General features: G+C 47.3%; 50 protein-coding genes and 1 tRNA gene (1 of these 51 running past the window's edge). 38 read left to right on the top strand and 13 right to left on the bottom strand.

Features of this window, described 5'->3' with window-relative positions; translation table 11 throughout:
* The 4 genes in view from EST55_RS04035 to EST55_RS04020 are tightly spaced (at most 59 nt apart) and all read right to left on the bottom strand, a layout consistent with a single transcriptional unit that may run on beyond the window.
* Nucleotides 1–868, bottom strand: the 5' portion of a protein-coding gene (locus tag EST55_RS04035; protein WP_092857844.1) for a cation diffusion facilitator family transporter. The gene continues 20 nt to the left of window position 1, outside the view; only the first 868 of its 888 coding nucleotides appear in the window; its start codon is at nt 866–868; the stop codon falls past the left edge of the window.
* A 59-nt stretch (nt 869–927) separates the two neighbouring features.
* Nucleotides 928–4125, bottom strand: a complete 3198-nt coding sequence (locus EST55_RS04030) for a CusA/CzcA family heavy metal efflux RND transporter (RefSeq protein WP_129496590.1) — start codon at nt 4123–4125, stop codon at nt 928–930.
* An 11-nt stretch (nt 4126–4136) separates the two neighbouring features.
* On the bottom strand, nt 4137–5282 hold the full coding sequence (locus EST55_RS04025; RefSeq protein ID WP_129496589.1) for an efflux RND transporter periplasmic adaptor subunit: 1146 nt from the start codon (nt 5280–5282) through the stop codon (nt 4137–4139).
* 3 nt (nt 5283–5285) lie between these two features.
* Nucleotides 5286–6536 (bottom strand): TolC family protein, encoded by a 1251-nt coding sequence (locus EST55_RS04020; protein ID WP_006956205.1) that lies wholly within the window; start codon nt 6534–6536, stop codon nt 5286–5288.
* 211 nt (nt 6537–6747) lie between these two features.
* On the opposite strand from EST55_RS04020, the gene EST55_RS04015 reads away from it, so the two are divergent.
* Nucleotides 6748–6933, top strand: coding sequence for a hypothetical protein (locus tag EST55_RS04015; RefSeq protein ID WP_006956204.1), 186 nt, complete (start codon nt 6748–6750; stop codon nt 6931–6933).
* Nucleotides 6934–7119: 186 nt separating this feature from the next.
* On the opposite strand, the gene cadR is transcribed toward EST55_RS04015, so the two are convergent.
* Complete coding sequence (cadR, locus tag EST55_RS04010) at nt 7120–7539, bottom strand: Cd(II)/Pb(II)-responsive transcriptional regulator (RefSeq protein ID WP_074668950.1); 420 nt, start codon at nt 7537–7539, stop codon at nt 7120–7122.
* A 94-nt stretch (nt 7540–7633) separates the two neighbouring features.
* Between cadR and EST55_RS04005 the strand changes: the two genes are divergently transcribed.
* The 10 genes from EST55_RS04005 (at nt 7634) to EST55_RS03960 (ending at nt 20464) form a co-directional block, all read left to right on the top strand.
* A complete protein-coding gene (locus EST55_RS04005; RefSeq protein WP_034818152.1) occupies nt 7634–8512 on the top strand; it encodes a cation transporter in 879 nt (292 codons plus the stop codon).
* A complete protein-coding gene (gene lspA, locus EST55_RS04000) occupies nt 8513–9016 on the top strand; it encodes a signal peptidase II (protein WP_034818150.1) in 504 nt (167 codons plus the stop codon).
* A gap of 75 nt (nt 9017–9091) precedes the next feature.
* Nucleotides 9092–9415, top strand: coding sequence for a hypothetical protein (locus tag EST55_RS03995; RefSeq protein ID WP_034818148.1), 324 nt, complete (start codon nt 9092–9094; stop codon nt 9413–9415).
* A gap of 47 nt (nt 9416–9462) precedes the next feature.
* The gene (locus tag EST55_RS03990) at nt 9463–10710 is read left to right on the top strand and encodes a TolC family protein (RefSeq protein WP_011234871.1); all 1248 of its coding nucleotides are present in this window, start codon (nt 9463–9465) and stop codon (nt 10708–10710) included.
* Complete coding sequence (locus EST55_RS03985; protein ID WP_100690626.1) at nt 10707–11609, top strand: efflux RND transporter periplasmic adaptor subunit; 903 nt, start codon at nt 10707–10709, stop codon at nt 11607–11609. The genes EST55_RS03990 and EST55_RS03985 overlap by 4 nt, the downstream gene beginning before the upstream one ends.
* 12 nt (nt 11610–11621) lie before the next feature.
* Nucleotides 11622–14741 carry a CusA/CzcA family heavy metal efflux RND transporter gene (locus tag EST55_RS03980; protein ID WP_129496588.1) on the top strand — a complete coding sequence of 1040 codons (3120 nt, stop codon included), beginning with the start codon at nt 11622–11624 and terminating at the stop codon, nt 14739–14741.
* A 470-nt stretch (nt 14742–15211) separates the two neighbouring features.
* The gene (locus EST55_RS03975) at nt 15212–17347 is read left to right on the top strand and encodes a hypothetical protein (RefSeq protein ID WP_129496587.1); all 2136 of its coding nucleotides are present in this window, start codon (nt 15212–15214) and stop codon (nt 17345–17347) included.
* Nucleotides 17337–18224: a RelA/SpoT family protein gene (locus EST55_RS03970; protein ID WP_129496586.1), complete on the top strand. Its 888-nt coding sequence runs from the start codon at nt 17337–17339 to the stop codon at nt 18222–18224. The genes EST55_RS03975 and EST55_RS03970 overlap by 11 nt, the downstream gene beginning before the upstream one ends.
* Nucleotides 18225–18338: 114 nt before the next feature.
* Nucleotides 18339–19115 (top strand): hypothetical protein, encoded by a 777-nt coding sequence (locus EST55_RS03965; RefSeq protein WP_129496585.1) that lies wholly within the window; start codon nt 18339–18341, stop codon nt 19113–19115.
* A 74-nt stretch (nt 19116–19189) separates the two neighbouring features.
* Entirely contained in the window at nt 19190–20464 is a 1275-nt protein-coding gene (locus EST55_RS03960) for a hypothetical protein (protein ID WP_129496584.1), read from the top strand.
* 1259 nt (nt 20465–21723) lie between these two features.
* Here the strand turns inward: EST55_RS03960 and EST55_RS03945 are convergent.
* From EST55_RS03945 to EST55_RS03930, 4 genes are all read right to left on the bottom strand, one after another.
* A tRNA-Phe gene (locus tag EST55_RS03945) sits at nt 21724–21799 on the bottom strand.
* A gap of 103 nt (nt 21800–21902) precedes the next feature.
* Nucleotides 21903–23813 carry a biosynthetic arginine decarboxylase gene (gene speA, locus EST55_RS03940; RefSeq protein WP_129496582.1) on the bottom strand — a complete coding sequence of 637 codons (1911 nt, stop codon included), beginning with the start codon at nt 23811–23813 and terminating at the stop codon, nt 21903–21905.
* A gap of 3 nt (nt 23814–23816) precedes the next feature.
* Nucleotides 23817–24722 (bottom strand): agmatinase, encoded by a 906-nt coding sequence (speB, locus tag EST55_RS03935; protein WP_240665242.1) that lies wholly within the window; start codon nt 24720–24722, stop codon nt 23817–23819.
* A gap of 30 nt (nt 24723–24752) precedes the next feature.
* The gene (locus tag EST55_RS03930; RefSeq protein WP_100690622.1) at nt 24753–25796 is read right to left on the bottom strand and encodes an ATP-dependent 6-phosphofructokinase; all 1044 of its coding nucleotides are present in this window, start codon (nt 25794–25796) and stop codon (nt 24753–24755) included.
* A gap of 71 nt (nt 25797–25867) precedes the next feature.
* Between EST55_RS03930 and EST55_RS03925 the strand changes: the two genes are divergently transcribed.
* Complete coding sequence (locus EST55_RS03925) at nt 25868–26938, top strand: Ldh family oxidoreductase (RefSeq protein WP_129496580.1); 1071 nt, start codon at nt 25868–25870, stop codon at nt 26936–26938.
* Here the strand turns inward: EST55_RS03925 and pdxH are convergent.
* Genes pdxH through EST55_RS03910 form a run of 3 tightly spaced genes read right to left on the bottom strand, consistent with a single transcriptional unit; the run spans nt 26919 to nt 30833 of the window.
* The gene (gene pdxH / locus EST55_RS03920; protein ID WP_129496579.1) at nt 26919–27557 is read right to left on the bottom strand and encodes a pyridoxamine 5'-phosphate oxidase; all 639 of its coding nucleotides are present in this window, start codon (nt 27555–27557) and stop codon (nt 26919–26921) included. The two genes, EST55_RS03925 and pdxH, sit on opposite strands and share 20 nt — an antisense overlap.
* Nucleotides 27558–27588: 31 nt before the next feature.
* On the bottom strand, nt 27589–29136 hold the full coding sequence (locus EST55_RS03915) for a response regulator (RefSeq protein ID WP_100690620.1): 1548 nt from the start codon (nt 29134–29136) through the stop codon (nt 27589–27591).
* Nucleotides 29133–30833 carry an amidohydrolase gene (locus EST55_RS03910; RefSeq protein WP_129496578.1) on the bottom strand — a complete coding sequence of 567 codons (1701 nt, stop codon included), beginning with the start codon at nt 30831–30833 and terminating at the stop codon, nt 29133–29135. Before EST55_RS03910 ends, EST55_RS03915 begins: the two co-directional genes overlap by 4 nt.
* Before the next feature lie 204 nt (nt 30834–31037).
* On the opposite strand from EST55_RS03910, the gene EST55_RS03905 reads away from it, so the two are divergent.
* From EST55_RS03905 to glnB, 22 genes are all read left to right on the top strand, one after another.
* A complete protein-coding gene (locus EST55_RS03905; RefSeq protein WP_088768726.1) occupies nt 31038–31661 on the top strand; it encodes a response regulator transcription factor in 624 nt (207 codons plus the stop codon).
* Between the two features lie 9 nt (nt 31662–31670).
* A complete protein-coding gene (locus EST55_RS03900; protein WP_129496577.1) occupies nt 31671–32198 on the top strand; it encodes a DUF1285 domain-containing protein in 528 nt (175 codons plus the stop codon).
* Nucleotides 32199–32218: 20 nt separating this feature from the next.
* Nucleotides 32219–33664 carry a sigma-54 dependent transcriptional regulator gene (locus tag EST55_RS03895; RefSeq protein WP_129496576.1) on the top strand — a complete coding sequence of 482 codons (1446 nt, stop codon included), beginning with the start codon at nt 32219–32221 and terminating at the stop codon, nt 33662–33664.
* Nucleotides 33665–33780: 116 nt separating this feature from the next.
* Nucleotides 33781–34788 (top strand): PAS domain-containing sensor histidine kinase, encoded by a 1008-nt coding sequence (locus tag EST55_RS03890; RefSeq protein WP_129496575.1) that lies wholly within the window; start codon nt 33781–33783, stop codon nt 34786–34788.
* Complete coding sequence (locus EST55_RS03885; protein ID WP_240665241.1) at nt 34781–36199, top strand: sigma-54 dependent transcriptional regulator; 1419 nt, start codon at nt 34781–34783, stop codon at nt 36197–36199. Before EST55_RS03890 ends, EST55_RS03885 begins: the two co-directional genes overlap by 8 nt.
* 67 nt (nt 36200–36266) lie before the next feature.
* Entirely contained in the window at nt 36267–36599 is a 333-nt protein-coding gene (gene fliE / locus EST55_RS03880) for a flagellar hook-basal body complex protein FliE (RefSeq protein ID WP_053954033.1), read from the top strand.
* A gap of 27 nt (nt 36600–36626) precedes the next feature.
* Nucleotides 36627–38345 (top strand): flagellar basal-body MS-ring/collar protein FliF, encoded by a 1719-nt coding sequence (gene fliF, locus EST55_RS03875; protein WP_129496574.1) that lies wholly within the window; start codon nt 36627–36629, stop codon nt 38343–38345.
* A complete protein-coding gene (fliG, locus tag EST55_RS03870) occupies nt 38338–39384 on the top strand; it encodes a flagellar motor switch protein FliG (protein WP_088768721.1) in 1047 nt (348 codons plus the stop codon). The genes fliF and fliG overlap by 8 nt, the downstream gene beginning before the upstream one ends.
* A 13-nt stretch (nt 39385–39397) precedes the next feature.
* Complete coding sequence (fliH, locus tag EST55_RS03865; RefSeq protein WP_088768720.1) at nt 39398–40156, top strand: flagellar assembly protein FliH; 759 nt, start codon at nt 39398–39400, stop codon at nt 40154–40156.
* A 3-nt stretch (nt 40157–40159) separates the two neighbouring features.
* Nucleotides 40160–41509, top strand: coding sequence for a flagellar protein export ATPase FliI (gene fliI / locus EST55_RS03860; protein ID WP_129496573.1), 1350 nt, complete (start codon nt 40160–40162; stop codon nt 41507–41509).
* Nucleotides 41510–41513: 4 nt separating this feature from the next.
* Nucleotides 41514–41960 (top strand): flagellar export protein FliJ, encoded by a 447-nt coding sequence (gene fliJ / locus EST55_RS03855; RefSeq protein WP_088768718.1) that lies wholly within the window; start codon nt 41514–41516, stop codon nt 41958–41960.
* A 63-nt stretch (nt 41961–42023) separates the two neighbouring features.
* Nucleotides 42024–43820: a flagellar hook-length control protein FliK gene (locus EST55_RS03850; RefSeq protein WP_129496572.1), complete on the top strand. Its 1797-nt coding sequence runs from the start codon at nt 42024–42026 to the stop codon at nt 43818–43820.
* 75 nt (nt 43821–43895) lie between these two features.
* Nucleotides 43896–44447, top strand: a complete 552-nt coding sequence (fliL, locus tag EST55_RS03845; protein WP_088768716.1) for a flagellar basal body-associated protein FliL — start codon at nt 43896–43898, stop codon at nt 44445–44447.
* Nucleotides 44448–44463: 16 nt separating this feature from the next.
* Nucleotides 44464–45528, top strand: coding sequence for a flagellar motor switch protein FliM (gene fliM, locus EST55_RS03840; protein WP_088769398.1), 1065 nt, complete (start codon nt 44464–44466; stop codon nt 45526–45528).
* A 30-nt stretch (nt 45529–45558) separates the two neighbouring features.
* Nucleotides 45559–46017 (top strand): flagellar motor switch protein FliN, encoded by a 459-nt coding sequence (gene fliN, locus EST55_RS03835; RefSeq protein WP_129496571.1) that lies wholly within the window; start codon nt 45559–45561, stop codon nt 46015–46017.
* The gene (gene fliO, locus EST55_RS03830) at nt 45977–46345 is read left to right on the top strand and encodes a flagellar biosynthetic protein FliO (RefSeq protein WP_240665240.1); all 369 of its coding nucleotides are present in this window, start codon (nt 45977–45979) and stop codon (nt 46343–46345) included. Before fliN ends, fliO begins: the two co-directional genes overlap by 41 nt.
* Nucleotides 46342–47088 (top strand): flagellar type III secretion system pore protein FliP, encoded by a 747-nt coding sequence (gene fliP, locus EST55_RS03825; RefSeq protein ID WP_088768713.1) that lies wholly within the window; start codon nt 46342–46344, stop codon nt 47086–47088. The genes fliO and fliP overlap by 4 nt, the downstream gene beginning before the upstream one ends.
* A gap of 8 nt (nt 47089–47096) precedes the next feature.
* A complete protein-coding gene (fliQ, locus tag EST55_RS03820) occupies nt 47097–47366 on the top strand; it encodes a flagellar biosynthesis protein FliQ (protein ID WP_053954022.1) in 270 nt (89 codons plus the stop codon).
* Nucleotides 47366–48151 (top strand): flagellar biosynthetic protein FliR, encoded by a 786-nt coding sequence (gene fliR, locus EST55_RS03815; protein ID WP_100690611.1) that lies wholly within the window; start codon nt 47366–47368, stop codon nt 48149–48151. Before fliQ ends, fliR begins: the two co-directional genes overlap by 1 nt.
* A gap of 24 nt (nt 48152–48175) precedes the next feature.
* On the top strand, nt 48176–49303 hold the full coding sequence (gene flhB, locus EST55_RS03810) for a flagellar biosynthesis protein FlhB (protein ID WP_129496570.1): 1128 nt from the start codon (nt 48176–48178) through the stop codon (nt 49301–49303).
* A gap of 65 nt (nt 49304–49368) precedes the next feature.
* A complete protein-coding gene (locus tag EST55_RS03805) occupies nt 49369–51000 on the top strand; it encodes an NAD+ synthase (protein ID WP_129496569.1) in 1632 nt (543 codons plus the stop codon).
* A gap of 9 nt (nt 51001–51009) precedes the next feature.
* The gene (gene glnB / locus EST55_RS03800; protein ID WP_053954019.1) at nt 51010–51348 is read left to right on the top strand and encodes a nitrogen regulatory protein P-II; all 339 of its coding nucleotides are present in this window, start codon (nt 51010–51012) and stop codon (nt 51346–51348) included.
* 19 nt (nt 51349–51367) lie between these two features.
* Here glnB and EST55_RS03795 read toward each other — a convergent pair whose 3' ends face one another.
* On the bottom strand, nt 51368–52138 hold the full coding sequence (locus EST55_RS03795) for an outer membrane protein assembly factor BamD (protein WP_088768709.1): 771 nt from the start codon (nt 52136–52138) through the stop codon (nt 51368–51370).
* Between the two features lie 111 nt (nt 52139–52249).
* On the opposite strand from EST55_RS03795, the gene rluD reads away from it, so the two are divergent.
* The 4 genes from rluD to pssA all read left to right on the top strand — a co-directional run bounded on the left by rluD (nt 52250) and on the right by pssA (nt 57453).
* A complete protein-coding gene (gene rluD, locus EST55_RS03790) occupies nt 52250–53215 on the top strand; it encodes a 23S rRNA pseudouridine(1911/1915/1917) synthase RluD (RefSeq protein ID WP_129496568.1) in 966 nt (321 codons plus the stop codon).
* Complete coding sequence (gene pgeF, locus EST55_RS03785) at nt 53190–53888, top strand: peptidoglycan editing factor PgeF (protein WP_240665239.1); 699 nt, start codon at nt 53190–53192, stop codon at nt 53886–53888. The genes rluD and pgeF overlap by 26 nt, the downstream gene beginning before the upstream one ends.
* Before the next feature lie 72 nt (nt 53889–53960).
* Complete coding sequence (clpB, locus tag EST55_RS03780) at nt 53961–56534, top strand: ATP-dependent chaperone ClpB (protein ID WP_088768707.1); 2574 nt, start codon at nt 53961–53963, stop codon at nt 56532–56534.
* Nucleotides 56535–56622: 88 nt separating this feature from the next.
* Complete coding sequence (gene pssA / locus EST55_RS03775) at nt 56623–57453, top strand: CDP-diacylglycerol--serine O-phosphatidyltransferase (protein WP_088768706.1); 831 nt, start codon at nt 56623–56625, stop codon at nt 57451–57453.
* Nucleotides 57454–57671 lie beyond the last annotated feature (218 nt).

Below are 57671 nucleotides of genomic sequence, written 5' to 3'. Positions count from 1 at the left end.
CATCAGGATCTTCGAGTTCTACCGTTGTATGGCTTAGAGCATAGGGCGCAAGGACGTTATCGATGTGCTGTTTTAAGTCGCTACGGGCCTCGATATCAAGATTTTCAGTTAACACCAAATGAACGGTTAATACATGCTCCTCGCCGTCTAGTGACCAAAAATGCAAATGGTGTAGGTCAGCAACATGAGGTAGCTCCAGTAAAGCGTCAGCGACTTGTCTGTAGGTTTTTTTGTCCGGAGTTGCTTGTATGAAGAGTTTCAGCGTTGCCCACAGGTTGCGCAGCACATTCACTAAAATAAATAGAGTAAAGCCAATCGACAATATAGGGTCGAGAATTGGCCAGTCTACGAACAACAAAACAATACCAACGATAAGTACAGCAACCCAGCCGAGAACATCCTCCAGCAAGTGCCAGTTAATAACGCGTTCGTTTAACGTTTTGCCCTCTGACAATTTGTAAGCGGCAAATCCATTAACTGTAATGCCAACGACGGCTAAAGCGATCATGCCATCAGCGATGGGCATTTGAGGGTTCCAGAGTCTGGGAATCGCTTCCACAAGTACCCAGGCAGAGCCTGCGATTAAAACAACGGCATTAATAAATGCACCGGCAAGATTGAGTCGCTTATAACCGTAGGTAAAGTGTTGGTTAGCCTGTTTTTTGCCCAGCTTATTAAGTACCCACGCCAGGCCAAGCGACAAGCTATCGCCAAGATCATGAACGGCATCAGCTAAAATGGCGGTACTGTTGGTAAGAAAGCCACCAATAAACTCGATAATGGTGAAAACAAAGTTAAGAACAAATGCCCACCCTAATCGGTTGGACGGCATGTCCTTTGAGTGATCATGGTTATGGTGATGCCCCATAATACGTTCCTCTTTGTAGTAGAAGGGGCGGCAATAACCGCCCCCTTAAGTGCTGAACCCTAACGGCTCAGATCCTTAATTTTTTGTTTCGAAAACCAAGGATAGAGCACGGGTAAGATAACCAGTGTTAGCAATGTCGCAGACACCAAACCGCCAACAATGACGGTGGCCAATGGACGCTGAATTTCAGCGCCTGCGCCGGTTGCAAACAGCATGGGAATGAGTCCTAACGCTGAGGTTATTGCCGTCATTAATACCGGGCGTAGTCGCGACCATGCGCCATCAAACACGGCATCATTAACTGCATGCCCATCGGTTATTCTCTGGTTTATACTTTCGACCAGAACCACACCGTTTAGTACCGCCACACCAAACAGTGTGATGAAACCCACGGCGCTGGGCACCGATAAGTACTGTCCTGACACATAGAGTGCCACAATACCACCGATGACTGCCAACGGTACATTCACCAAAATCAACATGGCTTGACCCATGGTGCCGAAAGCAAAATAAAGCAGCAGGGCGATGAGTGCCAGCGATATGGGAACGACAATGGACAAGCGCTCCTGTGCTCGTTGTTGACTTTCGAACTGGCCACCAATGTCGACTGAGTAACCGGTTGGTAAATCCACCTTCTCGTCAATCGCCTTCCTAATATCGGCAACCACGCTGCCCATGTCACGACCCTGAACGTTCGATTGAATTACAACGCGACGCTGTACATCATCACGACGGATTTGCGGTGGTCCTGATTCAATTGCAACGTTGGCGACTTCGCCTAAGGTTACCCAGGCCCCCGAGGGAGTTAACAAGCGTAACGAGCGAATAGACTCCGGCGTATCGCGGAATTGCTTGGCCAACCGCACGTAAATATCATAGCGCTCATTACCGCGAATGATCTGGCCTGCCGAAGCGCCACCCAAGCCATTGTCGACAACGCTAAGTACATCGGAGACATTTAAGCCGTAGCGTGAGAGTTGTTGGCGTTTCGGCGAAACCACCAGTTGTGCTTCACCTTTTATTTGCTCCATCGCTACTGCAACGGCCCCGTCAACCTGCTTGACGGCACTTTCTATTTCCTGGCCTTTACGGGCCAACACGTCAAGCTCGGGTCCAAATAGTTTGATGGCTAGCTGCGATTTTACACCTGAGAGCAGTTCATCAACCCGTGTTGCAATAGGTTGTGAAAAATTAAACAACAAGCCTGGGTGATCATCTAGTTTTGCCTCCATTTTTTCTTGTAAGGCGTAGCGATCCGATGCTGTTGTCCATTCAGACTGCGGCTTAAGACCCACATATATCTCGATGTTGCTGATAGGCTCTGGATCGCCGCCCACTTCGGCTCGTCCAATGCGGCTGAGTGCGTAGGTGGTTTCCGGGAACGACATCAGGATTTTTTCAAGCTTCGGAGCCACCTCTAAGGCCGTTTCAAGGTTAGAGGAGGGGGCTAATGTCACGCGAATATTAATCGTGCCTTCTTCTAGCTCAGGCGCAAACTCGGTGCCGAGACGAGGCACTAACACCAAAGCGCCGACAAACAGCACACCGGCCAGGGTAATAACAGCCTTTTTACTGCGTAACGCCACCGATAATAGTCTTTTATAACCATTATCTAGTGGTTTAAGCAGTTTATTTTCACGAGGCTTAATACCCCGACTGAAAAAGTAACTGGCTAATGCCGGTACAACCATGATGGCCACAAAAACCGCGGAGATAATGGCCAACATAATACTGATAGCCATGGGCTCAAATAATTTAGCTTCAACACCCTGAAAACTAAACAGTGGCATAAAGACCACCAAGATAATCATGGCGGCAAAGAATACCGGTCGTGCCACTTCGTTAGCCGCTTCCTTAACTCGCAGCTTGATACCATGACTATCGAGTTTGGCTGCCTGAGGATCCGGGTCGCGGTGCTCTGTGCGTTGCTCGGCGTCGTCTTGGTGTTCACTATCCGGACGACTTAAGTGCTTAAAGATATTTTCAACCATCACCACGGAGCCGTCGACCAGCATACCAATGGCAACAGCAATCCCGCCCAGCGACATCAGGTTAGCCGACATGCCCATCGCGGACATTACCATCAGGGCAATGGCGATAGAAACGGGAATGGACAGTAACACTAAAAAAGTAGCGCGTATGTTGAGCAAAAACAGTGCTAATACTGCGATAATAAACACAAAGGCAATGAGCAGTGAATACGCGACCGTAGATACGGCTTTTTGTATTAAATCGGCCTGATCATAATACGGCTCAAAGGTGACACCCTCGGGTAATGCTTGCTGAATAAGCGGAATGCGCTTTTTAATACCGTCGATGGTGGCTTTGGTATTCGAGCCCATGCGTTTGAGCACAATACCCGACACCACTTCGCCCAACTGGTTGACCTCGCCGTCGACTTTACGCGACATTGAGACCGCCCCCTGGCGAATTTCACTGCCGATTTCGACGTCGGCAACCTGTCCCAGTGTTACGGAAACGCCGTCAACGGTTTTGAGCGGTATTTGTCGTATTTGTTGCAGGCCTTTTTTACCGCTTTCCAGCCAGCCGGTGCCGCGAATAACCAACTGCTCCTGACCGCGGGGCATATACCAACCACCAACGTTACCGTTATTCTTGTTGACCGCGCTCATCACATCTTGCTGGGTAAGGTCGTAAGACAGCAGCTTGGCGGGATTGAGGTTAACCTGATATTGCTTAACTTCACCGCCAAAGGACAAGACTTCGGTAATTCCCTCAACGGGCATCAGTAGCAGTTTAACCACATAGTCGTTAAGACTGCGTAGCTCCATGCTACTGACACCAGAGCCCGGCTCGGCAAGTAGCAGATACTGATAAACCTGGCCGAGACCGGAAGAGTTAGGGCCCATTTCGGGCGTGCCGACTCCCTCTGGAATCAACTCCTTTGCCGCTTGCAGCCGCTCGAATACCAGTTGCCGGGCAAAGTAGATATCGACACTCTCGTCAAATACCACGGTAATGCCCGATAAACCTGTTTTTGAGATTGACCGAACTTCTTTGACGTCGGGCAGGGCATACATCACCGACTCTATCGGATAGGTAATAAGCTGCTCGACTTCGGTCGCTGCTAATCCTGGTGCTTCCGTATTTACCGTTACCTGAACGTTGGTAACATCGGGAAAGGCATCCAGATTAAGTTTGGGAATAATAAAAAATGACGCAATGCTGATGCTGAATAAAGCCAATACCAATAACAGGCGATTGGCGACAGCAAACTGAATAATGCGCTGAAACATACAACCTCCTGTTAGTGGTTATGTGGGTCAAAACCGCCTTTAGCGATTTGTGAGCGAACGAAAAACGCGCCGTTGTCTACGTATTTTGTGCCTTCCTTAACGCCTCGAATAACTTTCCACGGACCCTTTTCATCAACCAATTCGACTTTCTTCGGTTCAAACTTTCCGGGTTCGTGCTCAATGAATATCTGCCAGTCACCATCAGGGGCCCGCATTAAGGCTGAGTCCTTAACTGCAAGCACCGGTCCATCCGACTTGACTGAGAAATAAACATCCGCAAATAAACCAGGGTGTAATTGGTCCTTTTCGTTATTTACCGCAAGTCGTACCGTTCGGGTGCGGGTTTTATGGTCTATTGTGTGGCCTTCCTGAATGACTTTTGCCGCAAAGCGCTGATTGTCGACACTCACTGTAACAGGATCACCAAACTGCACACTAAGGTCAGCTGAGCCTGGTAGACGAGCATTAACCCACAAGGTTTCTTCTTGCAGCAGTTCAACCAAGTGATTACCGGCATTAACTTGCTGGCCTTGCTTGAAGTTATCGCTAACCACAATCCCGCCAATTTCTGAGGTCAGTTGGTATTCGCCGATAGGGTAGTTAGCTTTACTTAAACGCTTAATGTCGCTGGCTGACATACCAAATGCTTTGAGTTGCGCTTGCGCTGAGGTAAAGGCGTTTTTCGCTTCGACAAAGCGTTTTTCACCCACCGTTGACTCACCGAGTGACTGCACGCGTTGCCATTCGTTAAGTGTGACCAAATACTGACTTTGCGCCTCCGCCATGGTGGCGCTGAAGAGGGTTGCCAGTGGCTCACCTTTTTCGACGTGATCGCCAATACTGACAAAACGTTTGAGAACGGTCGAATCGATGCGCGGACTCACGATATAGCTATTAAAGTCGTTAGCAACCACCTCGCCCGGGGCATAAACCGGATATTCAATGACTTGAGTTTGCAAGGTTCGCGTGGTGATATCTGCCATGGATAGCTGCTTGCTGGATAGCTCCACGCCTGAGCTTTCCTTATGTTCACCTTGCTCGTGTTTGCCTTCTTCCTTGTGGGTATCTTCTTTTTCGTCGTGTCCGTGTTCATCCTGCGCCATAACCGAAAAGCTCAGCGCAAGTGCTATTGCTGCGTATAAAGGTTTTACTGACATCGTTTACTCTCCAATCTCTGCGTTTGTTGGCTGGCTTAACGGCGATAACGTCAGTGCTTTACTGAGTTCGCCCGAACGGTACAACCATTCAATGGCGGCCAACCGATATTGTGTTTGCAGCGCTATCCCTGCAAATTGGCTATCGAGCTGCTGTTGCACAGCGGTGAGGTAGTCTGTGGTGGATAGGTCACCGGCGAGCCAGGACTGCTCAATCACCTGCATCGACTCATCCTGCCGAGATTGAAAGTCTCTTTGCCAGCTTTGCCACTGTTTTTTCACAAAACGATAATTGTTAAGAGACGATTTCAGTGCTGCTTGCCATTGTTGCCTTAGTGCAATCAAACGTTTTTCTTCAGCAACAGCTTCGCTATTGGCTGCGCGCACCGCATCGCTGTAGTTATTGCGAACCTGTAGTGGAATGCTGAATGATAAGCCAATTACTGTTTCGTTATCGCTCTCGCCCGCTTCGACGCCTACGGTTGGGTTGGCGGTGGTTAACGAGCGTTTCCAGTCGACATCGGCGCGCTTTAATTGCCATTGCAGGTAAGCGGCTTTTAACGCTGGATGTTGTTGCCAACGAGCCGTTAACGCAGGTTCAACGTTAAATAGCTCCTCATTAATGGAGAGTTGACCGACATCAGACGTTGTTAGCAGAGCGTTTAACTCTGCTTCAGCGGATTGCAGTTGTTGATAAGCCGCTGCCGTTTGTTGCAGTTGCCGACTTAGCGCGAGTACCGTCAGTTGTTCGTCGACGGCACCTAAGTCACCGGCTTTACGTCGTTCGGCAACCAGGCTTATCGCCTGTTTAACGATTTTCTCTTGCTGCTCAGCCAGTGCGTAACGCTGTTTTGCGTCCAGCCATTGCACATAGGCATTCAACAAAGTTTTAGCATGCGATGTCGCCGACTGGCGATAAATACTCACTGCCATAGCCGTCATGGCGTCACTCTGACTGGCCCTTGCTTCATTGCGAGTGCTCCAGTCCAGCGTCTGGCTTAGACCAACAGCGTAATTATTGATGTCACCCTCGCGCTCTAAGCGTGACGATAAGCTAGGGTTGTACAAAGGCTGATTTAATTGTTTGCCCTGTTGGATCAGCGCTTCAGCCTGCTGTTGAGCGGCTTCAACACTGGGGTGTTGCTGCACAGTTTTTTGCCATTGCTCGGGCAACTGTTGTGCATTGGCGTAGCTTGAACTTATTGCCAGACTTACGGCAACAAACAAGCGTTTGCTATGTGTCGAAAACGGACCCATAGATAGACTCCTCAGTCATATTACTGCGTAAAATAATGATTTAGTTGCGCTGCTAAAGCAGCGTATTAGGCAGCTATGAGGAGATGGGAGGCCGGAACAGCGGCGATGATAGTGGGTTAGTGTAAAACTCAGTATACCCAAGACGTATTGTGCCCATTCGTGGTAACGCGAGAGTTTTTTCAGCCTTCATGGCATATAAATGAAATGAACCATGGCAGTGACAGCAATGATGGTAGTCAAAGCTGATTTCGCCACTTTTAGGGAGATTGCGCTTATCGATGTGGGATTCGTCATGCTCAAAATTGAGGTGTTGCTCAGAAGAGGATTGGTGAGATTGATGCACATCAGCAACCGCCTGACTGATTTGAGTCAGAACAGCAACAAGCACCAGTATTAAAAATCCGAGTCTAAGCATCATTACCTACAGTTCTAAATAAGCAGCTTAATGGTACATTAATTAAAAATAGTTCTCAACTAGTGCATTCTGAATCGCCACTAGTTCACTAGACACTCAGTAGCCTAACGAAGCTCCGCTGGACAACCTTAAAAAATTGTGTAAGTACGTTGTGTAACCTCCGGAAATTTAGACGTCTCGGTTACAACTAACAGATTCTATTTCATCAATTTTATTAAGAATTGTACACGCAATAACTTTGCTTTGGCCAGTACAACTTGTTCTAATTGAAGTGAGTTGCTTCTCAAGATCTTGCAAAGAAGTAATTTGAGAGCGTATGTGCATTATGTGTTCATCAATCAGGGTATTAACGGCTGAGCAAGGTTGATGTGGATTGTCTTGATAATCTTGTAATCTGCGGGTTTCAGATAATGAAAGGCCTATAGCTCTGCAGCTACATACAAACTTAAGTCTTTTGTAATGTTTTTCAGTGTATACTCGATATCCGTTATAACTACGAGCTGGTAAAGGTAACAAACCCTTTTTTTCATAGAACCTTATTGTCTGGGTTTGAATTCCTAATAAGTCTGCTAGTTGACCAATACGCATAAGAAAATTTCCTATCTAGTTAAGTAATTTCTTGACCTTATAGTAACTTTATAGTTTTTAATTGTGAAACTATATATTTAAGGTAAGTAATACGATGGCTAGTTCCTTTGATACGGTTCGAACAAATGGCGACTCAAAAAATGCCTACGAAGAGTCAGGTAAACGGCTCATCGTTTACTCTGTAGCAAAAATGGATTGCCCATCAGAAGAACGAATGATTCGCTTGGCACTGAATGGGTTTGAGGAAATTCATTCATTATCCTTCGACTTGTCAAACCGTCGGCTGAAGGTATTACATGATGGTGAGACAGCCTTTATTACTTCTAAATTAGAGACTCTAGGTTTGGGGGCCTCGCTTGAAAGAGACACTGCTGCGGACTCCGAGGCAATCAAAGCTGAGGAGTTTTCGGCAAGTTCGGATAAGCAGGAGTCCCGCACCTTGTGTTGGTTGCTCACCATCAATACTCTTCTGTTCTTGGTGGAAATGACTGCCGGACTGCTTTGGCAGTCTGCTGGTTTGATTGGGGAATCTTTAGATAATTTTGCCGATGCGGCAGTTTACGGGCTTTCTCTTTATGCCGTAGCGCGTAGTGTTAATATGCAAATACGTGCTGCGCACCTAGCTGGCGTACTACAACTGGTTTTGGCTCTGGGTGTACTTGCAGAAGTTGTGAGACGCTTCGTATTCGGGAGTGAACCTGAGTCACTTGCGATGATGGGGATTGCATTTGTCGCGTTGATTGGCAATACCATCTGTCTTCTACTTATCTCCAAACATAGAGGAGGTGGTGCGCATATGAAAGCAAGTTGGATTTTTTCAGCTAATGATGTAGTGATTAACCTTGGCGTAATCATCGCTGGCATCCTCGTTGCGTTGACCGGGTCGAATTACCCAGATCTTATTATAGGTAGCATAGCAGGTTTAATCGTGCTTAACGGGTCAAGACGCATTTTTGCACTGAAGGGGAACTGAATGTCCTGCGTTGATAAAGGATTTTCGCCCTATATTTCTCTGTTAATTTCTGGTTTAACTGTAGTCCTTGACCAAGTGATCAAGTGGCAGACGCAGCAATCAATAGCTTACGGTGATTCGATTTCATTGACCCCTTTTTTCAATTGGGTACACACTTGGAACACTGGTGCGGCATTTGGCCTGCTTTCAAATGGTGGAGGTTGGCAGCGCTATTTTTTTATTGGGGTTGCTCTGCTAATGTCTGTGGCTTTAACGAGGTTGATCTTTAATAAAGTAAGTAAACGGGATGGCATTAGCTACGGGCTGATTCTTGGGGGGGCGGTTGGGAACCTCATTGACCGACTGTTTCGTGGCTATGTTGTCGACTCCCTTCATCTAGGTTGGCAAACGTGGCAATTGCCAGTTTTTAATATTGCCGATATTGCAATTACCCTAGGAGTTATCCTATTACTGTTAAGCAACTTGCAGGTCTCAATGATACCGAATCTACCGGGTTCTAAGTAAATAGTAAGTATAATAATTAATATGGCCGAGCTTATTTTGGATGGATTAGGAATTTATATTGAGTAGGGTAATTGAATGAAAATATCTTGGTTTTTAATACTGACTGTGCTCATTCATAGCTCTTTTGCCTGTGCTCCTGTGGCTGGTACTTTCAGTCAGTCTTCAATAAAGAGTGCAGGAGTTGCGTATGACTTAGTCTTAGAAATTGAGCGTGAAAATCAAGACTTAAATAAATCAATATATGATAGTAAACAACAAACACAACCTCATATTAGTTGCATTACTGGTTATAACCTCTTAATTTCAGCCGTGCCTGTTATTTTGGCACCCAACTCAAACTCGATAGGTTTTGACCAAAGCCTGACTCACCAACCCCCTGTACCTCCACCAAACGCGTAACCGTTAACTTAGACTTTTTAAAACCTATAAGTTAATGGAGAAGCAACATGAAGTATTTATACTTCGTGGCAGCCTTTTGCTTAGGTGCGCTAGTGCCTGTGGCGACGGCTGCGACGACAGATTTAAAGCTGAAAGAAGCGTTACAAAAAACGATCAAGAATAACCCTGAGTTACTGGAGTATGATTATAAAATACGAGCTGCAGGAGCACTGATAGAGCAGGCTGAGTTTTCAGCGAACCCAAGGGTATCTGCGGAAATAGAAAACTTTGCCGGCTCAGGACGGCTAGAAGGTATCAGTAACTCACAATTGACCGTATCCTTTTCTCAGCTCATAGAGTTAGGGGACAAACGGCAGTTACGAGTTAAAGCTGCAACCGAAAAAGAGAAAGCTCAGCGAGCAGAGTTTGAGTATCGTCAAATTGAGGTTTTGGCAGAAACCACACAGCGTTTCTATGACATTTTAAAACTTCAGCAAGTCGCGCATACCAGCGAGCGTCAAATTCAGCGAACTGAGCGACTGATAAAAGTGGCACAGGAGCGTGTAGAAGCTGGCGCGGTGCCTAAATCCGAGGTTATTCGCATTAAATTACAGTTAGAGCGCCAATACGCTTTCTCTGACGAGTTGAACGGTAAACTGAAAAAGCAACAAGCTGAACTGGCTTCAATGTGGGCAGGCGAGCTCAATTTTACGCGCGTCTCTGGAGACTTTACTTTTCCGCTAAGCCTCCCGGAAAAAGCCAACGTGTTATCGGCTGTTAATCGGGCGCCGGAGTATTTGCGTTTACTGGACTCTGAGCAACTTCTACAAGCGCAAGCCAGAGCGTTAGCAGCGGACTCAAAGTCGGATATTACCGTTGGTGTCGGGGCTCGCTACAATAATGAGTTCGATGATGTAGGTTTAATCGTCCAGGCATCGATGCCATTGCAGTTCACTGACCCTAACGTCGGTCGCATAAAACAAAGCCGATTACTGCATCAGTCTATCCTGGCGCAGCAAAAACAGGTTCGGCAGCAACTAAAATCACTGGCTTTATCGCTAGTGCACAGTTTGCAAACTCACCAAAGTTATCTGCAAAAGATAAACCAGCGACTGATGCCGCTATCTGAACAGTTACTCGCACAAACTCAACAGGGTTACGCACGCGGAACGCACTCTTTGTTGCAAGTGTTAGACGCGCAAACAGAGTTAGCAAAACTCGAGTATGAAAAAATCTCCCGTCAACATGCGATTTACAGCGACATCATCGAATTAGAGCGCATGACCGGACAGCCGTTTTTAGGAGTACAACAATGAAACTCAACACATTGATTACAATTATCTGCATTGCCAGTTTTTCACTGCCCGTATTGGCTTATGAGAAAAAACACGAAGAGCATGAAGCACCCCATACCAATTTAAGTGATGCAGCAATAGAAAACGCGAAATTAACGTTGGCAACAGCGAGCGCTCAAAGCATTCGAGTAAAGCAAACAATTTTCGGTGTAATAGCCCCCAATAATAACAATATTGTGCATATCGGAGCGAAGTACAAAGGTATTGTTACGTCACTAAAGGCCAATATCGGCGATGACATAAAAGCCGGGCAAACTCTGGCTGTTGTTGAGAATGTTACGACAGGCACGGCATTTGAAGTCATCAGCCCAATTAGCGGAGAGGTAACTGCACGTTTTACCAATGTTGGTGAAGTGGTTGAGCAAAAGCCATTATTTGAAGTCCTGGATCCATCATCGGTCTGGGTAGAGCTTTCAGCGTTCCCGGAGAACATTGAGTCGTTAGAAGAAGAGCAAACGACCTATGTGTACGACTTGCATCATCATAAAACCGTCGAAGGAACTGTGTCTTATATCTCGCCACAAATGACTGGCGGACATATTGCACGCGCACTTATCGAGTTGCCCAATCAGTCGGGGCATTGGCGACCGGGAATGCACGTAAAAGCGGATGTCGTTACAGACAGCTTTAACGCGAGCTTGGCGATAAACAATGATGCTGTTCAACGTTTAGAAGATAACCCCGTTGTTTTTATTAAAGAGGGTAATCGTTTCGAAGCCAGGGAAGTTGAGTTAGGCCGAACTGACGGTGAATACACCGAGGTGTTATCGGGTATTGAGAATGGCGAAAGTTATGTCGTTGAAAACAGCTACTTGATAAAGGCTGACATTCTAAAACAAGGCGCAGGCCACAGCCATTAGGGAGAGTAAACAATGATAGATGCACTCATTCGCTTTGCGGTTGATCGTCGATGGCTGGTGCTTGCCGCAACCTTGTTAGTAGCAGCTGCGGGCGTTTATAGCACATTAAAGCTACCCATCGATGCTGTGCCGGATATTACCAATGTTCAGGTACAGATAAATTCAGAAGCGCCAGGCTATTCGCCATTAGAAACCGAACAACGTATTTCTTATCCGGTGGAAACCGCGATGGCAGGTTTACCAAAGCTGGACTACACCCGCTCGATCTCACGCTATGGGTTGTCGCAAGTTACCGTGGTGTTTGAAGAGGGCACCGATATTTACTGGGCTAGACAGCAAATCAGTGAGCGATTGCAAAAGGTAAGGGGAGAAGTACCCGACGGTATCGAGCCGACGATGGGGCCAATAGCCTCCGGCCTTGGTGAAATTGTTAATTATGTAGTACGCGCGAAAGAGGGGGCTACCAATGCCGATGGCGAGGCGTATACGCCCGAGCAGTTGCGTACCATCCAGGATTGGATCATTAAGCCGCAACTGGTCAAGGTGCCCGGTGTTACCGAGATTAATAGTGTGGGGGGTTATGAAAAGCAATACCAGGTGGCTCCCATCCCCGGTCGTATGCTGGCCTATAAAGTGACCATGCAGGACCTTTTGGCAGCATTGGATCTTAACAATAGAAACGCTGGTGCCGGTTATATCGAGAAAAATGGTGAGCAATGGTTGGTGCGTTCGCCTGGACAGCTTAAGACACTTGACGATATTCGTGATGTGGTCGTGACAAAACGTGATGATGCACCGGTGCGCGTGAGTGACGTGGCTGAGGTCAAACTGGGAGAACAATTACGCACTGGCGCTTCAACCTCGGGCGAGAGCGAGGTGGTATTGGGCACGGCCATGATGCTTATCGGCGAAAACAGCCGTATTGTTGCACAGAATGTGGCCAATAAAATTGAGGAGGTGCAACGAAGCTTGCCAGACGGTGTCGTCATCGAAACGGTTTATAACCGCACATCCTTAGTGGATAAAACCATTGCAACGGTAGAGAAAAATCTGTTTGAAGGTGCCGTGCTGGTTATTGTCGTGCTTTTCATTCTACTCGGAAATGCCCGTGCAGCACTGATTACCGCCTGTGTCATTCCGTTAAGTATGCTGTTTGCGGTAAGCGGCATGGTCGCCAACAAGGTGTCTGGTAATTTAATGAGCCTGGGCGCAATTGATTTTGGTATTATCGTCGATGGTGCGGTCATTGTGGTTGAAAACGCTTTGCGACGGCTTGGAATTGCACAGCAACGCTTAGGCCGGGTACTTACCACTAAAGAGCGCTTAATTGAAGTAACCCATAGTACACGTGAGGTCTTCAACCCAACGGTTTTTGGTGTACTGATTATCATGCTGGTCTACCTGCCAATATTTGCGTTAAGTGGCGTGGAAGGCAAGATGTTCCATCCCATGGCGTTTACGGTCGTAGCGGCGTTGTTAGGTGCGTTAATTTTCAGTGTTACCTTTGTACCCGCTGCTATTGCAATATTTGTCCGTGGCAATATTAAGCACAGCGAAAGCCGAATAATGCGAGCGGCCCGCAAAGTGTATCAGCCGGCTCTGCGGCAAACATTAAAGCTTCCAGTTGTCATTATTTTGCTTGGCTTTGGGTTATTTGCGGTATCACTGTTTCAGGCGAGTCGCATGGGAACTGAGTTTTTGCCACAGCTTGATGAAGGCGATATTGCCATGCAAGCCTTGCGCATTCCGGGGACTGGCTTGCAGCAGTCTATAGCAATGCAAAAAGATGTCGAGTCTGTGGTGTCACGCTTTGACGAAGTTAAACTGGTATTCTCAAAAATTGGTACCCCGGATGTTGCGACCGACCCTATGCCACCGAGCGTCGCTGATACCATTATTATTTTAAAGGAGCGTGAGAACTGGCTAAACCCAGAAAAAACCAAAGAGCAACTGGTTGCTGAAATACGAACTGCTGTGCAAGAGCTTCCCGGTAATAAGTACGAGTTCACTCAACCGATTGAAATGCGGTTTAACGAACTTATTGCAGGCGTTCGAGCTGACTTGGGGGTTCGTATTTATGGCGATGACTTGCAAACGCTTAAACGGTTAGGCGACTCAGCCGCCGCAGTCATTCGCACCGTTAATGGCGCTGCTGATGTTCGGGTTGAACAAATGACCGGTTTATCGACACTCTCAGTTATACCTAAGCGTGATCATTTAGCGTTATTAGGCCTAACAGTCGCTGATGTACAGCGAGCAGTTCAAGCTGCGGTTGGTGGAGTTCAGTCAGGGATTATTTACGAGGGGGATAAACGCTTCAAGCTAATGGTACGTCTCGACAAAGAATGGCGTAAGAGCATTGAACAGCTTAAATCACTGCCTATTGATCTGCCTGCCGGCAACCCTGAGCTGCGCTATGTGCCGTTGGGAGAGGTCGCCGAATTGAGTTTGGAAAGTGGACCGAACCAAATTAACCGAGAAAGCAGCAAACGCAATGTTATTGTGAGTGCGAATGTTGAAGATCGTGATTTGGGCTCTTTTGTGGCAGATGTTCAGGATGCGCTAACGACTGAGGTTGATTTGCCAGCAGGTTATTGGGTTAACTACGACGGTACCTTTGAACAGCTGCAATCAGCTTCCCAACGGTTGAGTTTGGTTGTGCCATTAGCGCTGCTATTAATTATTGGCCTGCTATACAGTGCGTTTAATTCGCTGAGCAGTGCACTCGTCATATTCACAGGCGTTCCCTTAGCGCTGACCGGCGGGATATTCGCATTAGCGCTGCGTGATATGCCGCTATCAATTTCCGCTGCAGTCGGCTTCATTGCACTGTCGGGCGTGGCGGTTTTGAACGGCGTGGTCATGCTGACATTCATACGGCAACTGCTGCGCGACGGACTGCCATTGAAAGATGCGGTGTTTGAAGGCGCGCAACAGCGGTTAAGACCTGTACTGATGACTGCTCTCGTAGCTAGCCTGGGCTTTGTCCCTATGGCATTTAATACCGGTGTGGGTGCCGAAGTGCAGCGGCCGTTAGCGACAGTGGTTATTGGCGGTATTGTATCGTCAACATTGCTGACGTTGGTGGTGCTTCCAGCGCTTTATTATTTAGTGCAGCGTTTTAAAGAATAGAGAGTTAGGTCATTGAGCGCAGTTAGAGCACGCTTTTATGAGCGAGCTTTAACTGCCTCAACTCACGCGAACGTCGCCTTGGCTTTGGAAGGCGGTAACGTCAGGTTATAGGCCTGTGTTACTAAGCGTGTTACATCCGTTGCTCAGAAACGAAAAAGCCCCGCACTAAGTGCAGGGCTTTAGAAAGAAGTTGGTGCCCGGAGGCGGAATCGAACCACCGACACGAGGATTTTCAAGCGGGTATAGCGTAACCTTTAGTTATTAAAGTTATTTAAAATCAACCAGTTGCGGCGTTTCATTTTTCCAAAATTGTACCAATTTGCAGTCATTTGCACTGGTTTTGGTACAAAATTGGGACACTACCCAAAGTAATTTGTTCCCATCATAAGACCTTATAGTGCACTATTTTATTTAGTGTTTGTCTTCGTTAGTATTGTGCATAGACTTTTTTTAATAATAGGTTAACTAACTTGGATACTAAAAAGTTAAAGAGACTGTATAAAAGTTATGGCTTTGAAGAGCTTCCAGTAGATAACAAAGATGTTCTGGTTTTCACCCTTCGAAATGGTCATTTCCACAATGCTGATATTGTAAAAGTCAGCGATAAAGTGGATGTGGAATCAACATTTCAACAACTAAGAAAACTAAACTTCGCTTGCACGGTAAGAAATTACTCCAGTTTAAACGAGGTAGAAGAGGTTCTTTTTGAGGGGTTTTTCTCAGCAAAGGAAACAAAGCAACGGTTGAGTAGGGAATATGAAAAACATGTCAACTCGATCGAGGATACCTTAGGAGTTCAGGGGGCTTATAAATACGTTGAAGTTGCTTACACTCTTAATGGTGAAGAAGGTGATAGCAAGTTAATAGATGTAATCACTGAAAAATTTGAATCTAAAAGACCCACTTTAATATTAATTGAAGCTGCGGCTGGCTTCGGTAAGACATGCACTGCTTTTGAGGTTTTAAATGAGCTGCTGTCCTCGAAAAGCAATAAAGTCCCGTTATTCAGTGAGCTATCTAGAAATAGAAAAGCTAAGATTTTCAGGTATGTATTTTTGGATGAAATAGATAGGAGCTTTCCGACTTTACGGTCTTCGCTGGTGCAGGAAAAGATAAAAGAAGGTCGAGTTCCGGTCATTTTAGATGGTTTCGATGAGTTAATACATCAGAGCAGATCAAGTGACGATGATGGTTATGATGCAGCGGAACCTATGTTAGATACGATCGGAGAGCTTCTTGAGGAAAACTCTAAAGTAGTCCTCACAACTCGCCGAACAGCTATATTTGATGGCGACGCATTCCACGAATGGGTTTTCAGTCATGAAGATGAGTTTGATGTTATTAGAATAAGGTTGAAAGAGCCAACTATAAGCGATTGGCTAACGTCTGAAAAAATAGCTAGCTTAGAAAAATTCAACTTCCCGATTGCAAAACTTAATAATCCGGTATTGTTAGCTTACCTTAGAGGCCTCCCGGAAGACGAATTTGAGGGAGTGCTTGAGTTAGGCGATGATATTGTTAAGCGATATTTTTACACTCTTCTTGAACGTGAACAGGAACGTCAAAACTTAAAACTCTCGGTCGAAGAGCAACTGACTATCATGAGGTTCGTTGCATCCGATATGGTGCTTTCGAATTACACTTCAGAGTCTAAAGAGTATTTAGAGATGCTTCTTAGCGAAAAGTTTGCTCGATTGCTTGAGAAAGTCATGGCGCTCTATACCTCGGCAGAAAGACCCTCAATGGATGAGTTGATTACAAAAATCACGACTCATGCGTTATTAGATCGGGTAGGAAATAGTGATAATATTGGCTTTATAAACGAGTTTGTGCTTGGTAACTTTGTCGCGGATGTTGTAATTGAGTCAGATGATAGTGAATGGTTAGGAGAGCAGAGGTTTATAGAGCCAGCAGTTATGGCCACGGTTCCAAGAAGTGTTGACAGAAGAGAAATGCTTTGGAGCTCGATAAGGTTCGCTTTGGAGTTTCAAGCTCCTGCCGATAGAGTTCTTTTTTCACAGTCTTTGTGTGGGGAACTTAGAATCGACTTGACTGACGATACATTGTCCGCACAAACATTTAGAGACTTAAATCTTGGAAAAGAATCAAAAGTTAAAAGATTTTTATTTTTAGACTGTATTTTCCAAGACTGTAATTTCTTCAAGGAAAACTTTGAGGAAGTTACGTTTGTAAACTGCCATTTCTACGGGTGTTCAGTTGCTGATAAGCATAAGGCAGAGAAGTCAAATATTGAGTTAGTCAATAATCACGAAGATGGAATAGGCTTCTTAGACTCACTTGGTACTATTCAGAATTTATCTAAAAGCTCTTTAGCAGAAGATGATAAGTCCTTACCCAAGGTGGAAGAGTTCATCTTAAGTAAATTTTGGCCAAAAGGTCGACCTAGAGCACATAAACACCGTCCGACAAGCATCTTATATAGCGGCGGGAAATTTACTCCTTCGGAAATCCACTCAGGAATTGATAGCTTAAAAGCTAAAGAAATCCTATCTGTGCCTGATAAATCAAACTTTCTAGAGCTTAATATAAGCAAAATAGCTGAAATTAAAGAGTTAATTGGCAAGGAAAGCAACTATGCAAGTTGATTACAGTGATAGGGTTATCAGGGAGTTAAATAAAGAAATTGAATACGTTCTCAATCCTGCGGGGCTTTTATACCGTGTGTTCGGTAGGGCCAAATCTGAGTACTCTTTGGATAAGAAGGTAAAAAAAGAGCCAGGAAAATATACTCCAGACGGAAAAAATATTCAGGATTTTCTTGGGGTAAGGATAACCCTTTACTTTGCTGATGATATTGATGTTGCAGTAGAGCTTTTAAAAGAGAACTTTGTTTTCTTGTCTGAGGACTCTGTTATCGATAAGCCGGAGGGCGATGTTTTTTCTGCTAGGCGATGCAATCTAATTTTTGAGTTACCAGATTCATTTGATGTGGTTTACCCCCGGAAATTTGAATCGATAATTGACAAAACATTTGAAGTGCAGTTTAGAACAGTCTTATCTGAAGGGTGGCATGAGGTTGAGCACGACTTGAGGTATAAGGCGAAAGAAGACTGGCAGGGGCATGATGATTTAAGTCGGGCTCTAAATGGCATCTATGCAACGTTAGAAACCTCCGATTGGGGAATGATTAAGCTTTTCGAAGAGTTGTCTTATCGGCATTACAAAAGTGGAAACCTCGACGAGATGTTGAAAACTAAATTTCGTCTTCGTCTTACTTCTGGTTTGTCAGATCCGGTGAGGGAAATCGTACAGGCAGATAATTCGATTTTAAAGAAAGTTTTTAGGGCTCCACGGACGACTATTGTTAAAGACCTTTCATTTGTGTGTAAATTTGTCCCTCTAACACCTGATGTTTTAATTCAGGTTATAAACCGAAAAATTATTAAAGATGATAAAATAAAGGAAACAGAGGTAGACGTATTAAAAGTACAGTTGGATTCTTATGAGTCGTCTCAATCTTGAACTTTCCTATGATGAGCCTTTATTACATTTTTAAAGTTTAAATAACTTAACCCGTAGGATAAGTTGTTTAGCTGTTAGTTAGACTTTCTAAAAAACGAAGAACACTAAATCATAATGGAAAAACTTCGAGAAGCTTATAGCTTCTACTCTGAAGCCCGACAAGCTTCAAGTGAGTACTTCTCCTTAGCAGCTGAAAGTGATTTGAGCATAAATTCTAGGCTCGTAAGACCGTGGTACCTCTTCTACGAGTTGGACTTGGCTGTGTTCAACTCTGTAATGACCGAAATAATGGGCATTCGAGAAGAGTTAGGAGCGCTGAAAAGTCCATCTCTGGAAGAGCTGTTAAAGCTAATTGAACGGGGTACTGAGCAGCTCCAAAGTACTTTGGATGAGTTATCGAACTCAGAGCAAAGTGATGAGTCAGATGTCATATTTATGGTACAGCTTGCACACGCTATAGGGTTCAACTTTACTGCTATTGAGCAACGCCACAGAACTATAAACGAAATGCTTGAAGTGGTTCGCCTTAATAATCAGCATTCTGAAAGGGCGCTCTTAGAAGCGGTTTATACGGATAGAAGTGCTTTAGGCTGCCCGACCATTCAGCAACATATTTCTCTAGCTCAGATAAGTGATAACAACTCACTCATGCATAAGCTGAGTAAAGCAATTACCCGAACAAAGCCCACAAGGAAAGAAAGAGCCTATGATCCTATGAGGTATCTTCTTGAGATCATGGCTGAAACAAGAGCAAAACAGAAAGTCAGTACGAGAGAGCTATCAGAGGTTTGTTTAGAGCTTGGTCTGTTCACCGAAGGAAAAGATCCATTAGCAGCAATAGCAAAATTCAATCAAAAACGGAATAAAGTAAAAAAGGAAACGAAATCGTAATTTCGCTTCCTCGAATTTAGCAAGGTCATGTAGAGAATAAGTAACCTCTTTCAACGAGTAATGAGGTTACAAATATGTCAAAACACGACAACCAAACCAAAACTGAAGACGGCGCAAGCATGCATGCATACGAGCGAAGCCGGAGGGATGCTGATTGCGGTGTCAGCCAAGAAGCTCAAAAAGGGCAGGGTGCGAACCCTTGTAACACAGCACCCCCAAAATACACATTAATCGAAGTTTTTAATCAGGGAATCGATAGCCTTTATTTATCTTACAGTGGCGCTTTATCAAAAGAGCGTAATGATGAACTAGAGCGTTTAAAGTTGTTGGCTCAATCCTCGTCTATTGAAGAAAAAGCCTGCGCTTATATGCATCTTTGCGACATGGACTTTGTTGTTCAAAGGATGGGGTATAAACAATACTCTTATGTCATCAGAAACAGTCTTTTCCGAATTCGTATTGCCAGTATGAAAGCGCCTAACTTACCGGTTGCTTATGTAGAAATATCCAGCGAGCTGCTCAATGTCAGTGGTTTTGAAAGTGCGCTAGCCATATCGGACTCTATTGTTGCTGAGCTAGTCGGTGAGCCTCGTTTCCCCAAAATAAGCCGTATCGATATTTGTGCTGACTTTTCCTGTCCAGTGGACTGGTCAACGTTTAAAGAAAACCAATGGGTTTGCCGCTCAAAGAAAAAGCAGACGTTTCACGAAAATGGTGTGCTTACTGGATTTATGTTTGGAGCCGGAGGTGAAATTTCCGCTCGCCTTTATGACAAAACTCAAGAAATTGTCGCAAGTAAAAAGGACTTCTTTAAAGACATTTGGCGAGAAAGCGGGTGGAGCGGTGAAAATAAAATTTGGCGTTTAGAGTTCCAACTGCGTCAATCTGTTGTAAAAGAGCTCGGTTTACTAGAGCCCCATACATTTATGGAAAATATCAACTCAGTTTGGGCTTATGGCACACAGAAATGGCTGAAGCTACGGCATGATAACGGTGATAAAAATCCATCCCGTTGGCCGTTAGAGCCTGTTTGGACAGACTTGTCTCAGGTTCGGTTCAACTTAAACGAAGCAAAGCCTGCCAGACGCTTATCGGCTGAGTCTGTTCCAAGTCGAGAATGGCTCATCATTAACACCTTAGGCAGTCTAACCAGTTATATGGCAACCAGAGGGTTACATGATCCTATTGAAGCTTTGAACTGCTTTCTAGAAGACGCTGATGAGTTTTTCAGAGAAAACCAGTTAAGAGACTTTTCCTCGGCTCAGAAGTACATCGAAGCAAAAATAGAAGAGAAAACCACTAAGTATTGTCTGGTGTCACAAAGAGCAAAGGAGCAGGGGGATGAATAATGAAAACGTACTCATTAGAAGCAGCCGCAAAGTTCCTCTGTGTGTCCGAATCGTGGCTTGGCGAGCTTGCCAGAAGCAAACGAATAAAAGCGGTCAAACCAGGCAAACGGTGGGTGTTTTTAGAAAAAGACCTTGTCGAATATTTGGACGCTTTGTATTCTTCTGGTGTGAACACGCCGCAACAAGGTTGTGATGAGGAGGAGTCATCATGGCATTGTACAAACGTGGACACATCTGGTGGACTCGCTTCACTGCGCCGAACGGAGAGCGCATATACCGCTCTTCTGGGACTACGGACAAAAAGCGGGCACAAGAGTACGAAGACAGCCTGAAGAGCGAAGCTTGGAGGGTTTATAAACTGGGAGAAAAGCCTCGAAGAACTTGGCAAGAGTTAGTTGTTCGTTGGCTGACCGATAAGCAGGATAAACGAGACCACTGTAAAGATGTGGGTAAGTTGAAGCGGTTAGATAAGTTTTTCGGTAATCGCTACCTTGATGAAATTGACCGAGCGTTAATTGAAACCGTCAAGATAGAGATACGAGCCGAAGCATCTGCTGCCACAACAAACCGATATCTTGCCCTTATTCGAGCCATGTTACGCATGGCTCGTGATGAGTGGGAGTGGGTCGATAAAATTCCTGCGGTTAAATTATATAGAGAGCCTAGAAAGCGTATTCGGTGGTTGCAGCCAGAGGAAGCGCAAAGGCTGATAAAAGAATTACCCAGACATTTAAGTTTAATGGCTCGCTTTTCCTTAGCGACAGGATTACGCCAAGCGAATGTGAGCTACTTAAAATGGGAGCAGGTGGATTTAGAGCGAGGTTTTGCATGGATCCATCCTGATCAATCCAAGTCGGGTAAAGCTATCAGTGTTCCTCTAAACAATTCAGCGATTGCTGTTTTGAATGAAGTTAGCGGGGATGACTCTACCTACTGTTTTGTCTATCAAGGCAAGCCAGTAGAGAGAACATCCACAAAGGCTTGGCATGCAGCCCTGAAACGAGCAGGCATTGAAAATTTTCGTTGGCACGATTTACGTCATACATGGGCAAGTTGGCACGTCCAGAGCGGTACAAGTTTACAAGAGGTTCAGGAGCTTGGTGGATGGGCTTCGTATGACATGGTATTGCGTTACGCCCACCTTGCAGGACAGCACTTGAAACGTGTTGCCGGTAATGTGGATGGGACAATTGGTACAAATCTGGGACAATCGGGGAAACAAAAAAGCCCCGCTGTTTCCAGCGAGGCCTTAGAATGCGTGGTGCCCGGAGGCGGAATCGAACCACCGACACGAGGATTTTCAATCCTCTGCTCTACCGACTGAGCTATCCGGGCAACGGCGTGTATTAAACGTTTTTTTCGGTTTCGAGTCAACCGCTTTTCGTGCCTTTTTTACTGTTTGCTCAGTAATTGCACATTAAGCGGTTGTTTTGGTGAATTATTCAACGCTTAAGTAGGTGCTGCCGGCTAAACACTTCTCGTAAAAGTTTGTCCAGCGAACACCGGCTCTTGGTGCGAGACCACCATTTCGAACCTGACGGTCAATTTGTTTCTTAACCGCTTTGGCCATGTATTCCGTATTGTACTGCATGGTTTGCAGCACTTTTTCAGCGGAAGTACCTGGCACCACTTCTTCAATGTAGAAGTCGCCACGCTCGTCATCGTGACAATACACGTGCACTTCTGTCAGTCGGCCAAAGAGGTTATGCATGTCGCCCATGACGTCCTGATACGCACCTGTTAAGAATAGCCCGACATGATAATCTTCGCCCTTACGCAAAGAGTGCATTGGAATGTTATCGCTAATTTCGGTGCCTTCAATGTATTTGCCCAGCTTACCGTCACTGTCACACGTAATGTCAGCAATGGAGCAGCGCACTTCCGGCTTTTCGTTTAAACGCGAAATAGGCACTATTGGCAGTACCTGACCAATGGCCCAGGTGTCTGCGGCTGACTGAAAAATAGAAAAGTTACATAAGTACTGGCTGGCGAGCATATCTTCAAGCTCTTCCAGCTCTTGAATAACATAGGCGTCTTTGTCCAGTGACTGATGAATGTCTGCCAGTATTTGCCAATACATGGTATCCAGCTTCGCCATTTCCTGTAACGACAAAATGCCCAATTTAAAGGCTTCATAAGCATTCTGCTTATAACCAGCGGCGTCGTTGTAACGCTCCTGAGGGTGAAATTGGTCACCTGACTGGTGCAGTTCTCGCATATTTTTCACCAAAATATGCTCATCGTCGCTGGGACTCACATCGAAATTAGTGCTAGCCGGTTTTATTTCTCCGACAATGTTGGTCACGACACAGCTATGGTGCGCTGTCATTGCACGCCCACTCTCGCTGACTAAATTCGGATGCGGCACCTCTTCTAGGTCACACACCTGTTTAACGCCCCAAACCACGTCGGCTACGTATTCTTCGGTTGAGTAGTTGCGAGAGGAATCGCTGGTGGTACTGGTACCGTCGTAGTCAATGCCCAAACCGCCGCCAATATCTAAGTACTCGAGCGGTACGCCTTCCTGAATAAGCTTAGCGTACAAACGAGCACCTTCACTGACGGCTTCTTTTATCTTACGAATATCAGACAGCTGGCTGCCAATGTGAAAGTGCAGAAGCTTGGCGCAGTGCAGCATGTCTTCCTGACGTAAGCGTTCAACCACATTCAGTATTTCGGCAATGCTTAAACCAAATTTAGCGCGATCGCCACTGGAACCAGCCCATTTTCCGGCACTTTTCACCATCATTTTTGAGCGCAGACCAATCATAGGCTCAACGCCTAACTCTTTGGCCAGCGGAATCAGCATTTCCAGCTCGCTGTACTTTTCAATGACAATAATCATCTTGCGGCGTAACTGACGGCCAAGCAGTGCCAGCGTCAGGTAGTCTTTGTCTTTGTAGCCGTTCAGTATGGTCAGCGCGTCGGGGTTTTCATTGTACGCCATAACTGCCATCAGCTCCGGCTTAGAGCCCGCTTCCAGCCCGTAATTGTACGGTTCGCCAGCGTCCATAATTTCTTCAACCACTTCGCGCATTTGGTTGACTTTAATTGGGAACACACCGCAATACTTGCCGTTATAATCGGCGTCCTGAATTTGCTGCGCAAAGGTTTCGTTAATAATTTCGACTTGCGAGCGCAAAATGTCATGAAAACGAATTACCGCCGGCAGCTCAATGCCTTCTGACTTTATTTCTTCAACCACTTCCTGCATATCAATGGCCAAGTCAGGCAGACGATGATTCGGACGAATTTGAATGTTGCCGTTGTCGCCAATCGAAAAATAGCCTGCGCCCCAACGGTTAACGCCATACAATTCTTCTGCTTGATCAATATTCCAGTCTGACATCAATTAGGCTCCTGCGCGCTCTAAAGCAAGTAACAGCTCGCGCACCACTTTGGCCGCGAATACATTGGAGTTGCCGGTAGGGTCTATCGGCGGTGAAAGCTCAACAGCGTCGGCGCCGACGAAGTTTTTCTGGCGCAAAATTTTCATTAAGCTGACAAACGAGTGAAAGTCTTCGCCGCCGGGCTCTGGTGTACCGGTTCCCGGGAAAAACGACGGGTCAAAGTAGTCCAGATCTAGCGTCAAATAGACCGGTCTGTCTGCCGCAATAGCATTAACACTTTCTAAGAATTCCTGACGCGATTTACGAATGGTTTTGTGCTCTTTCATCCACTGATACTCGTCCCGCGTACCAGAGCGAATACCGTACTGGATAAGCTCATGACCAGGGCCGAAGTGATCAACCGAGCGGCGAATGATCGACGCGTGCGAGTAGTGGTAACCGAGGAAGCCATCGCGCAAGTCAGCGTGAGCGTCTAAATGTAACAGCACTAAATCTGGGTATTGCTTCAAATATTTCACAATAGGCGCGTAAGAAATTGAATGCTCACCACCTAACGTCAGTAGCTTAATGTTTTCTTTGGTTAAATCGACGTCGTCAAAAATCTGGTTAAAGTCACTCAGAGCATGATGCCACTGTTTTTCTTCGTCATCGTCAAAGCCCAGTCGCAAATTACCTAAATCATAAAAGGTATGGTCTTCAAGGTCGGCATCTAAATAGGGTGAGTAAGACTCGATGTCTTCAGAAACCGAACGCAGGCCATCTGGCCCCTCTTTGGTGCCTTTGCGAAAACAGGCGGTGCCGTCAAAGCCAAATCCTAAAATATGTGTGTGATCCGAATGCAATTCGGTACTGTGCTCAGCACCAAAAAACGGACGGATAGGATCGTTCAACGATACGGGTAATGACATTGCGGGCATGCGCTTTAGTGACCTCTCTTTCTAGTCGTCGGTTTGTGTCGATTTCTGCCGATTTTTTTTAATCGGGTTAAACAAACTTTGCTGAATATTAATGAGCTCTTCGCTCAGTTTTTTACGTTTTGTCCAGGTTTCAGACAGTGGCGTAGCGCTTAGTTCATTGGCATTAACACCCGCCATAACACCGGTCTGATTTTGGCGGACTAATTCTACCGCATGAACGCCCAAACGTGTTGCTAAAATTCTGTCCATAGCCGTTGGGCGGCCGCCTCGTTGTACGTGTCCTAATAAACACGGCCGACACGGTAAGTTAAGACGATCTTCCAGTTGCTCTGCAAGTCGAACTGCACCACCAGGCCATTGGTTTTCACACAGCACCATCACGTAACTGGAATCACCGCGGACGCGTTGCACCGACTCAATGTGCTTTACCAGCGCCTCGACCGTTAATGGTTTGTCTTTTTGCAGCTCCGGCAGAATCATACGCTCTGCGCCACACGCCATGGCACTGCTGATACCAATATAGCCGGCGTTACGCCCCATGACTTCAACAATGAATACGCGATCCATGGCTTCTGCGGTATCACGAATTTTATCCAATGCGTCCATAGCGGTTTCAACCGCCGTGTCATATCCAATAGTGTGATCGGTGCCATAGAGATCATTATCGATGGTGCCGGGCACACCGATAATCGGACCGTTCCAAAATTTCGCTAAATGGTCGGCGCCACGGAACGAGCCGTCACCGCCAATGACAATAAAGGCGTCAATTTGGTGCGCGTCTAAGTTGGTCGCTGCTTCACGCCCGCCCTCATCGGATTTAAAGCGCTCACTACGGGCACTTTTAATAATGGTGCCCGAGTACTGCATAATATGTTCGACGTCTTCTCTGTCTAAGCGCACAAAGTCATTGTTGAGTACGCCTTCGTAGCCATGTCGAAAGCCTATTACCTCAATGCCGTAATTTTCCGCAGCTAATACCACCGCACGAATGGCCGCGTTCATCCCTGGCGCATCACCGCCGCTGGTAATCAATGCAATTCTGTTTATTGTGTTATCAGATGACACAATCTGTACTCCTTGATAATGTCTTATGCGTAGCTTAAACGACCTGCTAGCCGTCACCAAGAGGAAATTTCATGAACACCGACGTGTCACGTTTTGATTATTCTGAATTAGCGCAATGGGCGCAGTCGTGCTTAACCAATTGTGGGGCATCGGGCGAGGTAGCTCGCCATGTGGCGTACTATCTTCTGGAGGGAGACTTACTGGGGTTTAGTACACACGGTTTAATTCGTTTGCTGAATAACTGCCAATGGCTAAAAGACGGTAAAAGCTTGCCAAAAGGGCAACCGGTGGTATTAAGTGAACGTGCAGCCGTCGCAAATTGGGATGCACAGTTTTTGCCGGGACCTTACGTGGTACCGCAGGCGGTTAATGCGGCGTGCGAAATGGCCAAACAGGCAGGCACGGGAACGGTGGTGTTACGACGTAGCCAACATGTGGCGTCTCTGGCTGCCTATTTAACCATTGCCACTGACAAAGGCATGGCGGTGAATTTAATGTGCTCGACTCCGGGGCAGAAGGCGGTTGCGCCGTTCGGCGGGAAAGAGGCGGTGTTTTCGCCGAACCCTTTTGCGGTGGGGGTACCCAGCTCAAAAGAGCCGATGCTGTTTGATATCAGCTTTTCAATGACGGCGGCGGGTAAAGTACGCCAGGCAAAAGCGAATGGGGAGAACTTACCTTACAAAGCGTTAATAAAACCGAACGGCGAATGGACAGATGACCCGCTTAGTTTCTTTGAATCTCCCGGCAGCGCCATTGCTCCTCTGGGAGGGGAGCAACTCGGTTACAAAGGTTATGGCCTTACCTTGTTCAGTGAAATTTGGTCCATGGCGCTGGCGCAATACGGTCGTGTGCAGGGCGCTGAGGACGGTGACGCGAATACCGTATGGGTTCAGGTAATCGACCCGGAAGCCTTTGGGGATAAAGCTGAGTTTCTGAAGCAGGTTGACTGTTTATTGGATGATGCACGAAACAGTGCTCCGGCTGACCCTGAATTACCGGTTCGAGTTCCCGGTGAAGCTGCTCTTGCTCGTAAGCGCGAACAGCTCAAGAAGGGGATGGTTTATACTCCCGCGACACTGAAAGTATTAAAGCGTTGCGCCGAATTTTGTGAGGTCGAATTGCCTAAGGCTGCAACCGGGTAATTCGCCAATGGTCACCGTCGCGGGTGTACTGATAGCGATCGTGAAGGCGGTGTTTACCGCCTTGCCAAAACTCGAAAGTATCGGGGATAACGCGATACCCGCCCCAATGACGTGGACGCGGCACTTCGGTATCAGCGTATTCTTTCAGTAACGCCTGATAGTGGCTTTCTAATACATCGCGGCTATCAACCGGGCGACTTTGTTGAGAGGCAAGGGCGGCTACCTGACTTTCTTTCGGACGCGAATGAAAGTACGCATCGTTTTCTTCGTCACTTAATTCAACGGTCTGTCCGATAATGCTGATTTGTCGCTCAAGTGCAAGCCAGGCGAAATGCAACGAAACCTGATTGTTACCGCGAATATCATCGCCTTTATGGCTATTCTTATTGGTGTAAAAGCAAAAACCTTGCTCGTTATAGCCTTTTAATAGAACAATGCGTTGGCTCGGTACGCCATCGGCATTGACCGTTGCCACAGTCATTGCCGTTGGGTCAGTCAATACGCCGCTATCAATGGCGTGCTTCATCCAGTGTTCAAATTGCTCTACCGGGCTGGCAAATAATTGCTCGCGGTGCAAACTGCCTAAACCGTATTCACGGCGCATGGCCTGTAAATCCATAGTGGTTCCTCTACTAACACCTTGTTAATGCTTACTGGTTGTCCTGATAACGCTTACGAATTTTTTCCATTGCATCCAAATTGTCGAGCATAAGTCCGACTAATTCCGGATCAAAAAACACGCCGCTGTGTTTGAGTAAATAGTCAGCTGCCGCTTCCGCTTCCTGGGCTTCTCGATAACTGCGCTGCGTGCGAAGCGCATCATAGTGGCTGGTAATAGCCAAAATACGGGCGTTAACATTAATATCAGCGCCTTGCTTTTGGCTTGGGAAACCTGAGCCGTCCCAGCGTTCATGAATATCCTGTGCAATACCAGCCGCTATTTTCGCAACAGCGGTATCTGTTTGCTGCAAGTAGTCGTGCCCTTGTATGACTTTTTGCATGATTTCTTCGTAATCATGAATACTCAGTGCGTCGGCACGCTGAGCCAATTCCAGCTGCACCGACACCTTACCAATATCATAGACCGACGCGGCTTGCTTTAATGCCTGCGCCTGTTCATCATCGCGACCGGCCGCAATCGCCAGCTGCCCGGCCATTTCAGCTGAACGTTTGACGTGGTGACTGACTTCATCAATAGAGCGCTTCTCAATGGCTTCGCCTACGCTGTAAAGCAATTCACGTTGAGCCTCCCGTTCGCTCTCTGTGGCTTGCAGGTTATCAATGGCAATGGAGCTATTATTCACAAATAGCCCCAGCAGGTTTTGATCCAGCTCAGACAAGTCACGGACACCGCGAATAAACAGTAAATACTGACGCGAGCTACTGGTTTTATAAAGCCCATAATAGTTACCGTCGACAATACGGAACTCAACGTTTTTAGCACTTTGCTGCATAGGGCGCACAATATCCCAGTCAATTTCGCTGTTAACAGGGTCGCCCACGGCCTGTTCAAAGTCACCCGTGCCGCCAATGATTTCGAACGGCTCGTTGGTGTCTGAACTGGCGGTGAGTGCATCAATGCGGCAATACATAGCGTCGTCGCTATGCGTAATTAATGCGACCAGCTGCTCCAAAATTCCCTGACATAACCCCTGCATTGAGCGGGCTGAGAACACCTCTGCCGACGCATTAATGACTTTTTCTAATCCGCGCTTGTTGCGTTCGATGGCATTTAAGTCGCGGTAGGCGCGTAAGCATGAGTACATTAACGTGACGAGCTTACGGTAGGTCAGCTCGGTTTTCTCTTTGTAGTCGTCAATATCAAAACGGGCAATGACATCTTCTTCTGGCGCCTGACCCGGCTGACCGGTGCGAAGCACTATGCGTATTAAACGGTTTTTCAACTCCTCGCGTACCCATTTGGCGACGTCGAGTCCCGCGTGATCCGTCTCCATAACGACGTCCAGGAGCATCATGGCAATGTCGCGATTTTTATTTAAAAAGGCGATAGCGTCTTTGCCGGAATAGACCGAGTGAAACTGCAGCGGGCGACCGTCCAGGCGGAATTCACTTAATGCCATTTTGGTAATGGTGTGAATCTCCTCATCGTCATCAACAATGAGAATATGATAGGGCTCGACGGTTTCTTCGCTGACTGATTCGACTTCGTCTTCTGCGAATAAAAAGTCATCACTCATTCGTTATTGTCTCCTTTGGAATAAACGCGCTCACCGGCCACGAAAGTCGCTTCCACATCGGTTCGCCAAATGTCTGTTGCATCCACGGCAAAAGGATCCTGGTCAACAATAATAAAGTCAGCCCATTTGCCCGGCTCCAGAGAGCCCAGCTCTTGTTCTTGCCACGCTGCGTAGGCCGCATCGATGGTGAATGAACGCAATGCCTGTGCCCGGCTCATGCTCTCATCGGCGTACCAGCCGCCTTCCGGCATGTTTTCACGATCTTGGCGGGTCACTGCTGCATGTAAGCCATAAAATGGGTTTGCCAGTTCAACCGGAAAGTCAGAGCCCGAGGCCACGATAGTGCCTTGTTGTAAAAACGTCTGCCAGGCATAAGCGCCCTCCATGCGCTCTTTACCTAAGCGGTCTTCTGCCATGTTTTTATCACTGGTAGCGTGAGTCGGTTGCATAGAGGCAACTAAGTTCAGTTCTTTAAAGCGGTGCAGGTCGTCAGGGTGCACGATTTGAGAATGTTCAATGCGGTTTCTTAAATTACGACCACCGATTGTCTCGTAAGCTTGTTCTATATTATTCAACACAACGCGGTTAGCCCGGTCACCAATAGCATGCGTATTAACCTGGAATCCGTGAGGAATAATCAAACGGTACAGCGACATCATCTGCTCTTGTGACGTGACCATCAGACCATGATTGCCGTGGTCGTCACTGTAATCTTCTATTAGTGCGGCACCACGGCTGCCAAGCGCGCCATCGGCGTATATTTTAACGCTGCGGATAGTCAGCTTATCGTCGTCTGTCTGGTAGGGGCCTTCTGCCAGCAGCTGCGGCAATTTGGGCTCTGTTGCCGCTAGCATACCGTAAATACGCAGTGGCATGAGTTCCTGATTATGCAGACCTTTATACACCGACACTTCGTCGGCACTGATGCCTGCGTCATGAACCGACGTGATACCGCGCTCAACCAAATGCTCGAAGGCGAGCTGGAAAGCTTTGCGTTGCTGTTCAAAGCTGGCTTCCGGTATGACCTTTTCAACGAGCTGCATGGCATTATCGATTAAAACACCGGTTGGCTGACCGTTTTCATCTTTGACGATTTCGCCACCATCAGGAGATACGGTGTCTTTATCAATGCCCGCTAACTGTAACGCTTCTGAATTAGCCCAGCCAGCGTGGCCGTCAACGCGGGTGAGCCAAACGGGGCGTTCGTTAACTAGCTCGTCAAGGTCGCTGGCGCGCGGGAAACGTTTTTCTTCCCAGTTCTCCTGGTTCCAGCTGCGCCCGGTTATCCAGGGGAGAGACGGCTGTGTGTCTGCATAGCGTTTAACACGTTGAGCAGCGTCTTTTACTGATGTGCTGTCGCGTAAGTCCACCTGTAATAAGCTGTTCCCTAAACCCAGAACGTGTCCGTGTGCATCAATAAGGCCGGGGAGAACAGTTTTGCCTTGCAAGTTGATGATATCGTCGGTGTTTGAATAGCGTTGGTTTAGCTCGTCACCACCAATGGCCTTAATCTTACCGTTATCTATCAGCATGGACGAAAATTGCTGTAATACCGCATTTTCTCCGGCAGGGCTGGTTAGTGTATACCCATTGGCGTTGGTATATAACGTATCGGCAACCGCTGTTGCGCTTAAAAGCGCACTGGTAATGGAAGCGGTGGCAATGGATGTTAATGAAAAACGACGTGATAAAGACATACTCACAACACTCTTTTATTTTTTAAGTAAAGTCACACTATAGCGTTTTTTAGCGCGAATAAACCAGACAGCGGAATAAACTTTTTGTTAACGAAATTAACAACTCATCTTGGATAGACAACATCACCAACCAAAATACTTGCTGTCTGTTATATTTTAGGTATGCTAAAAGTTAATTTTAGAACGGGTAATTTGGACGTCGGAATGAAGATTCTCATTATAGACCCTGAGTTTTTTATGCGTGCAGGGCTCATACAGCTTTTAACGAATTATGCGAATCAGCCTTCGATTTATGAAGCCGACTCGTTTGAAGTGGCAGAAAGCTACCTGTCCGCCGATAAGTACGACCTCATTTTCTTAGATATGGACTTACCAGACGCGGAAATTCGTCCGGCGCTGCAGAAAATCAAAAAAGAAGCGCCGATGGCACACTTGGTTGTCTTTACGCGCCCGCGCTCTATTTCAGAGGTTCGACAGGTGCTTGCTGCCGGGGTGCGCAGTTACTTACCAAAAGACAGTACGGCCGAACAAGCGAAATTAGCGGTTCGTGCGTTACTCAATGGTGACCGTTACATCCCGGATGACCCTTACCTTAACGAGCCTCGCGATAAATCCAGCGGTGCCGAGGGCTTTTTGTCGCCACGTCAGCTGGAAATTATGCAGCTGTTAGCACAAGGTTTGTCGAACAAAGAAATAGCCAATATTCTGGGTATTACTGAGGGCACCATCCGCGTGCACTTGTCGGCAATATTTAAAGCCATAAAGGTGTCTAATCGTACGGAAGCGACACTTTGGTACTTATTACGTCAAAAGAAGCTGGTTGACTGATAACGTCGTATGTCGTTAAACCGCCTCATCGCAGAGCTGGAAAAGCATCAACACGCCCCCACTGAGCAGTGGAATCCGCCGTATTGTGGAGAAATCCCAATACGAATTGATGGCGAAGGGCGTTGGTATTATCAGGACAGTGAAATTCAAAGGCAGGCACTGGTAAAACTTTTTGCCTCTGTACTCGTAAGAGAAGGTGACGATTACTTTCTGGTCACACCGGCTGAAAAAGTGAAGATTACCGTCGATGATGCCCCTTTTTTGGTGGTCGATTGGGAACAACGCACAGAAGATGGCGAAAGCCTCTTGCTGTTAACAACCAATATCGGTGATACTCTGGTTTTGAGTTCTGAACATCCGTTACAAATTAAAGAGGGTGTTCCTTACGTTATGATGCCAAGAGAGCTCGAAGCCAAAGTGCATCGAAATGTATTTTATCAGTGGGTATCGATTGCACAGACTCGAGAAGTTGATGGAAAAGAGCAGTGGTTTCTTTCCAGTGCGGGCGAGACCTTTGTATTGGGCTACGTGAACTAGGACGTTGCGGTAATTCGTCTATGGTAAAAACAAGAACAGTTTATCTGGTTGAGCAACATCCCGCTCGCAGGCAGCACTTTGAGACAGTTCTGACCTTTATTGGCGAGTCTGTAAAAGTTGTTGAGCCCGAGCAGTTACTGAGCTTAAGTCCAGCCGAGGCTTTATGCGTGATAGCCGGTACAGGTGTTGATAATCTACGGGACTTGGCCAGTAATGCGCCGCACTTACCCTTTATTTGTGCTGCTAGTGAACATGAAAGTGCTTTAGAAAAAGCCAATGTTCTGGGGCCTTTAGACGACTCGTTTGACTATTTCAGCCTATCTAACCTGTTGCATTACTGCCAGGCTTATCACCAGCAAATGCCCGGCCGTAAAGCGAATAAACAACACCCAAAGCGCTCTCATTTAGAACAAACTCTCATTGGCCAGGGGCGTGCGATGAAGCACGTACGGCAACTTATAGAGCAAGTCGCGGGAACCGATGCCAACGTCCTGATTCTGGGCGAGTCGGGGACGGGTAAAGAAGTCGTGGCCAGAGGTGTTCATGACTTGTCAGAGCGGCATAAAGGTCCGTTCGTCCCCGTAAATTGCGGTGCAATTCCCGGGGACCTGTTAGAAAGTGAATTATTTGGCCATGAGAAAGGTGCCTTTACCGGAGCGATAGGCGCTCGAAAGGGACGTTTTGAGTTGGCGCAAGGCGGCACTCTGTTTCTGGATGAAATTGGCGATATGCCAATGCCAATGCAGGTAAAATTACTGCGGGTATTGCAAGAGCGGACATTTGAACGAGTGGGTGGCAGTAAAAGTATCGCTGCCGACGTTCGTGTGGTAGCCGCCACCCACCGTGAGCTCGAACAAATGATTATCGACGGCAAATTCAGGGAAGACTTGTATTACCGCTTGAATGTATTCCCGATTGAAATGCCCGCCCTGCGCGAGCGTCAGGAAGACGTGCCACTGTTGATGCAGGAGCTGACGCAGCGCTTTAAAAAGGAGAGGGGCGTTGGCGTGCGTTTTACTGAGCGAGCGCTTGAGTCATTGTCTTACCACCGCTGGCCGGGAAATGTTCGGGAACTGACCAACTTAATTGAGCGGTTAACCATTATGCATCCTGACAGTCTGGTTGATGTGTCAGACTTGCCCCCTAAGTATCAACATATTGATCACAGTAGCCCCACGCCGGACTATCCCGAAGAAATGCTGGAACGCGAAGCGCTGAATGCCATTTTCTCTGATTCGGAAGACGATGAAGCGCTTGAGGAATCGGGAGCTTCTTCCATTGACCCAGAATTACCTGATGACGGTGTGAACTTAAAAGATATGCTCAGCGAAATTGAAACGGGAATGATAGCCCAGGCGCTCGAAAAGTCTGACTGGGTGGTTGCTAAGGCGGCCGATCTGCTGAGTATGCGCCGTACGACGCTGGTTGAAAAGATGAAAAAATACGGCATTCAAAAAGACGACTAACCGCTTCCGTCGACTTTTTGACAATGTAACTTATTGAAAATAAAAGATAATTTACTGGCATCTATTTTGCATTACTACGCTTAATTAAAACGTAGTATGACGTGGGAGATGTCAGTATGGCGACCTACCATCAAATTATTGATGCAATGCCCAATGCCGTGATTTTGCTGGACAGTCACGGTGTTGTGGATTACTGCAATGACAACGCGCAATCATTACTCGAACATTCCTTAAAAGGTGAAGTCTGGCGTGATCTCGTCGCAACATTGTTTGCGCCCAAAGCCGATGACTGGCACGAAGTGTCCTTAAAAAGTGGACGGCGCGTTCGTATTGATACCTCTGAGGTGAATGAAAAGCCGGGGCAGCTGATTGTTTTGACGGACTTGACCGAAACCCGTCAGCTGCAACAACGTATTTCTCACTTACAACGGTTATCATCGATGGGGAAAATGGTGGCGTCCTTAGCGCATCAAATACGCACGCCGTTGTCCGCAGCCATTCTCTACGCTCAAAATTTGTCACAAGGCATGATATCACCAGTAAAACAGCAGCGCTTTTCCCATAAATTGTTGTCCAGGCTTCATAATTTAGAGCAGCAGGTCAACGATATGTTGCTGTTTGCAAAAAGCGGTGAAAAACCGGTTTTGGAAGAACTGACGACACAAAGTTTGTTGACCACGGTAGCGTCCAACGTTGAATCTTATGCGACTCAGCATCACGTCACGATTAATATGCCTGATGAAATGAACAGTGCGATCTTAAAAGGTAATAAAACCGCGTTAACGGGTGCATTACAAAATTTGATTAATAATGCGATTGACGCCAGCCAGCAGGGGCAGGAAGTACTGGTGAAAACGCACCTTGAAAGTAGTCACTGGTGTGTGTCTGTTATTGATGCGGGCGCCGGCATTGAAAAAGACAAGCAATCACAAATATTCACGCCATTTTTTACCGGTAAGTCAAACGGCACCGGGTTGGGATTAGCTGTGGTTCAAACCGTTTTGCGAGCCCATAACGGTCGCATTGATTGGGAAAGCGAGCCTGGCAAAGGCAGTCGGTTTACGCTGTCTATTCCGGTTCACAGTTTTCAGGAGCCGTCGCTGGAAGAGGTACGTTATGGTTAACAGTGAAATGACAACCGCGCGCACGGTACTGGTGGTTGAAGACGATGTTTCATTGCGTGAAGCAATCATCGACACGCTTGAGCTTGCTGATTGCCAATGTCTGGAAGCCGCAAATGGCGAAGAAGCACTGGTGGCACTAAAAGAGACGAAAGTGTCTCTGGTGATTAGTGACGTACAAATGCCTGGCGTTGATGGCTTACAATTGCTACGTAGCATGAACCGGCAGCAGTACGATATTCCGGTCATCATGATGACCGCGTTCGCGAAAGTCGATGATGCGGTTATCGCCATGCGAGAAGGAGCCGTCGATTATTTGACGAAGCCATTTTCCATCGAAAAGCTGCAAACGCTCGTGCAGCGTTATTTACCGGACGGCGCGATTGATGATGTCAGTCCAGTGGCTGAAGAAGCGGCGAGTCAGCAAGTATTTGCGATGGCGAAACGTGTTGCAGACAGTGATGCCAGTGTGATGATTACCGGACCGAGCGGCACCGGTAAAGAAGTGCTGGCGCGTTATATCCACAAGCATTCAAATCGCACACAGGCACCTTTTGTCGCCATTAACTGTGCGGCAATACCCGAAAATATGCTGGAGTCCATGCTGTTTGGTTACGAGAAAGGCGCATTTACCGGTGCTACTCAGTCGCAACCGGGTAAGTTTGAATTAGCGCAGGGCGGTACAATTTTATTGGATGAAATCACCGAAATGCCGCTGCATTTGCAGGCGAAGCTGTTGCGGGTTTTGCAGGAAAAGCAGGTAGAGCGCCTAGGCTCTCGGAAAACTATTCAGTTAGATGTCCGAATTCTTGCAACGTCAAACCGAGATTTACAGCAGGCTGTGGCACAAGGGGCGTTCCGCGAAGATTTAATGTATCGACTGAACGTCTTCCCGCTGCACTGGTTACCTTTGGCCGAGCGACCTGCGGATATTCTGCCGTTGGCGGAAAACCTGTTGCAGCGACACAAACAGCGCTCGGGTATAAAAACGCCGGTTTCCTTTAGTGAGCAGGCAAAACATCGCTTAACGGAATATCACTGGCCAGGGAATGTCCGGGAACTGGAAAACGTTGTACAGCGTGCGTTGGTTTTGCACCGAAACGAAGTTATTGAACCCGATGATTTGATGTTGCAGTTGAACCAACAGTCGAGTGCACCCGTGAGTAATGAGACTGTCTTTCCTGAGCAAGTCAGTCAGTCTGAAAAAAGTAATGAAGAGCAGACTGTGCGTGCTACCGACACAGCGGATAAGCTGGATGATTCATTGTTCCATCAAGAGTACCGAATTATCAAAGACGCGCTTCAGCGTCATCAGGGCAAACGCAAGCCCGTCGCTGATGAGCTAGGCATTAGTCCACGCACATTACGCTATAAATTAGCGAAGATCCGCGAACAGGGTCTCTCCATAAATTAAAGTTGGCATTCCACTTGCATAATACCTGTTAAGAATTGTAAACGATGATTTTTTGACGGGGTGAATTATGAAAGTGGAAGCCAACGCACTCTACCAGCAGATGCAGGCAATGTCTGCTCAGGCGTCTCAAAGCGACAAGGCAACCAATGTTAATGCCCTTCCGGGAAATACTGCGAATGCCGACTTTTCGAATATGCTGAAAAGCGCTATCGATAATGTTAACGAGCTGCAGCAAACCTCGGGCGATTTAAAAACTCGTATGGAGCTTGGCGACCCCAATGTCACGTTGGAACAAACCATGATAGCCAGTCAAAAATCAAGCATTGCCTTTGAGGCAACCGTTCAGGTACGCAACAAAATAGTCGATGCGTACAAAGAAATCATGTCAATGCCGGTATAAACCGCAGTAGCACTGGAGATTTGAATTGTGGCTGAATCAACCGATTTAATGGTGCAGGACAATGCACTTCCGGACTCTCCGGATACAGGCGCTTCTGGCGAGGGCAATGAAAAATCCGGCATTATGGATATGCTGGGTAACTTTGACATGCTGCGTCAGGTTATTGTGGTACTGGCTTTGGCTATCTGCGTTGCTATTGCCGTCTTTATTATGTTGTGGGCGCAAGAGCCGACCTACCGTCCTTTGGGTAAGTTAGAAACTGAAGAACTGGTGAGCACGCTCGACTATATGGATGCGAACGGCATTGAGTATAAAGTGAATGGCAACACTATTTCAGTGCCTGAAGAGAAATACGACGCGATTAAACTGGAACTAACGCGTGCCGGGGTTAACTACGGTAACGCTGAATCTGATGGCTCAGAGATTTTAATGAGCGAGCCGGGCTTTGGTGTCAGTCAGCGCCTGGAAAGAGAACGACTGATTCATTCACGCGAAGTGCAACTGGCACGCGCTATTGAGGAAATGAAAAAGGTGTCGGCAGCGCGTGTGCTTTTGGCCGTACCGAAACAGAATGTGTTTGCCCGTCGTGAAAAGCAGCCCAAGGCATCGGTGATGCTGAACGTTCGGGGCGGTACCGCATTAAGTGAAGAAGAAGTTGCCTCGATTGTCGATATGGTGGCGTCCTCTGTCACTGGGCTAAGTACAGAGCAGGTAACCGTCACAGACCAGGCGGGTCGCCTATTAAACTCCGGTTCTCAAAGTGCGTTAGCGGCAAAAAGTTCGCGCGAGTATCAAATTGAACAAAAGCGCGAGGCCGAGTATTTAGAAAAAATTGACAGCATTTTGATTCCGATATTGGGCTATGACAATTACACGGCGCAAGTTGATGTCACGATGGACTTCACTCAGCGCGAATCAACTCAGCGCCAGTTTAACCCTGATATGCCGGCTATTCGTAGCGAAATGACCGTAGAAAACCGCTCTACGGGTAGCCCGATTGGCGGTATTCCTGGTGCGTTAACGAACCAGCCGCCATTGGAATCTGATATTCCTGAAGAAGCAGGACCGGGTAGCGCTGGCGGTACGGTTAATGGCAGTACTCATCGCGAGGCCACGCGCAACTATGAATTGGACAACTCGATTACTCACACCAGAAATCAGACTGGCACTATTGAGCGGTTGAGCGTTTCGGTTGCGGTGAATCATGCACAAACTACCGGCGAAAATGGCGAAGCTCAGCAGCAGCCGCGAAGCGCAGAAGAACTCGCCAATATTCGTCGCTTGTTGCAAGGTGGTTTAGGCTTTGACATCAACCGTGGTGACGCACTGGAAGTGGTGTCCGTACCTTTTGCTCAATTGCCGCAACTGGGTGATGGCGAAACGCCGTTGTGGGAAGAGCCGTGGTTCTGGCGTGCTTTCCGCTTGGTCATGGGCGCGTTAGTTATCATGGTCTTGATATTAGCGGTGGTTCGTCCGATGCTTAAGAAACTGATGAATCCGGAAGCCGATGTTGAGGACGATGCAGAAGCGTTATTTGAAGGCGATGAAGCAATGGGCGATGAAACCATTGATCTGTTATCCTCACAGTTTGATGAGAGTGCAGTTGGGTTTGGTGCAGACGGTAGCCTGCAGTTGCCGGACTTGCATAAAGATGAAGACTTGTTGAAAGCGGTTCGTGCGTTAGTTGCTAATGAACCAGAACTGTCTTCGCAAGTTGTCAAAGCATGGTTGAACGAAGATGCCTGATCAAGATATGAGAACCAAACGCGGCAAGGTTGAGTTCGATGTGAACTCCCTTGAGGGCGTTGAAAAAGCGGCAATATTATTGCTGAGTCTGTCTGAGGAAGACGCGGCACAAATTCTGAAACACCTTGAGCCTAAGCAGGTACAGAAGGTGGGTATGGCCATGGCAAGTCTGGAAGATTTTAACCAGGACAAAGTCAACGCCGTTCACCATTTGTTCCTGGAAGAAATTCAGAAGTTCACTAATATCGGCTTCAAGAGTGAAGAGTTTGTGCGTAAAGCGTTAACGTCAGCGTTGGGTGAAGACAAAGCCGGTAACCTGATTGAACAAATCGTCATGGGCGGTGGTTCGAAAGGTCTGGACTCGCTGAAGTGGATGGACTCAAAACAAGTAGCGACCATTATTCGCAACGAGCACCCACAAATTCAGACCATTGTTCTGTCTTATTTGGACCCGGAGCAGAGTGCCGAGATTATGGCGCAGTTCCCGGAAAAAGTGCGCCTGGACCTAATGATGCGTATCGCCAACTTAGAAGAAGTTCAGCCAGCAGCACTGCAAGAGTTGAACGAGATTATGGAGAAGCAGTTTGCAGGTCAGGCCGGTGCTCAGGCAGCGAAGATGGGCGGCTTGAAAGCAGCGGCGAATATCATGAACTACCTGGATACCAACATCGAAGGTCAGTTGATGGACTCTATCCGCGAGCAGGACGAAGAAATGAGTCAGAACATTCAGGACTTGATGTTTGTGTTCGAGAACCTGGTGGATGTCGACGACCGTGGTATTCAGACCTTGCTGCGCGAAGTCGAAGGCGAGACCTTGCAAAAAGCCATGAAAGGCGCCGACGAGGCGGTTCAGGAGAAGATTTTCAAGAACATGTCAAAACGTGCTGGCGATATGCTGCGTGACGACCTTGAAGCCATGGGACCGATACGTATTAGTGATGTGGAAGCAGCGCAGAAAGACATTCTGGCGGCGGCACGTCGATTAGCTGACGCAGGCGAAATCATGCTTGGCGGTGGCGGCGGTGAAGAATTCTTATAAGGATTAAGGCTGTATGAGCGACAACCGCGACGACAACGAGCACTTCAGTCACTGGGACCTGCCCGATATGACATCGCAGGAATTACGTGAGGGCACCCAGGTCAATGCGCTCAATAAGCCCAGACGCTGGCAGTATGAACCGCCGGAAGCGGATGACAATGACGAAGAAGAATTGCAACCCTTAACCGCTGAACAGCTTGAAGAGATTCGTCAGGCAGCGCGCGATGAGGGGTACCAGGAAGGCTTTGAAAATGGTCGTACCGATGGTCTCAAAAAAGGCTATGACGAAGGGTTTGAAGCAGGCAAAGAAGAAGGTATTGCGGCAGGCAAAGAAGAAGGTATTGCTGCGGGTAATGCCGTGATTGAAGAACAGCGCGGTAAATTGGATACCTTATTGCAGAGTTTATCGACCCCTAATGAACGTATTACTGAAGCGGTTCAGGAAGAGCTGATAGATATGGTCAGCGAGTTAACCCGTGTCATTTGCCTGGATGCAGCCGAACACTCAAAAGACATGATTGTGAACGCAGTGCGCGAAGCGGTATCGGTATTGCCGGTCACCGATCAGCGGGTGGTTATACACTTAAACCCCGATGATATCGAACTGATTGAGTCGGTTTACAGTGAGTCTGAGCTGAAAGAAAAAGGCTGGTTGCTGAACAAAGACGAGTTACTTGAACGCGGTGGTTGTCGTGTGACGACTGAGAGCTCGACCATAGATTACAGTTTAGAGACGCGTATGGAAGATGTTTTCAGTCGCGTTAAGGGGTAACCGATGGGCGCATCAGAGACACTGATTCAAGAACTTCGAAAAAAGCGTCAGCGCATTGAAAAGCCGTCGGTGGCTGTATCGGGCTATTTAACTCGCGTTGTGGGGCTAATGTTTGAAGCTGTTGGTTGCCGTGCGCCTGTGGGCTCCAGCGTTGCGGTGGAAGCCGCCGGTGGCGACATTGAGGCCGAAGTGGTGGGCTTTGAAGGTAACATTAGTTATTTAATGCCTACGGAAGACGCCTTAGGTGTCGTGCCAGGCGCCCGTGTTCGTCCTTTAAGCCGCAAGAATCAACTCCCCTTAGGCATGGAATTACTCGGACGGGTTATTGACGCCCGCGGTGAACCTCTCGACGGCAAAGGTCCTGTTTTTTCTGACGGAAAAACCTACCGCAGTAAACCCATGAACCCATTGAATCGCCGCCAGGTAAAACAACCACTGGATGTTGGTGTGACCGCAATTAATGCCTGCTTAACCGTCGGACAGGGGCAGCGTATGGGTCTGTTTGCCGGCAGTGGCGTCGGCAAAAGTGTGTTGCTTGGCATGATGACCCGAGGCACTAACGCTGACGTTATCGTTGTTGGCCTGATTGGTGAGCGGGGTCGTGAGGTCAAAGAATTTATTGAAGAAATACTGGGGGAAGAGGGTCTCGAAAAGGCCGTGGTAATAGCGGCTCCAGCTGACCAGTCACCGCTTATTCGTTTGCGTGGCTGTGAAACGGCCGCGCAAGTAGCGGAGTATTTCCGCGACCAGGGTTTAAACGTTTTGCTGCTAATGGATTCGCTCACTCGTTACGCCATGGCACAACGTGAAATTGCTCTAGCGGTTGGTGAGCCCCCGGCAACCAAAGGTTATCCGCCTTCTGTATTTGCCAAATTGCCCGCACTGGTTGAACGCGCTGGTAATGGCGGCGACGGGCAAGGATCGGTCACCGCGTTCTATACCGTTTTAACCGAAGGCGATGACTTACAGGATCCGATTGCCGATTCGGCACGAGCCATTCTTGATGGGCACATCGTTTTAAACCGTGAGTTGGCTGATTCCGGTCATTATCCTGCCATCGATGTTGAAGCCTCCATTAGCCGTGTCATGCCGCAAGTGGTTTCTGAAGAGCACATGAAGCAAGCCATTCAGGTGCGTCAGTGGTATTCGAATTATCGCCGTAACCGAGATCTTATTTCTATTGGTGCTTATACCCGAGGAAGCGATCCCGCTATTGATCAAGCTATTGCAATGCAGCCCAAAGTGGCGCAGTTTCTACAGCAACCAATGAAAGAAGTGGTGAGCTACGATGAGAGCTTGCTTCAGCTGAACCAGTTAATCAATCCAAACCAGCAGCAATCAGCAAGTGGTTAAGTAAATGGCAGAGTTAAGCCAGCTAAAAATGCTGCTGGACTTAGAACAGCAACGCGAAGATAAAACCGCAAAGGACTTTGCTGAAGTGCAACGACAGGTTCAGGACAATCAAATGCGCCTGGATGGCATGTCAAAATATCGACTCGACTATTTAAATCAGTTGCAGCAACGCGGCCAGGGCGGTATTCAGTCGATGCAGGTCAGTCAATATCATGCCTTTGTTGGCAAGCTGGATGAAGGGGTTGAACAGCTGCATCACGAAGTGGTCAAGTTGCAACAGGTGCTGGCGCAGCGCAAGGAGCGTTGGCTGGCGCAAAGACGTAAGCGAGAGTCAATAGAGCACTTGATTAAAGAGAAAGAAAAGCGAGAGCAAAAAGCTCAGGCGCGTAAAGAGCAAAAGAACTTGGATGACTTCTCCAGTCAACGTTTTATTCGAGACAAAAAGTTCTGACGGAAATAGTTGGAACGCTTCTTGCTTTATTCTGAGCAAGTCAGTTATTCAGGACATGAAACTATGCAACAACTGCTGAATTTAACGGAATCAACGGAAAACTTTGTCCGCACCGGCGGCAAAGCCCAGGGAAAAGAATGGTCCCTCGGCGCTGGTGAAAGCTCCGATGGTGAGTTTTCTCGCCTGATGATGCAACAAACAGAAAAAGGCAAAGAGTTTCAGCAGGTTAAGCTGATGCCAGAGCAAGCTACTATTAAAAAAGACATTGACGGTGAAGGGCGCCGGAATGTTGGCGCTCCTGTTGAAAGTAATTTGTTCGAGTTGCTGCAAGAAATGCAGCAACAAATGGCGGAAGTGTCGAGTGAAGACGGTGAAGCTGAACGGTCTGACGATCAAGTGGCAGCGGTTGTTAGTATCGATGAAACCCAGTTGGAAAAGGCGGCGAGTAGCGAGTTAAGTGAAGCCGACCTGAAAGAGTTGTTGGCTGCTTTTATTGATAAGCTGAATAACCAGCAAGGTGGTAAACAAGAGCTGTCAGCTGAAGAGCGGCAAAACCTTGCCGAAAGCATGCTGGCAAAAATGAGTGATGAGCAGAAACAGCAACTTATCGATCAATTAAACGCGATATCTAAAGGTGGTATTGATGCCGCCGACCAAAAGTTTATTGTGCAACTGCTTGAACCGATGATGCCGAAATCAGACGCCGATAAAGTATTAGTAGGTCAAGAATCCGATAAACAGGTAGACGGTAAACAACTATCACAGGCGTTGATGGCCGCGTTGCGCGAGGTGGTCCCGGAATCAAAACCCGAGTCACAAAAAGCGTCTGATCCTGCGCAGTTAATGAAACAGCTGGAAGCTCAACTCTCCGCATTAAAAGAGAACAGCAAGAGTGATACTAAAACACTAACAGGTAAAGAGCGCGGTAAGTTAGAGCAATTAATGGCTGAGCTTCGCCAGTTAATGGCAGGAGCGTCTGACAGCAAGTCGAATAACAAAGAAGCGCTGACAAGAGAGCAGGCAGCTAAAGCCGAGCAACTGGTTGCCGATTTACGTCAGGTGCTCAAACAAAACGCTGATAAAGCGCCTGCAGTCGTTGCATCGGACGCAAAATCGGGTAAAGCGGAGTTTGCGATTAGTGCGACGGATTCTACTAAAGGTCAAAGCGAGTCGAAGGCTGAGCAATCCGTGAAGTCGGATAAAAGTGCTGCGGCTGGGCTATCAGCTGATACTCAGTTAACAGGTGAAAAAGTCGCTAAGGCTGACGGCGAATTGGCGGGAAGAAACGCTGAAAACGCTCAGGTCAACCAGGCATTCAGAAATACCGTTGATGCATTGTCTGACGCAGGTGCGGCAAAGGCCATACAAGGGCAAATGGTCTCGACTGCTCAGGGGACGGTAGCCGCGTCAGAAAGCAGCCAGGCAAATACGTTGCAAGCGTTGCAAAGACCTTTAGATTTGCAGCAGACGGAAGCGTCACAAAAGCTGCAAGAGCGCATTAACATTATGATGAGTAAGAATATTCAGCGTGCTGATATTCGGCTTGACCCGCCTGAACTTGGCAACGTACAAATACGAGTGAACGTAAGTGGCGAGCAAACCACGGTGCAGTTTCAGGTACAAAATGCTCAGGCTCGGGAAGCCATTGAGTCGGCCATGCCGCGCTTACGAGAAATGATGGAGCAGCAAGGTCTGAATTTAGCGGATACTCACGTTGGTGAACAGAGTAACGATGGCCAGGGCAACGGTGAGGGCGGAGGAACATCTGGCTCAGAAGCGGAACAGTGGACGCAGGAGTCAGAAATAGCCTTACAAGATGGTCAGATTGTGACCGACGGACGCGTGGATTTTTACGTATAACGGTGACGCTGATAGCCTATTCAGGCTATAGTAGCAACATAAACACCGATAGGGCGTTGACCAAAGGAAAGCAAGATGGCTGAAGAGCAAAACACAGACAATAACGCAGAGCAAAACGACGAACAGGAAGGCAAAGGCGGTAAAAAGAAAAAGCTGATACTGTTCGGTGTTATTGGTCTGGTGCTTGTGGCGACCGTGGTCTTGGCGCTGTGGCTTTTTGGCGGCTCGTCGTCGAGTGAGCAAGCCGTGACTCAAGCACCTGAGCAGGCCAGCAAGGACTTTAGCAATGCCTCGGCACCAGAAATTGGTAATGCTCTGTATGTCGGTATGCCTCGTCCTTTTGTGTTTATTGTACCCGGCGACTCACGTGAGAGAACCGTGCAAATTAAGGCGCAGCTGATGGTGCGTGGCGAAGAAAATGAAGAGTTGGCGAAAAAGCATATTCCGTTAATTGAAGGAACATTGCATGAAGTGTTTTCATCGTCAACGGCAGACAAATTAAAAACGGCAGAAGGCAAAGGGCAACTGCGTGAACTGGCGCTAACCGAAGTCAGAAATGCACTGCAGGAAGTTGCTGGTAAGCCGGTCGTTGAACAAGTGTTATTTACCAGTTTGGTAATGCAATAAGTGAGCAAATATGGCTGTGAGCGACTTACTATCACAAGACGAAATTGACGCACTTTTACACGGCGTTGATGACGTAGAAGAAGAGGATTCCGAGGGGCAGCAGGCCTCGGCGGATGCGCTCGACTATGACTTTTCGTCGCAAGACCGAATTGTCCGTGGGCGTATGCCGACTCTCGAGATCGTTAATGAACGATTCGCTCGTCATATGCGCGTCAGCTTATTTAATATGATGCGACGTACCGCCGAAGTGTCAATTAACGGCGTGCAAATGATTAAATTTGGCGAGTACGTACATACGTTATTCGTCCCAACCAGTTTGAATATGGTGCGCTTTCGTCCTTTGAAAGGTACCGCGCTAATTACGATGGAAGCCCGCCTGGTCTTTATTCTGGTGGACAACTTTTTCGGCGGTGATGGCCGTTATCACGCAAAAATTGAAGGGCGTGAGTTTACGCCAACTGAGCGTCGCATTATTCAAATGCTGTTGAAGCTGGTCTTCGAAGATTACAAAGAAGCCTGGGCGCCAGTAATGGATGTCGGTTTTGAGTACCTGGACTCAGAGGTTAACCCTGCGATGGCGAACATTGTCAGTCCAACCGAGGTTATCGTCATTAGTTCATTTCATATTGAGCTCGACGGCGGCGGCGGAGACTTTCATATTGCTTTGCCGTATTCCATGCTTGAACCGATTCGAGAGCTATTGGACGCCGGTGTTCAGTCCGACAAAGAAGACACTGATATGCGCTGGAGTAAAGCGCTGCGAGACGAAATAATGGACGTTCCGGTGGAAATGATCGCCAAGCTGGCGGAAACCGAGATGTCGTTGCGTGAAGTCATGGACTTACAGGAAGGCGATATTATTCCGCTGGAAGTACCGGATGACTTAACCGTTCTGATTGAAGATTTACCGACGTTCCATGCGAAAATGGGACGTTCAAGAGACAATGTGGCGTTGAAAATTTCGGACAAAATCAAACGCCCGGAAACCGTCAAATCTGATATTCACATGTTGACGCGCGGCGGCCGCCGAATTGGTGGTGACGCCGAGCTTCAACAATTAGAAGAAGACATCGATTTATAATAATTGCTGCTTAGAAAGTGAGGTTGCAAAATGAGTAACGACGATAAAGATATGGACGACTGGGAAGCAGCAATGGCTGAACAGGCAGCTGCCGAAGACGAAGAGTCTGGTGAGGCAGAGGGGTCTGGGGCTGAGCAATCAAGTCGTTCCAGTCATTCCGGTATGGATAACGTGCAAACCGCTGAGCTGGAAGAACTCAACGAGGATGCGCCGGTTGGTGAAGAAGAAAAACGTAAACTGGATGCCATACTTGATATTCCGGTCACTATTTCAATGGAAGTGGGCCGCAGTCAAATCAGCATTCGGAACTTGCTTCAGTTGAACCAGGGCTCGGTCGTTGAACTAGAGCGTGTCGCTGGCGAACCGCTGGATGTTTTGGTGAATGGCACCTTAATTGCTCACGGCGAAGTGGTTGTTGTTAATGATAAATTCGGGATACGATTAACCGATGTTATTAGTCAAATTGAGCGTATTCGCAAGCTTCGTTAGTTTGCTTGCGTTGCCGGTAATGGCTTTCGGTCAAACCGAGCAAAAAGCAATAGTGTCCGGTAATGATATAGGCGCCATGGTATTGGCGCTTTTTGCCGTTTTAGCGGTCATTGTTGTGTTGGCGTCATTACTGAAACGATTTAACTTAAAGTTTCAGGGCGCTTCAGGAATGAAAATACTGAGCAGTGTCTCGTTAGGACCTAAAGAGCGCTTGGTCATTGTCGATGTTGGGGGTGAGAAACTGTTGCTAGGCGTAACCCAACAGCGTATTGACTGTTTAAAAGAACTACCGTCCGATATCAAGCTGGAAGGAAAACAAGAACAATGAACCGCTGGTGGTATCTCATATTATTTTCAGCGTTTTTGCTGATACCTGATCAGGCATTTGCTTGGCAGGATCTCTCTGCCGTCACCGTTAAAACCAATCCGGATGGCACGCAGGAATACTCAGTAACGCTACAAATTCTCGCGATAATGACGGCGCTGACGTTTATTCCAGCGATGGTCATTATGATGACGTCTTTTACTCGAATTATTATTGTCCTGGCGATACTTCGTCAGGCGATAGGCTTGCAGCAGTCTCCGTCGAATCAGGTGTTATTGGGCATAGCACTCTTTTTGAGTTTTTTCATTATGTCGCCGGTGCTCAATGAAATTAATGACAAAGCGTTGCAGCCCTATATGAATGAAGAAATTCAGTCACTGGAGGCCGTTGATCGTGCTAAGGCGCCTCTTAAGGCATTCATGTTGGCACAAACTCGCTTAACTGACCTGGAAACCTTTATTGATATCTCAGGCGAAGAAGGTATTGAAGCGCCTGAAGATGTACCAATGTCTATTCTGATTCCGTCGTTCATTACCTCTGAACTGAAAACCGCATTCCAGATTGGTTTTATGTTGTTTATCCCGTTTCTTATTATTGACTTAGTCGTTGCCAGTGTCTTAATGGCGATGGGTATGATGATGTTATCGCCAATGATCGTTTCTTTGCCCTTTAAGCTGATGTTGTTCGTGTTGGTTGATGGTTGGAGTTTAACCATGAGTACACTTGCCGGTAGCTTTGGGGTTTAGGAGGGCGTATGTCACCAGAAATGTTTTTGGATATTTTTCAGGAAGCGCTGAAAACCATCGTTATAATGGTGGCATTTATCATTTTGCCCGGGCTTTTGGTTGGTTTGGTGGTCGCTGTTTTTCAGGCAGCCACCTCAATTAACGAACAGACCTTAAGTTTCTTGCCGCGTCTATTGGTTACGTTGGCCGTGATAGGTCTTGGTGGTCATTTCCTGACTGAGACGGTGATGGACTTTACCATCGAAATGTTTAATCGGATTCCAGAAGTGGTTGGCTAATGGACTTGGTCACCTCTGTTGTGTTGGAATGGCTGGAGCAGCATCTCTGGCCGCTGACACGGGTGTCCGCCATGATAGGCAGCATGGCGTTATTTTCCGGGACGTTGGTAAACGCGCGGATTAAAATCTTCCTGTCGCTAGCCATTATATTAGCGGTTTCTCCGGCATTACCTGAAGTATCGACTGGTGTTGAAATGACGTCAGTGGGCGGCTTTCTGGTGACGGCTCAACAAGTGGTGATTGGTGTCGCTCTGGGCTTAGTGTCATTATTGTTTCTACAAATATTTGTGCTGGGCGGTCAGGTTATTGCAATGCAGATTGGCCTGGGTTTCGCATCAATGGTGGATCCAACCAACGGTCAGCAAGTGCCGGTTATTGCGCAATTTTTCTTAATGCTTGCCAGCCTGGTGTTCTTAGCCTTTGACGGTCATTTACTGATGATTCACATGATCATGGCTAGCTTCGACGCTATTCCGGTCGGTATGACCGGTCTGGATGCTGACGCGTTCATGGCAATAGCGGAATACGGTTCTGTTATGTTTTCGGCGGCGTTAGCGGCCATGCTTTCAGGTGTCATCGCGATTTTGCTCATTAACTTAAGTTTTGGTGTGATGACGCGAGCGGCACCACAATTGAATATTTTTGCTATCGGCTTCCCAATTACTATGGTGAGCGGCTTGGTTGTTTTATGGTTAACCATGGGTGGCTTTATTTTCCATTTCGAAAACCAATGGCAGCGTGCAATTGACGTGATGTGTACAGTTATTGGTTCTCAGTGTAGCTAGACTCCCGGATACAGGTAGAGAGTAATGGCAGAGACTGATCAGGAACGCACAGAAGACCCCACGGAGCGACGAAAACAGCAGGCCCGCGAGAAGGGCCAGGTTGCACGCTCCAAAGAAATGGGGACGGCGTTCGTATTGGTCAGTGCGGCAATTGCGTTTATGTGGTTTGGAGACTGGCTCTACGAAGGAGCCCGTAACGTTTTTCAAACCATGTTTACCATTGATCGCCAGCAAGCCTTTGATACCACCAAAATTTATGAAGCCTTTGGTATCGCTTTTGGCTTCATCATGTGGCCGGTTCTGATTATTTTTGCGTTCGTTTTGGTCGCGACTTTTTTCGGTAACAGTTGGTTAGGGGGCATTTCGTTCTCAACCAAGGCGATGGCGCCTAAACTCAGTCGAATGAACCCGCTTAACGGCTTTAAACGCATGTTCGGTATTCAGGCGTTGGTTGAGCTGGTTAAAGCCATTGCCAAGTTCTCAGTTGTCGCCGTTTCGGCATTTTTCTTACTGAAGTGGCAGTTTGTCGACATTCTGCAAATGTCGATGGGACAAATGCCGAACATGATGGCCCACGCTTTGGATATCTTGCTGTGGATGTTCTTATTACTGTGTTGCTCAATCTTTTTGATTGTGGTTATTGATGCGCCGTTTCAGTTGTGGAAACACAATAAAGACTTGCGCATGACCAAGCAGGAAGTGAAAGACGAGCATAAAGACACAGAGGGGAGTCCGGAAGTCAAAGGTCGTATTCGTCGCTTGCAGATGGAAATGGCGAACCGCCGCATGATGCAGGAAGTGCCTAAAGCGGATGTGGTTGTTACCAACCCGACGCATTATGCGGTGGCGTTAAAGTATGAAGACGGCGGCTCGCAAGCGCCTGTACTGTTAGCGAAAGGTACCGACGAGACAGCGGCAAAAATTCGGGAAATTGCGTTGGAATACGATATTCCATTAGTCCAGTCACCAGCGCTGGCGCGTTCGGTTTACCACACCACGGAGTTGGAGAAAGAAATTCCGCAGGGGCTGTTTGTTGCCGTGGCTCAAATTCTTGCCTATGTGTACCAGTTGCGTTTGTTTAAGCAGGGTCAGGCAAAACGTCCTAAGAAGCCTGACAGCGAGTCACCAATTCCTGAAGATTTGCGCTACTAACAGCGCTGCTATATCATTCGCCACCATTCGTGCCGATGTCGGCAGTGGTTAAATTGGAAGCAGTTATGGCTGAACTTAATTTGTGCCTGGCGCAACTGGACTTTACCGTTGGCGCAATTCACAACAACACCGCATTAATTTTGAAGACGATTCGGGAACAAGGTCAACAACACGACATTATTGTGTTCCCGGAGTTGGCGATTACCGGCTACCCACCGGAAGACTTACTGTTCAGAAACGATTTAAGTCAGGCTGTTGACAATGCTGTTGAGCAAATCAGTGCCGCTGCATCTGACTGCGTGGTGATTGTGGGTCATCCGCAACATGTGGGCGGCGGGCTTTTTAATGCCATGTCGGTACTGCACCGTGGTGAGTGTTTGTTACGTTACTTTAAGCAACGTTTGCCTAACCATGGCGTATTTGATGAGCAGCGCCACTTTATTCCGGGTCATGAAAGTCAGGTGTTCGAATGGCATGGCGTTCGTATAGGTCTGCAGATATGCGAAGACTTGTGGCACCCCGAACCACTGCAACGCTTGGCCGACGACGACATTGACTTTGTTTTATCAATAAACGCGTCACCCTACGAGTTGAACAAGCACGAACAGCGTCTTGGTGTGCTGAGACAACGTGTCGCTGAGTCATCAAAGCCTATTGTTTATTTGAATAACTGTGGTGGGCAGGACGAACTGGTATTCGATGGTCATTCGTTAGTGATGGATGGCGATGGTCAATTAGTGGCTGAATTGCCGCATTGTCAGACAACCCTGACAAGTTTGAGTTATAAAAGTGGAAAACTGCACAGCGAGGCCTACCCTCCTCGTGAGTCACAAAATGACTTAGCGAATGTTTACGACGCTCTTGTCCTGGCAGTAAGAGACTATGTCAAAAAAAATGGTTTCCCGGGTGTGGTATTGGGTTTGTCGGGCGGCATTGATTCAGCACTAACATTGGCAATAGCTGTTGACGCTTTGGGAGCTGATAAGGTTCAAGCTGTAATGATGCCTTTTCGCTATACCTCTGACATGAGTCTTGAAGATGCTGAAAAGCAAGCGAATACGCTAGGCGTTCAATATAACTCCGTGCCTATTGAACCGATGTTTGATCAGTTCATGCAGCAATTAACACCACTTTTTAACGGCGCTGAAACCGATACAACGGAAGAAAACTTGCAGTCGCGTTGTCGGGGCGTATTGCTTATGGCGTTGTCGAATAAAACGGGTTCACTGGTACTAACAACCGGCAATAAGAGCGAAATGGCTGTTGGTTATGCAACACTGTATGGCGATATGTGCGGTGGTTTTGCACCGATAAAAGATGTGCCTAAGTTGCTGGTGTATCAATTAGCAGAATATCGAAACACCTTAGGTGAATGCATTCCTCAGCGAGTGATCGATCGCCCACCTTCAGCCGAATTAGCACCGGATCAGGTCGACTCTGACTCATTGCCTGACTATGGCGATTTAGACCGAATTCTGGCATTGTATGTAGAAAGAGACTGGTCAGTAACCGACATTGTTGCTGCCGGGTTTAACGAGGATGACGTTCGCCGGGTGGTTCGCTTGGTCGATTTGAACGAATACAAGCGTCGCCAATCGGCGGTTGGTCCAAAGGTGACGCCGAGAAACTTCGGTAAAGATCGTCGTTATCCTATTACCAGTCATTATCGCTATGAATTGCAACGACAAGGGCAATAGGGAAGCGTTATGAAAAAAGTAGAAGCCATTATAAAACCTTTCAAACTCGATGACGTGCGCGAAGCGCTATCGGAAGTAGGCATTGCCGGCATGACTGTATCAGAGGTTAAAGGCTTCGGACGCCAGAAAGGTCATACAGAACTGTACCGCGGCGCAGAGTATATGGTGGATTTTCTGCCTAAGGTTAAATTAGAGGTGGTGGTTGGCGATGATGACGTTGAGCGTTGTATTGAGGCCATTATGGAAACTGCTCAAACAGGCAAAATAGGTGATGGGAAAATTTTCATTACCGATATCGAACGAGTCATCCGAATTCGTACTGGTGAGGAAAACGAAGACGCGGTTTAAATAACCGCGCCTTGCTTTATTAATTGCTGACTAACTGATTCTCCGGGAAGTTAGCTCGTAGAACCTTCAATGCGTCTTCACGCAACTCTGGCAACTCTAATTGATCGTAACTTTCGACCATGACAGCCAGCGCATTTTCTACTTCCGGTGTGTCGGAGAAGTGCTCTAAAATGTAACGTCCTCGGTTGGCCGCAGCTAAATAGGCTTGGCGGTCCATATAATACTGAGCAACCGCTAATTCTTTTTTCGCCAGACGACTTTTTATCGCTAATAAACGTTTTTTTGCATCTGCCGCGTATTCGCTGTCCGGATATTTACGGACCAGTTCAGCAAAGTCTTTGAATGCTTCTTCTGCCATTGATGAGTCACGGTCAGAACGATCAACTCCAAACACAGCATGGATACCATTGTATTCAGCACGCTGATTGACTAAGCCGCGCATATACATAGCGTAATCAATATCTTTATGATTCGGATTAAGACTAATAAAACGGTCAATGGCTGCTAGCGCTTCTTCTGTATTATCTAACTTGTAGTGCAGGTAAATAAGGTCGAGTTGCACTTGGTGCGCATAAGGACCAAACGGGAAACGGCGGTTCAGGTTCGACAACTGCTCTTGAGCTAAGTTGAAATTACCTGCTGCCATGCTCTCGCGAGCCTGCTCATAAAGTGATTCAATTTGGGTTTTCGCAACTTGTTGTTCTTCTTCTGGTTGGCTCGAGCAACCAACAGCCATAAAGCAAAGCGCTGTTGATAACAAAATGTGTCGGCCGAATTGTTTACTTAACATATTTAGCAGTATTCCCTATATTTTTTTGGCGCTGCACGGGCAAACCGTTACACTAGCATATTCTTGCATTCTAACGCAGCCTTTGAGGCTTTGACAGTCGAAACCGAATATATGAATAAACGTATTGAATTAGAAGCTATTGTTCCTGAGTCATTAGCAGGAAAACGATTAGACCAGGCACTTGCTGAGTTGTTCCCAGACTATTCACGCTCGCGCTTAAAGAGCTGGATAACTGAGGAAAAGGTTTCGGTCGATGCCGAGGTCGTTAAAAAGCCGCGTGAAAAAGTCGAAACCGGCATGCTTGTGGCTGTAGACGCAGAAATCGAGAGCGAGGAACGTCACGTACCGCAGCCTGTTGAGTTGGATATTGTGTATCAGGATGACGACATTCTGGTGATTAATAAGCCGGCTGGGTTGGTCGTGCACCCTGGAGCCGGCGCCCCGGACAGAACGTTACTAAATGGCTTGCTGCATTACGATCCGCAATTGGACTTAGTGCCTCGCGCTGGCATTATCCACCGTCTGGACAAAGATACGACGGGATTAATGGTGGTTGCCCGCACTGTTCCAGCTCAAACGCAATTAGTGTCGATGATGCAGGCGCGTGAAATTACTCGTGAGTATGAAGCGGTATGTAATGGCGTCATGACAGCGGGGGGAATGGTTGATGAGCCCATTGGTCGACACCCGACAAAGCGGACGCACATGGCGGTTGTGCAGTCTGGAAAACCGGCAGTCACTCATTACCGTGTGTTAGACCGCTACCGGGCTCATACGTTGTTGCGTTTACGTCTGGAGTCAGGTCGAACGCATCAAATTCGTGTGCATATGGCGCATATCCGACATCCTTTAGTCGGCGATTTAATTTACGGTGGCCGACCTCGACCACCGAAACAAGCTGACGATCAGTTTTTACAGACACTGAGAAATTTTAATCGCCAGGCATTGCATGCCGCTTCTTTAGGCTTACACCATCCAATTACCGGTGAATGGTTAGAATTCCACGTCGATCGCCCGACCGACTTTGAGTACCTGATTGAGGAGCTTAAGCGTGACGCGAAACGTTTTTCATCCTAATTGGTCAGTACCAGATAACGTCGGTGTTGCAATTACAACACGGGCGTTTGGCAATTTGGCGGTTCATGTGGGTGATGACCCCGCCGCTGTGCTGTTGAGACGGCGGCGGCTGGAACGGGAATTGTCGCTACCTCATTCCGTAGTGTGGTTGCAGCAACGACATACCAGTAACGTATTGTCATGGCCTTTTAAAACAAATATTGCTGATGCGGCGTATAGCTCTCAACCCGGCAGTGTGTGCGCGGTATTAACGGCGGATTGCCTGCCTATTCTCATTTGTTCATCGGACGGAAAGGAAATAGCGGCGGTCCATGCCGGATGGAGAGGTTTGGCTGATGGTGTATTGCAAAACGCGCTAAAGAAGTTTTCAACGAAATCGTCTGGCTTAAGCGTTTGGATAGGTCCAGCGATAGGTCCTGATGCATTTGAAGTTGGCCAGGATGTTTTCGATGCGTTTGTTTCAAACCAGTTTAAGACTTCTCATTTCTTTGAGCCGAATGGAGATAAGTGGTTAGCGAACTTACCGGGCATTGCTGAACTGATTTGCCGTCAGTTTGGTATTAATGAAATCACTCAGAGTGATGAGTGTACTGTCAGCCACTCAGACTTGTGGTACTCCTGGCGTAACGAAAAGGCAGCCGCTCGATTTGCGTCAATTATTTGGCGAAAATAATCGCTAAAAACTTGAAAACGTCCAAAAAGTACCCACATTTAAATCAACGAAAGATTTAAGTGAGGTAGTACCATGAGACACGATAAATTCACCAGCAAATTCCAAATGGCGATTGCCGATGCGCAGTCGCTGGCATTGGGTCGTGACCATCAATTTATTGAACCTGTGCATTTAATGCAGGCGCTACTCGATCAAAATGGTGGTTCAGTTCGCCCGCTGTTCACGATGCTAAGTGTCGATATCCCGCAGTTCAGAGCAAGTCTGTCAAAAGCGCTTGATGCATTGCCGCAAGTAGAAGGTACGGGCGGTGACGTTCAGCTTTCGCAGGCGACTGCGCAGCTTCTAAACTTGTGTGATAAATATGCTCAAAAGCGCAATGATTCTTACATTTCCTCCGAGCTCTTTTTACTCGCAGCAACAGAAGACAAGGGCAAATTAGGTGAGATATTCAAAGCACAGGGCATAAAGCGAGATGCGTTGGAAAAAGCCATTAATGATATTCGCGATGGTCAAAAGGTTGATGATCCGAACGCTGAAGAGCAACGCCAAGCCCTCGATAAATATACGATTGATTTAACGGAACGTGCTGAGCAGGGCAAACTTGATCCCGTCATTGGTCGGGACGAAGAAATCCGCCGGACTATCCAGGTGTTACAGCGCCGTACTAAAAACAATCCGGTTCTTATTGGCGAACCGGGGGTGGGTAAAACTGCGATTGTTGAAGGCTTAGCGCAACGAATTGTTAACGGAGAAGTGCCCGAAGGGTTGAAACACAAACGTGTATTATCACTGGATTTAGGTTCTCTTTTAGCGGGGGCGAAGTTCCGCGGTGAATTTGAAGAACGACTCAAAGCGGTTCTTAATGAGCTGTCGAAAGAGGAAGGCCGAATCATCCTCTTTATTGATGAGCTGCATACTATGGTCGGTGCTGGTAAAGCTGAGGGGGCTATGGACGCAGGCAACATGCTGAAACCAGCGCTTGCTCGTGGCGAACTTCATTGCGTCGGTGCAACAACATTAGACGAATACCGCCAATATATTGAGAAAGACGCCGCTTTAGAACGCCGCTTCCAGAAAGTCTTGGTCGATGAGCCAACCGTAGAAGACACCATTGCGATTTTGCGGGGTTTGAAAGAGCGTTATGAGCTGCATCATTCGGTAGAAATCACTGACCCTGCAATCGTTGCAGCAGCGTCTTTGTCGCACCGTTACATCAGTGATCGCAAGCTACCCGATAAAGCCATTGATTTAATTGACGAAGCCGCATCGAGTATTCGTATGCAGATCGATTCCAAACCGGAAGATTTGGATCGACTAGAGCGACGGATTATTCAGCTGAAGCTGGAGCGTCAGGCGCTTCAGAAAGAAAAAGACGATGCCAGTAAAAAGCGTTTGGAAACGTTACACGAAGAGTTAGACGACCAAGAGCGTAAATACAAAGAGTTAGAGGAAGTCTGGAATACTGAAAAAGCGGCCGTGCAGGGCACCCAGCATATTAAAGCGCAACTTGAGCAAGCGCGCACCGACATGGATATTGCCCGCCGCGCGGGGGACTTGAATCGTATGTCTGAACTTCAGTATGGCCGAATTCCGGAACTAGAACGTCAGCTCGACTTGGCCTTGCAAGCTGAAATGCAGGACATGAGTTTGCTTAAAAACCGTGTAACTGACGAAGAAATTGCTGATGTGCTCTCCCGCTGGACGGGCATACCGGTTGCAAGAATGCTGGAGGGTGAGCGTGAAAAACTCATTCACATGGAAGAAAACTTGCACAATAGAGTGGTTGGACAGAATGAGGCGGTTGAAGCGGTAGCAAACGCTATTCGTCGGTCTCGCGCTGGTTTGGGCGATCCAAACAGGCCTATTGGCTCATTTTTATTCCTGGGTCCAACAGGCGTCGGTAAAACCGAGCTTTCGAAAGCATTGGCGAACTTTATGTTCGATACGGACGACGCGATGGTTCGCATCGACATGTCTGAGTTTATGGAAAAGCACTCTGTAGCTCGTTTGGTTGGTGCACCTCCGGGTTATGTAGGTTATGAAGAAGGCGGTTATTTGACTGAAGCGGTTCGCCGCAAGCCATATTCGGTTATTTTGCTTGACGAAGTAGAGAAAGCGCACCCTGATGTATTTAATATACTACTTCAGGTGTTGGACGATGGCCGCTTAACTGACGGACAAGGTCGCACTGTCGACTTTAAAAACACCGTTATTATTATGACATCTAACTTGGGGTCTGATCTCATACAAGAGCATGCAAAAGAGCATACGTACGAACAAATGAAAGCGGAAGTCATGGAAGTCTTGGGTCGTCACTTCAGACCTGAGTTTATTAACCGAGTCGATGACACCGTGGTGTTCCACCCATTAGGTGAACATGAAATTCGTTCAATTGCTCAATTCCAGTTGCAACTGTTGTTTAAACGTCTGGAAGAGAAAGACTTTGAAATAGAGGTGGATGATGACGCTTTAGCGCACCTGGCTCGTACAGGATTCGATCCTGTTTTTGGGGCACGCCCTCTGAAACGAGCGATTCAACACGAACTTGAGAATCCTTTGGCGCAGAAAATCTTGTCGGGAGAGATTCAGCCTGCTAAGCCAATAAAAGTCAGTGTTGAAAATGAAGCTTTAGTAATTAGTCAGTAAAGTCGCTAACAAGGCTTTGGGATTTCCTACCCGAAGCCTTGTTGTGATAACCTGATCACTTTCTATTAATAACTAAGAGTGTTTCTGCATGAGTAACGATAGTTCAAATACTAACGGCAAAAGCCGGGGTATTTACTTACTGCCAAACCTATTCACAACGGCAGGTCTGTTTTCTGGGTTCTATGCCATTGTTGCCTCTATGAATGAACGCTTCGTTGAAGCGGCCGTTGCGATTTTTATCGCCATGATTTTTGATGGGCTTGATGGGCGTGTCGCGAGAATGACCAATACCGAAAGTGACTTTGGCGCTGAATTTGACAGCATGGCGGATATCGTTTCTTTTGGTATGGCTCCAGCTTTGGTTATGTATAATTACGCGCTTGCAGACTTAGGAAAGCTGGGGTGGTTGGCCGCATTCATCTTTGTTGCTGGTGGCGCTTTACGCTTGGCGCGCTTTAATACGAATTTAGGAAGCTCGGATAAACGTTACTTTCAGGGACTCGCAATTCCAAGCGCTGCGGCAATTGTATCCGGTTTGGTTTGGGTTGGCTCAGAGTATGGTATTGAAGGCGCTGATATCGGTGGAATTGCCGCAGTTATTACTATTTGTGCAGGCTTATTAATGGTGACCAACTTCCGTTACCATTCGTTCAAAGATGTAGACTGGAAAGGTAAGGTATCTTTCTTAGTGATACTGGTCATCGTGTTGGCTTTTGTTGTGGTTGCAACACAGCCTTCGTTAGTGCTCTTCTCTATCTTCTTCCTTTACGCTTTGTCAGGGCCGATATTCACGATTAAAAACGTGAAAAAACTGAAGTTAGAGCACGTTGTCGGTGATGACGACGATGATGATGCCGACTTTAATCAGGACGGTGATACAGATAAGAAAGCAGCGAAAGAAGAGAAAAAGGACGATTAAACCATCAAATTGATTACGATCTGACCGAACGATCATTTATTCCAAAAAAGATCTTGAAAGGTCCAAAAAGATCGCTATAATTCGCCGCCGTTGTCACGAGATACTCACTGAGTTGAGTCGGATAACGGCGGTTGAGTCAACCGGGCAAAAAGTCCAGAAAAAGAGGTTGACGAAATCATCGGGAAGTGTAGAATACGCCTCCCTGCTTCGGAAGAAGC

The organism is Idiomarina sp. 29L, assembly GCF_004123135.1.
Lineage (GTDB): Bacteria > Pseudomonadota > Gammaproteobacteria > Enterobacterales > Alteromonadaceae > Idiomarina.
This window is presented reverse-complemented; position numbering and strand designations above follow the sequence as displayed.

Coding starts and splice junctions, on each gene's coding strand:
- cadR (WP_074668950.1), bottom strand. CDS start 7,539: ATGCGTATTGGTCAACTAGCAGACTTATTAGGAATTCAAACCCAGACA.
- EST55_RS03995 (WP_034818148.1), top strand. CDS start 9,092: ATGAAAATATCTTGGTTTTTAATACTGACTGTGCTCATTCATAGCTCT.
- EST55_RS03970 (WP_129496586.1), top strand. CDS start 17,337: ATGCAAGTTGATTACAGTGATAGGGTTATCAGGGAGTTAAATAAAGAA.
- EST55_RS03905 (WP_088768726.1), top strand. CDS start 31,038: ATGAAGATTCTCATTATAGACCCTGAGTTTTTTATGCGTGCAGGGCTC.
- EST55_RS03890 (WP_129496575.1), top strand. CDS start 33,781: ATGGCGACCTACCATCAAATTATTGATGCAATGCCCAATGCCGTGATT.
- EST55_RS04020 (WP_006956205.1), bottom strand. CDS start 6,536: ATGGGTCCGTTTTCGACACATAGCAAACGCTTGTTTGTTGCCGTAAGT.
- speA (WP_129496582.1), bottom strand. CDS start 23,813: ATGTCAGACTGGAATATTGATCAAGCAGAAGAATTGTATGGCGTTAAC.
- EST55_RS04025 (WP_129496589.1), bottom strand. CDS start 5,282: ATGTCAGTAAAACCTTTATACGCAGCAATAGCACTTGCGCTGAGCTTT.
- EST55_RS03985 (WP_100690626.1), top strand. CDS start 10,707: ATGAAACTCAACACATTGATTACAATTATCTGCATTGCCAGTTTTTCA.
- fliL (WP_088768716.1), top strand. CDS start 43,896: ATGGCTGAAGAGCAAAACACAGACAATAACGCAGAGCAAAACGACGAA.
- flhB (WP_129496570.1), top strand. CDS start 48,176: ATGGCAGAGACTGATCAGGAACGCACAGAAGACCCCACGGAGCGACGA.
- EST55_RS03960 (WP_129496584.1), top strand. CDS start 19,190: ATGTCAAAACACGACAACCAAACCAAAACTGAAGACGGCGCAAGCATG.
- fliN (WP_129496571.1), top strand. CDS start 45,559: ATGAGTAACGACGATAAAGATATGGACGACTGGGAAGCAGCAATGGCT.
- fliI (WP_129496573.1), top strand. CDS start 40,160: ATGGGCGCATCAGAGACACTGATTCAAGAACTTCGAAAAAAGCGTCAG.
- pdxH (WP_129496579.1), bottom strand. CDS start 27,557: ATGGATTTACAGGCCATGCGCCGTGAATACGGTTTAGGCAGTTTGCAC.
- EST55_RS03850 (WP_129496572.1), top strand. CDS start 42,024: ATGCAACAACTGCTGAATTTAACGGAATCAACGGAAAACTTTGTCCGC.
- rluD (WP_129496568.1), top strand. CDS start 52,250: ATGAATAAACGTATTGAATTAGAAGCTATTGTTCCTGAGTCATTAGCA.
- EST55_RS03965 (WP_129496585.1), top strand. CDS start 18,339: ATGGAAAAACTTCGAGAAGCTTATAGCTTCTACTCTGAAGCCCGACAA.
- speB (WP_240665242.1), bottom strand. CDS start 24,722: ATGTCATTACCCGTATCGTTGAACGATCCTATCCGTCCGTTTTTTGGT.
- EST55_RS03805 (WP_129496569.1), top strand. CDS start 49,369: ATGGCTGAACTTAATTTGTGCCTGGCGCAACTGGACTTTACCGTTGGC.
- EST55_RS03885 (WP_240665241.1), top strand. CDS start 34,781: ATGGTTAACAGTGAAATGACAACCGCGCGCACGGTACTGGTGGTTGAA.
- EST55_RS04030 (WP_129496590.1), bottom strand. CDS start 4,125: ATGTTTCAGCGCATTATTCAGTTTGCTGTCGCCAATCGCCTGTTATTG.
- EST55_RS03910 (WP_129496578.1), bottom strand. CDS start 30,833: ATGTCTTTATCACGTCGTTTTTCATTAACATCCATTGCCACCGCTTCC.
- fliO (WP_240665240.1), top strand. CDS start 45,977: ATGTTATTAGTCAAATTGAGCGTATTCGCAAGCTTCGTTAGTTTGCTT.
- fliG (WP_088768721.1), top strand. CDS start 38,338: ATGCCTGATCAAGATATGAGAACCAAACGCGGCAAGGTTGAGTTCGAT.
- EST55_RS03990 (WP_011234871.1), top strand. CDS start 9,463: ATGAAGTATTTATACTTCGTGGCAGCCTTTTGCTTAGGTGCGCTAGTG.
- fliJ (WP_088768718.1), top strand. CDS start 41,514: ATGGCAGAGTTAAGCCAGCTAAAAATGCTGCTGGACTTAGAACAGCAA.
- fliP (WP_088768713.1), top strand. CDS start 46,342: ATGAACCGCTGGTGGTATCTCATATTATTTTCAGCGTTTTTGCTGATA.
- clpB (WP_088768707.1), top strand. CDS start 53,961: ATGAGACACGATAAATTCACCAGCAAATTCCAAATGGCGATTGCCGAT.
- EST55_RS03795 (WP_088768709.1), bottom strand. CDS start 52,138: ATGTTAAGTAAACAATTCGGCCGACACATTTTGTTATCAACAGCGCTT.
- EST55_RS04015 (WP_006956204.1), top strand. CDS start 6,748: ATGGCAGTGACAGCAATGATGGTAGTCAAAGCTGATTTCGCCACTTTT.
- EST55_RS03915 (WP_100690620.1), bottom strand. CDS start 29,136: ATGAGTGATGACTTTTTATTCGCAGAAGACGAAGTCGAATCAGTCAGC.
- fliQ (WP_053954022.1), top strand. CDS start 47,097: ATGTCACCAGAAATGTTTTTGGATATTTTTCAGGAAGCGCTGAAAACC.
- EST55_RS03925 (WP_129496580.1), top strand. CDS start 25,868: ATGAACACCGACGTGTCACGTTTTGATTATTCTGAATTAGCGCAATGG.
- fliE (WP_053954033.1), top strand. CDS start 36,267: ATGAAAGTGGAAGCCAACGCACTCTACCAGCAGATGCAGGCAATGTCT.
- glnB (WP_053954019.1), top strand. CDS start 51,010: ATGAAAAAAGTAGAAGCCATTATAAAACCTTTCAAACTCGATGACGTG.
- pssA (WP_088768706.1), top strand. CDS start 56,623: ATGAGTAACGATAGTTCAAATACTAACGGCAAAAGCCGGGGTATTTAC.
- EST55_RS03900 (WP_129496577.1), top strand. CDS start 31,671: ATGTCGTTAAACCGCCTCATCGCAGAGCTGGAAAAGCATCAACACGCC.
- EST55_RS04005 (WP_034818152.1), top strand. CDS start 7,634: ATGGCTAGTTCCTTTGATACGGTTCGAACAAATGGCGACTCAAAAAAT.
- fliH (WP_088768720.1), top strand. CDS start 39,398: ATGAGCGACAACCGCGACGACAACGAGCACTTCAGTCACTGGGACCTG.
- EST55_RS03980 (WP_129496588.1), top strand. CDS start 11,622: ATGATAGATGCACTCATTCGCTTTGCGGTTGATCGTCGATGGCTGGTG.
- EST55_RS03895 (WP_129496576.1), top strand. CDS start 32,219: ATGGTAAAAACAAGAACAGTTTATCTGGTTGAGCAACATCCCGCTCGC.
- fliR (WP_100690611.1), top strand. CDS start 47,366: ATGGACTTGGTCACCTCTGTTGTGTTGGAATGGCTGGAGCAGCATCTC.
- lspA (WP_034818150.1), top strand. CDS start 8,513: ATGTCCTGCGTTGATAAAGGATTTTCGCCCTATATTTCTCTGTTAATT.